This is a genomic window from Streptomyces sp. NPDC088732, assembly GCF_044751205.1.
Classification (GTDB): domain Bacteria; phylum Actinomycetota; class Actinomycetes; order Streptomycetales; family Streptomycetaceae; genus Actinacidiphila.
In genome coordinates this window covers 1-56551 of record NZ_JBIVLI010000033.1, presented here as the reverse complement: position 1 = coordinate 56551, position 56551 = coordinate 1, and the positions used below count along the sequence as shown (strand labels likewise).

The window sequence follows — 56551 nt, the reverse complement described above, 5'->3', positions numbered from 1 at the left end:
CTGGACCTGGCGCGAGGTGATGTACGGCGTCGCCGGGCGGCTCACGCCCGAGAACTACTTCGCCCTCGCCAAGGCCGCGTACGCGGAGATGGCGCTGGCCGGCATCACCTGCGTCGGCGAGTTCCACTACGTGCACCACCGGCCCGGCGGCGCCCCCTACGCCGACCCCAACGCGATGGGTCAGGCCCTGATCGCCGCCGCTCACGAGGCCGGCATCCGCATCACGCTGCTGGACACCGTCTACCTCTCCTCGGGCTTCGGCGCCGCCCCCGAGCCGCACCAACTGCGGTTCAGCGACGGCGACGCCGAGTCCTGGGCCGAGCGCGCCGCCGTGCTGCGCGACGGCCCGCAGGTGCGGATCGGCGCCGCCGTGCACTCGGTGCGGGCCGTTCCCGCCGGGGAGCTGGGCACCGTCGTGCGCTGGGCGCGGGACCGGCAGGCCCCGTTGCACGTGCACCTGTCGGAGCAGCCCGCGGAGAACGAGGCCTGCCTGGCCGCGCACGGCGTCACCCCCACACGGCTGCTCGCCGACCACGGCGTGCTCGGCCCGCGCACCTCGGCCGTGCACGCCACGCACCTCACCGACGAGGACATCGCACTGCTCGGCGGCTCCGCCACGACGATCTGCATGTGCCCCACGACCGAACGCGACCTCGCCGACGGCATCGGCCCCGCCCGGGCGCTCCAGGAGGCGGGCAGCCCGCTCAGCCTGGGCAGCGACAGCCATGCGGTGATCGACCTGTTCGAGGAGGCGCGCGCGATGGAGCTCGACGAGCGCCTGCGCACCCGCACCCGCGGCCACTGGACGGCCGCCGCCCTGCTGGGCGCCGCCACCGCCGACGGCCACGCCTCGCTCGGCTGGGCGGACGGCGGCCGGCTGGAGCCGGGCGCCCTCGCCGACTTCACCACCGTCGCGCTGGACTCCGTCCGCACCGCGGGACCGCCGCCCCGGCTGGGCGTGGAGACGGCGGTCTTCGCCGCCACCAACGCCGATGTCCGGCACACCGTGGTCGGCGGGCGCCACATCGTGCGCGACGGGGCCCACCAGTTCGTGCGCGACGTGGGCGGGGCGCTCGCCGCCGCGATCGCCGAAGTCTCCGCCGCAGAAGGAAACCCCTCATGAGCAGCAGTGTCATCACCGGCATCGGCAGCCTGGTCACCAACGACCCGGCACTCGGCGAGGGCCCGCTCGGCCTGCTGGAGGACGCCGCCGTCGTCATCGACGGGGAGCACGTCGCCTGGGTCGGCCCCAGCGCGCAGGCGCCCGCCGCCGACGAGGCGTACGACGCGGCGGGACGGGCGGTCGTCCCCGGCTTCGTCGACTCCCACTCCCACCTGGTCTTCGCCGGCGACCGCACCCGCGAGTTCAACGCCCGCATGTCCGGCCGGGCCTACACCGCGGGCGGCATCCGCACCACCGTCGCCGCCACCCGGGCCGCGAGCGACGAGGAACTGCACGCCAACGTCGCCCGCTACGTCGCCGAGGCGCTGCGCCAGGGCACCACGACCATCGAGACCAAGTCCGGCTACGGCCTCACCCCGCACGACGAGGCCCGCGGACTGCGGATCGCGGGCGCGCACGCCGACGAGGTCACCTACCTCGGCGCGCACATCGTCGCCCCCGAGTACGCCGACGACCCCGCCGGCTACGTCGACCTCGTCACCGGCCCGATGCTCGACGCCTGCGCCCCGTACGCCCGCTGGGTCGACGTCTTCTGCGAGCGCGGCGCCTTCGACGGCGACCAGGCCCGCGCGATCCTCACCGCCGGCGCCGCCCGCGGCCTGGTCCCGCGCGTCCACGCCAACCAGCTCGGCCACGGCCCCGGTGTGCAGCTCGCCGTGGAGCTGGACGCCGCCTCGGCGGACCACTGCACGCACCTCACCGACGCCGACGTCGATGCCCTGGCGAGCGGCCGCACGGTGGCCACGCTGCTGCCAGGCGCCGAGTTCTCCACCCGCGCGGTCTATCCCGACGCGCGGCGGCTGATCGACGCGGGCGTCACGGTCGCGTTGTCCACGGACTGCAACCCCGGCTCCTCCTTCACCAGCTCGATGCCCTTCTGCGTGGCCGTGGCCGTGCGCGACATGCGGATGACCCCGGACGAGGCGGTGCGGGCGGCCACGTGGGGCGGGGCGCGGGCGCTGCGGCGCGAGGACGTCGGGCACCTGGCACCGGGGGCGCGGGCGGACTTGGTGCTGCTGGACGCGCCCTCGCACGTGCACCTGGCCTACCGGCCCGGGGTGCCGCTGGTGGCCGGCGTGTGGCGGCGGGGGGTGCGGGTCCCGGCGTAGCGCTGCGCTCCGCTGCACCGGGTTTTTCCCCCGCCCTCCCGCCCGTGTGCCCGGCGAGGTCACGCGCCCCGACGCGCGTTGTTGGGGGGCCGGGTTCGGGGCCTCCGGGGCTGCCATTCTGGACAGCACATTTAGGTGCCTCAGGCGCTTTTCGTTGAGCACCCCGGGTCACGCACCCAAATATGCTCCAGTGTCCAGAACGCCACCCCTGCGACCCCGCCCCCTCCGTTTCGTCATGCGCCTGATCCCCGGTGGGGGGTGTGAGGGCGGTCCGGGCGGGCGCAAAGGCCGCGCTGAAGCCCTACCGGCGGTCATGGCGCAGAACGGCCCCCGCGCCTGGTGAGAGGGGCGGGGGCCGTTTCGGAGGGGAGAGGCGGAGGGGGTCAGTCCTCTACGAGGAGGCCGCGCCTGAGCCGTCCGAGGGTGCGGGTCAGCAGCCGGGACACGTGCATCTGCGAGATGCCCAGCTCCTGGCCGATCTCGGACTGTGTCATGTTGCCCACGAAGCGCAGCGACAGGATCTGCCGGTCGCGGTAGGGGAGCTCGGCGATCAGCGGCTTGAGGGACTCCACGTACTCGATCCCCTCCAGACCGTGGTCCTCGTAGCCGATCCGGTCGGCGAGCGCGCCCTCGGAGTCGTCCTCCTCGGGCTGGGCGTCCAGCGAGCTCGCGGTGTACGCGTTGCTGGCGCTCATGCCCTCGACGACCTCGGTCTCGCTGATCTGAAGCCGCTCGGCGAGTTCCGCCACGGTGGGCGCGCGGTCCAGCTTCTGGGCCAGCTCGTCACCGGCCTTGGCCAGGTCCAGGCGGAGTTCCTGCAGCCGGCGCGGGACGCGCACGGACCAGGAGGTGTCGCGGAAGAACCGCTTGATCTCACCGATGATCGTCGGCATGGCGAAGGTGGGGAACTCGACGCCGCGGCTCATCTCGAAGCGGTCGATGGCCTTGATCAGCCCGATCGTGCCGACCTGGACGATGTCCTCGACCGGTTCGCTGCGGGAGCGGAACCGGGACGCCGCGAACTTCACCAGGGCGAGATTGAGCTCGACCAGGGTGTTGCGCACATAGCTGTACTCGTGGGTGCCCTCCTCCAGCGTCTCCAGCCGCTGGAAGAGCGTTTTGGACAGCGCCCGTGCGTCCACCGGCCCCACCTCGTCGTAAGGCGGGATCTCCGGCAGGTCCTCCAGGCCCTCCGGGGTCCCGTACTCCTTGTGAACGGTGGTCTCCGTAGTCGCCGACGCGTCGCGCGCGTCGAGCCGGGATGCCATGCTCTCCTCCCTCGGTGCGGTGACGGGGGCATGCGGAACCAGGAATTCAGCCCACACTCCACGCCTACCCCGTTTGGCGCGGATATTGCAACTCGGACCGGTCCGGTCCTGGCGCGGTCCCGGCAGGGGCCGCGGGTCTCCCGGAGCGACTACCACCGAGGTCAGGAAAGCGCGTAGGGTGCGAGATGCGCATGGCCGATTCATCCGGGAGGAGTGCGCATGGACCGCGAGATGGTCGGGACGACCGGCCGTGACCGGCTGCGTGTCGCTGTGAGCCGCTCGGGCACGAGCGCGGTCGTCGCGCCCACCGGTGAGCTCGATCACCACACGGCAGACCTGCTGCGGGAGCCGCTGGACCAGCTCGTCGAGGACGGTCACAGCACGCTCGTCGTGGACTGCACCGGTCTGGAGTTCTGCGACTCCACCGGACTGAACGTCCTGCTCGGCGCCCGTCTGAAGGCGGAGGCGGCCGGAGGTTCCGTCCACCTGGCGGGGATGCGGCCGGCCGTGGCCAAGGTCTTCTCGATCACCGGTGCCGAGGCCGTGTTCACCGTGCACGACACGCTGGACGACGCGCTCAAGGAGTGATCCTCCGGCGGGCCCCGCGCGGGGCCCGTGAGGTGTGCCCTGATCGTCCGGCAATCGGGATGTGTCCCGCGGGGAGGGCAGGGCAGGAGACACCTCGGGATCACATCTGACACTGGCGGACATCGGTGAGTGGAGGCGCTGATGAGCACCACGCGGCCCCCTGCGGCGGACGACCGCGACCCGGGCGGCGCGGACGCGCTGCCCTCCGGACCGGGGGAGGCCCAGGTGCGCAGGCTCCATCTGTCGGGTGTCGCGGGTGCCGTGCCCATGGCACGTGACTTCACGCGGCAGGCACTGAACGACTGGGGCTGGCTCCCGGCCGACTCCGCGGACCGGCGGGCCGCCGCCGAGGACGTCCTGCTGGTCGTCTCCGAGCTGGTGACGAATGCCTGCCTGCACGCGGGCGGCCCCGAGGAACTGCGGCTGCACCGGCAGCCCAAGTCGCTCCGTCTGGAGGTCGCCGACGGCGGCGTGGGCGACCCCGCCCCGCGGACCCCGCACCGCGCCGGCCGGCCGGGCGGGCACGGCATGTTCATCGTGCAGCGGCTCTGCCTGGACTGGGGTGTGCTGCGCGGCATGGACGGGCAGCCCGGCAAGACGGTCTGGGCCGAGGTCGCGGCTCCCGCGTAGCCGGTCCCCCGGCCTCCACCGCTGCTGTCCCGGCGCATCCCACGGTGCGTCGGTTTTCGTGCGCCCCCGCCTGCCTGACCATCCGTCAGGTCCGGTGGTCATTCCCCGTCGTGGGCGGCGGAGGCGTCCAGTTCCTCGATGGAGGCGTTGGACGGCCGCTCGTCCCGCAGGTCCGCCGCCACCGACTCCGCGTCCCGCAGGACGCGCACCGCGTTCCGCCACGCCAGCTTCGCCAGGTCCTCCCGCGACCAGCCGCGGCGCAGCAGTTCGGCGAAGAGCCGCGGGTAGCCGGACACGTCGCCCAGGCCCTCGGGCAGGTAGGAGACGCCGTCGTAGTCGCCGCCGAGCCCGATGTGGTCGGCACCGGCGGCCTCACGCATGTGGTCCAGGTGGTCGGCGACGGTGCCGATGGTCGCGACCGGCCGGGGGTTGGCCTGCTCGTAGGCCCGCTGGACCGCCAGCGCCTGCGGCGTCTGGTCCAGCGGGTGCAGACCGTGCGCGGTCATCTCGGCGTTGGCTCCGACGATCCACTCGGCGGCTGCGGGCAGCACGAACTGCGGCACGAAGGTCGCCATGGCGACCCCGCCGTTGCCGGGCAGGCGCTCCAGGACGTCGTCGGGCACGTTGCGCACGTGGTCGCAGACCGCCCGCGCGGAGGAGTGCGAGAACAGCACCGGTGCCCGCGACGCCCGCAGTGCTGCGCGCATCGTGTCGGGCGAGACGTGCGAGAGGTCGACGAGCATGCCGAGGCGGTTCATCTCGCGGACGACCTCCTCGCCGAAGGGGGTCAGACCGCCGTGCCGGGGCGCGTCGGTGGCCGAGTCCGCCCAGTCGATGGTGTCGTTGTGGGTGAGCGTCATGTAGCGCACACCCAGCGCGTACAACGTCCGCAGCACACCGAGGGAGTTGGCGATGGAGTGCCCGCCCTCGGCGCCCATCAGCGAGGCGATGCGGCCCTCGGTGCGGGCGGACTCCATGTCGTCGGCGGTGAACGCGGCCCGCAGGTCGCCGGGGTGGCGCCCGATCAGGCGCCGGACGCAGTCGATCTGCTCCAGCACGGCGGCGACGGCGTCCCCGCCGGCCAGGCCGCTGCGCACGTACACCGACCAGAACTGGGCGCCGACCCGCCCGGCCCGCAGCCGCGGGAGGTCGGTGTGCAGGTGCGCCGACTGGTCCGCGGCGATGTCCCGCAGATCGAGGTCGTAGCGCACCTGCTCGCGCAGCCGCCAGGGGAGGTCGTTGTGCCCGTCCACGACGGGATGGGCGTCGAGCAGTTCCCGTGCCCGCGCGAGCAGTTCGTCCTCCGCGCTCATCTACTTGCCTCCGAACCCGAAGCCGGCCGCCCCCTCCACCTTGGCACGCAGGCGCTTGCCCTTGTCGGTCGCCTGCTGGTTCAGCTCCTCCTGGAAGTGCCGCATCCGCTCCAGCAGTTCGGTGTCGTGCGCGGCGAGCATCCGCACCGCCAGCAGGCCCGCGTTGCGCGCACCGGCCACCGAGACCGTGGCGACCGGCACCCCGGCCGGCATCTGGACGATGGACAGCAGCGAGTCCATGCCGTCCAGGTACTTCAGCGGCACCGGCACGCCGATCACCGGAAGCGGCGTCACCGAGGCGAGCATGCCCGGCAGGTGGGCGGCACCGCCGGCGCCCGCGATGATCGCCTTGAGGCCGCGCCCGGCGGCTTGCTCGCCGTACGCGACCATCTCGCGCGGCATGCGGTGCGCGGAGACGACGTCGACCTCGTAGCGCACCTCGAACTCGTCGAGTGCCTGGGCGGCGGCCTCCATGACCGGCCAGTCGGAGTCGGAACCCATCACGATGCCGACCAGGGGGCTGCTGCTCATTCGGTGATCGTCCCTCGCAGGTAGTCGGCGGCGTGCCGGGCGCGCTCGCGCACGTCGGCCAGGTCGGCGCCGTAGGTGTTGACGTGACCGACCTTGCGGCCGGGCTTCACGTCCTTGCCGTACATGTGGATCTTCAGCTGCGGGTCCCGGGCCATGCAGTGCAGATAGCCCTGGTACATGTCGGGGTAGTCGCCGCCGAGGACGTTCGCCATCACCGTCCACGGCTGCCGCGGGCGCGGGTCGCCCAGCGGCAGGTCCAGCACCGCCCGCAGGTGGTTGGCGAACTGCGAGGTCACGGCGCCGTCCTGGGTCCAGTGGCCGCTGTTGTGCGGGCGCATCGCCAGCTCGTTGACCAGGATCCGGCCGTCCCGGGTCTCGAACAGCTCGACCGCCAGGTGGCCGACGACACCGAGTTCCCTGGCGATGGTCAGGGCCAGTTGCTGCGCCTGCGCCGACAGCGCCTCGGGCAGGTCCGGGGCGGGCGCGATCACGGTGTCGCACACGCCGTCGACCTGGATCGACTCCACCACCGGGTAGGCCACCGCCTGCCCGTGCGGGGACCGCACGACGTTCGCCGCCAGCTCCCGCGCGAAGTCGACCTTCTCCTCCGCGAGCACCGGCACCCCGGCCCGGAACGGCTCGGCGGCGCCCGCCTCGTCGCGGACCACCCACACGCCCTTGCCGTCGTAGCCGCCGCGCACGGTCTTGAGCACCACCGGGTAACCGGCGCCCTCCGCCGCGAAGCGCGTCACGTCCGCCGGGTCGGCCACGATGCGGTGCCGCGGGCACGGCACGCCGATGGAGTCCAGCTTCGCCCGCATGACGCCCTTGTCCTGGGCGTGCACCAGGGCGTCCGGCCCCGGGCGGACGGCGATGCCGTCGGCCTCCAGGGCCCGCAGGTGCTCGGTGGGTACGTGCTCGTGGTCGAAGGTGATCACGTCGCAGCCCGCCGCGAACGCGCGCAGCGTCCCCAGGTCGCGGTAGTCGCCGACGACGACGTCTCCCGCCACCAGGGCCGCGGAGTCCACGGGCGTGTCACTGAGGAGCTTGAATCTGATGCCGAGCGGGATGCCCGCCTCATGGGTCATACGGGCGAGCTGGCCGCCGCCGATCATGCCGACTACCGGGAATGTCACAGTCACCAGGATATCTGGGTACGAATGACGCCCCGACCCCTGTCCCAGCGGCCCCCCGGCTAGCATGAAGGCCTCTGACCGAAGACAGACGGGACCGGGCGATCACATGGGCGAAGCGACGGGGCACACCGGCCGGCCGGCGGTGCTCACCGACCGCCTGTGGGGGATAGCGCGCGAGGTCGCCAAGTTCGGCGCGGTCGGCGGCGCGGGTGTGCTGGTCAACATCGGCGTCTTCAACCTCGTCCGGCACCTCACGGACCTCCAGGTGGTGCGTGCCAGCGTCATCGCGACCGTCGTGGCCATCGTCTTCAACTACGTCGGCTTCCGCTACTTCACCTACCGCGACCGCGACAAGGGCGGCCGCACCCGCGAGCTGGGGCTCTTCCTGCTCTTCAGCGCGATCGGGCTGGTGATCGAGAACGGCCTGCTCTACATGGCGACCTACGGCTTCCACTGGGACAGCCCGCTGCAGAGCAACGTCTTCAAGTTCCTCGGCATCGGGGTCGCCACCCTCTTCCGCTTCTGGTCCTACCGCAGCTGGGTCTTCAAGGCCCTGCCGAGCCACGGCGCCGTACGGCAGGCAGAATCGTTCCTGGTCGAAGCCGAGGGCGAGACCGTCGGCGAGGCGCCCGGCGCCCCGGTCGGACGCGCGGGCTGACCGCCGCCCCTGACGTCACAGCGGCGGTTCCTGGCGGGCCAGGAAGAGCGCGAAGACCGGCGGACGCTGCTGGAGCAGTTCCAGCCGGCCGCCGTCCGCCTCGGCCAGGTCCCGCGCGACGGCCAGACCGATGCCCGTGGAGTTGCGCCCGCTGACCGTGCGCTCGAAGACCCGGGCCCCCAGCTCCGGCGGCACGCCCTGGCCCTCGTCCGTCACCTCCACCACCACCTGGTTTCCGGTGACGCGGGTGGAGATCGCCACCGTGCCCGCGCCGTGCATCAGCCCGTTCTCCAGCAGGGTGGCCAGCACCTGCGCGACCGCGCCCGGCGTGCCCACCGCCCGCATCCGGTCGGAACCCGTGGTGATGACCCGCCCCGCGCTGCGGTAGGCCGGGCGCCACTCCTCGACCTGCTGCTTGATCACGTCGTCGATGTCGAAGACCACCGCGGAACCGGTCCGCGGGTCGCGCGCGTTGGTGAGCAGCCGCTGCACGACATCGGTCAGCCGCTCGACCTGGCCGAGCGCGATCGTCGCCTCCTCCTTGACCGTCTCCTGGTCGTCGGCGGTGGCGATGATCTCCTCCAGCCGCATCGACAGCGCGGTCAGCGGGGTCCGCAGCTGGTGCGAGGCGTCCGCGGCCAGCCGCCGTTCCGCGGTCAGCATGCGGGCGATCCGCTCGGCGCTGCGGTCCAGCACGTCGGCGACCCGGTCCAGCTCCGGCACCCCGTAGCGGCGGTGCCGGGGCCGCGGGTCGCCCGAACCCAGCCGTTCCGCGGTCTCGGCCAGATCGGTCAGCGGACTGCCGAGCCGCCGCGCCTGCCGCACCGCCAGCACCACGGCGGCCAGCACCGCCAGCAGCGCCACCGCGAGGATGATCAGCAGGGTGCGGCCGATCTCCTGGCTGACCTTGCTCCGTGACTCCTGGACGACGACGGTCTCGCCGTGCTCGCCCGTCTGCCGGGAGGAGATCACCTTGCCCGTCGGGCGCGTGCCGATGACGATCGGGGTCTCGCCCGGGATCGTCACCCGCGCGTAGCGGTCCGGCGCGATCTGCTGGGACAGCACCGCGCGGCTGATCCGCTCGTCGCCGATGATCCGGCTCTCGACGATGCCGATCAGCCGTACCGCCTCCGAGTCCACGCTCTCCCTGGCGCTGTTCTCGATCGTCCGGGTCTCCACGATGACCAGGGAGACGCCGAAGACGGCGATGACGACGAGCACCACGGCGAGCGTGGACTGGATGAGACGGCGGCGCATGGTTGAAGCGTCTCAGCTTTCCGGGGCGGACAGGTCCGCGGGCATCGTGTTCGGTTCGCTCAGTTCTTCTCGAACCGGAACCCGACACCGCGGACGGTGGAGATGTAGCGCGGGGCGGCCGCGTCGTCGCCCAGCTTCTTGCGCAGCCACGAGATGTGCATGTCGAGCGTCTTGGTCGACGACCACCACGTGGTGTCCCACACCTCGCGCATCAGCTGCTCACGGGTGACCACCCGCCCGGCGTCCCGCACCAGCACACGCAGCAGGTCGAACTCCTTCGCCGTGAGCTGCAGCTCCTCGTCGCCCATCCAGGCGCGGTGCGACTCGACGTCGATCCGCACCCCCTGGGTCGAGGGATGCTGGGCCTCCGCCGTGCCGCGCCGCAGCAGGGCCCGCACGCGGGCCAGCAGCTCGGCCAGCCGGAAGGGCTTGGTCACATAGTCGTCGGCGCCGGCGTCCAGGCCGACCACCGTGTCCACCTCGTCGGCGCGGGCGGTCAGCACCAGCACCGGGAATCCATGGCCCTCGGTGCGCAGCCTCCTGCACACCTCGAGCCCGTCCATTCCGGGCAGCCCCAGATCGAGCACCAACAGATCGAAGGAGCCGAGCAGGGCGGCTTCGAGCGCCGCCGGTCCGTCCTCACGCACCTCGACCTCGTACCCTTCGCGGCGCAGCGCGCGTGCGAGCGGTTCCGAGATGGATGCGTCGTCCTCGGCGAGCAGTACGCGGGTCATGCGCTGATGGTAGTCCGCTCGGAGAAACCGCACGCCGGGCGGGCCGTGCGTGCTGTGAGACGCGTCTCAAGTCGCCCCATATAACACATGTGAAGCTGTCATAAAGTAACGAAAAGCCCGCATCAGTTCCCCCGTGGGACCTTTGACGTTCATGTGGCGTCGATGGGCCCTACTGCTGCGGGGCTGGTCCCCACCAGCATCAGTCATCGACCTGTAGGCCGGGGCCGCCGCCTGGGAAGGCGGTGGCCGTGGATCCTGGCGCGCCTTCGCGTGCGCCGGTGCCGGTCACCCCCCACCCGGGCGCGCCCCCCTCGCGCGGCGCGTCCCGAGCAGCAAGGAAAGCCCATGGCGTCCAGCCTGACTGAGGGCCTCGCCGCACGGAACAGCAGTTCCGGCGGCAGCTTCCTCGGCCACCCCCGCGGCCTGGCCACACTCTTCATGACCGAGACGTGGGAGCGGTTCAGCTACTACGGCATGAGGGCGTTGCTCGTCCTCTACCTGACGGCCTCGGTCGCGGACGGCGGCCTCGGCATGAAGGCCGCCACCGCCGGCGCCATCTACAGCGTCTACACCGCCACCGTGTACCTGCTGGCCATGCCCGGCGGCTGGTTCGCCGACCGCCTGTGGGGCCCGCGCCGCACGGTCGCCATCGGCGGCACGATCATCATGATCGGCCACTTCCTCCTGGCGGTGCCCGTCCGGGCCTCGTTCTTCGTCGGCCTGGTCTTCATCGCCGTCGGCTCCGGCCTGCTGAAGTCCAACATCTCCACGATGGTCGGCCAGCTCTACCCGGACCGGAACGACCCCCGCCGCGACGGCGGCTTCACGATCTTCTACATCGGGATCAACCTCGGCGCCTTCCTCGCGCCGCTGGTCATCGGCACCGTCGGCCAGAACGTCGACTGGCACCTGGGCTTCGCCCTCGCCGGCGTCGGCATGGGCCTCGGCCTCGGCCAGTTCCTGCTGGGCACCAAGCACCTCGCGCCGGTCTCCAGCGTGGTCCCCACCCCCCTGGACACCGCCGAGCGCGCCGGACTGATGAAGAAGGCCCTGCTCTGGCTCGCCGCCGCGGTCGTCTTCTACGGCGTGGTCACCTTCACCGGCCACTTCACGATCAACTGGGTGCTGTGGCCGCTCTCACTGCTGGGCCTGGCGCTGCCGGCGTACTACTTCATGCGCATCCGCCGCGACCAGGAGCTCACCTCGGACGAGAAGACCAAGGTGACCGGCTACATCTGGTTCTTCGTCGTCGCCGCCGTCTTCTGGATGATCTACGACCAGTCCGGCTCGACCCTGACGGTCTTCGCCTCCGACCACACCGCGTCGAAGCTCTGGGGCTTCCACTTCCCCGAGAGCTGGTTCCAGTCGCTGAACCCGCTCTTCGTGATGGCCCTGGCCCCGGTCTTCGCCCTGCTGTGGATGAAGCTGGGCCGGAAGAACCCCAGCACCACCGTGAAGTTCGCGCTCGGCCTCGTCGGCATCGGCGCCTCGTTCGTCGTGATGATGCTGGCCCAGGCCGCCGCCTCCGGCGACACCCGGGTCACCCCGCTGTGGCTCGCCGTGGTCTACCTCATCCAGACCGCCGCGGAGCTGTGCCTGTCCCCGGTGGGCCTGTCGGTGACCACGAAGCTGGCCCCGGTCAAGTACGCCAGCCAGATGATGGGCCTGTGGTTCCTCGCCGTGACGGCGGGCGACTGCGTGGCGGCGATCCTTCAGCTGGTCATCGGGGAGGGGTTCCTGTCGGAGACGGCCTTCGCGATCCAGGGCGGCGTGGCGCTGGCGGCGGGTGTCGCGTTCGTGCTGTACCGCAAGCGGGTGGTCGCCCTGATGGGCGACGTGCACTAGCGGTTCCGCTGCGCTGGCCGCCTGGGTTTTTCCCCCACCCGCCCGCCCGATTGCCCGGCGCGGTATGTGCGGGCCCCGCGCTGCGTGCGTTGTGGGGTCGGCGCCGCTCCGGAGTCCGTCCTCGGCGCTCGCGGTCTACGCCAACGTGCTGTGCAGCGCGGTCGCCGCTCGTCGCCTGCGGGCGGACCCCGGCGCACCCCCTCCCGGGGTCGTTGGGGCGACTTACGGCCGGTGGGGTGTCTGTTGGCGGTGACGGCTGCGCACTTTGTTGGCGCTGCGCCAATGGGTGCCCGGACACGGTGCCGTCTCTACCCACCCACCGGGGATCAGGCGCGATACGAAACAGAGGGGGCGGGGTCGGAGGGGTGGCGTTCTGGACTGTGGAGCATATTTGGGTGCACAACCCGGGGGCACGCAGCCGAGGGTGCCTGAGGCACCTAAATGTGCTGTCCAGAATGGCAGCCCCGGAGGCCCCGAACCCGGCCCCCCCCCACAACTGGCGTCGGGGCGCCCTGACTTCACAGGGCACACGGGCGGGAGGGCGGGGGAAAAGGGAACGCCGGACCGGAAGCGACAGGGGCCCGCATGCCGCCCGCCAGGGCTACGCGTTGGGGCGGCCCATCGCCCGGAACGTCCACCCCGCCGCCCGCCACACGGCAGCGTTCAACGCGTTGCGCCCGTCGATGATGTGCCGCTGCCCCGCCACGGCCCCCAGCGCCCCCGTGTCAAGCTCGCGGAACTCCTGCCACTCGGTCAGGTGCAGCACGACCTGGGCGCCGCGTACCGCCTCCAGCGCGCTGGATGCGTAGCCGAGCGTGGGGAAGAGGCGGCGGGCGTTGTCCATCGCCTTGGGGTCGTAGACGGTGACCTGGCCGCCCTGGAGGTGGATCTGCCCGGCGACGTTGAGCGCGGGGGAGTCCCGTACGTCGTCCGAGTCCGGCTTGAAGGCCGCGCCCAGTACCGCGACGCGCTTGCCGAGGAAGCCGCCGCTGCCGCAGGCCTCGCGGGCCAGTTCGACCATGTGGGCCCGGCGCCGCATGTTGATGGAGTCGACCTCGCGCAGGAACGTCAGGGCCTGGTCGGCGCCGAGTTCGCCGGCGCGGGCCATGAACGCCCGGATGTCCTTGGGCAGGCAGCCGCCGCCGAAGCCGATGCCGGCCCGGAGGAACTTCTTGCCGATCCGGTCGTCGTGGCCGATGGCCTCCGCGAGCTTCATGACGTCGCCGCCGGCGGCCTCGCTGACCTCGGCCATGGCGTTGATGAAGGAGATCTTGGTGGCGAGGAAGGCGTTCGCCGCCGTCTTCACCAACTCGGCGGTGGGGTAGTCCGCGACGACGAACGGGGTGCCCTCGGAGACCGGGGTCGCGTAGATCTCCCGCAGGAGCTTCTCGGCGTGCTCGGAGGCGACGCCGACGACGATCCGGTCGGGGTGCAGGGTGTCCTCGACGGCGAAGCCCTCGCGCAGGAACTCCGGGTTCCACGCCAGTTCGGCCCGGTCGCCCACCGGGGCGAGTTCGGCCAGCCGCCCGGCGAGCCGGGCCGCGCTGCCGACCGGCACCGTGGACTTGCCGACGACGAGGGCGGGTCGGGTCAGGTGCGGGGCGAGCAGGTCGAAGGCGGACTCGACGTGGCTCATGTCGCAGGCGTACTCGCCGTGCTTCTGCGGGGTGTTGACGCAGACGAAGTGGACGTCGCCGAAGGCGGCGACCTCCTCCCATGACGTGGTGAAGCGCAGCCGGCCGCTCGCGCCGGGCAGGCCCGCGACATGGCGGCCCAGAAGTTCCTCCAGGCCCGGTTCGTACATGGGGACCCGGCCCGCCGACAGTGTCTCGATCTTGGCGGGGTCGATGTCCAGCCCCAGTACCTCGAAGCCCAGCTCCGCCATCGCGGCGGCGTGCGTGGCGCCCAGATAGCCGGTGCCGATCACGGTGAGCTTGAGGGCCATGGAGGCTCCCTCCCCTGGTGGTGGCCGGTCTGTGCTGCCGAGCATAACCGCGGGGGGTGACGTCCTCCCGTCCGCCCGGTGCGTCGGGGTTGGCGGGGGCGTGGTGCCCGTGTGGCGGGACGGGTGCCATGGGCATGGCCATGGACGGCCTCGGCGCGCCACAATGCCCCGTACGCACGCGTGGGGAGCGGGTGCACAGTGTGGGGGTGGGGCGTGACGACGACGGATCCGGTCGGTCACAAGGACACGGCTGTTGAGGAAACGCACGGGGACGAGGCCGCGCGCGGCCGCAAGCGGCGCCGCCGCACCCGCAGGGTCCTGCTGGCGGCGCTGACGCTGCTGGCGGCGGGGGTGGTCGCGGTGGCGGGAACGCTGTGGTGGGCGGTGGACCACTACACCGGCAAGGTGAGCCGGATCCCGAACGCCTTTCCCACCAATGTGCCCGAGAGCGAGCAGCCGGCTCCCGCCAAGGGCGGCGAAACGTTCCTTCTGGTCGGCGTGGACGCCCGCTCCGACCTGCCCACCACCGGCGAGGACGCGCAGGCGCCGGAGTGGAAGCGCGGCGCCCAGCGCAGCGACACCATGATGCTGGTCCACCTGCCCGCCGACCACCGGCACGCCTACGTGGTCTCGCTGCCCCGCGACAGCTGGGTCAGCGTCCCCGGCAACGGCAAGGCCAAGCTCAACGCCGCCTTCTCCTGGGGCGGTCCCCCGCTGCTCATCGACACCGTGCAGCGGCTGACCGACGTCAAGGTCGACCACCTCGCCGTCATCGACTGGAGCGGCTTCCGCACCCTGACCGACGCCATCGGCGGCGTCGACCTCGCCGGCCGGCACATGAACGGCGACCAGGCCCTGACCTATGTCCGCGAGCGCTACCACCTGCCCCGCGGCGACCTGGACCGCACCCACCGCCAGCAGGCCTTCCTCCGCGCGGTGATCGCCAAGACGCTCACCCCGTCCACGATGAGCAGCCCGCTCAAGGCCAAGCACCTGCTGGACCAGGTCACCGGGGTGGTCAGCGTCGACGACCGGCTCTCCGACGGCGACCTGCGCGACCTGATGTGGAAGATGCGCGACGTCCGGGCGTCCGACATGGTCTTCATGAACGCGCCCGTGGGCGGGCTCGACATGATCAAGGGCCAGTCGGTCGTGCTGCTCGACGAGAGCGGCAGCTCCCAGCTCTGGGAGGCCCTGCGCAACGACACCATGGCCGACTACGTCGCGGGCCACTCCCTGGACCGGCTCGGCGCCAGTACGCCGTGAGGGCCGGGAAGCGCCCGCTTCCCGGCCCCCGGTCGTCCCGCCCGGCTCACGAGTCGGGGGTGACGGTGACCTTCTCGTCGTTCTTCAGCTCGGAGATCAGCTGCTTCACCTTCGGCATGTCCCACTTCAGGGAGCTGCCCGCGCTGGTGTTGATCGAGCCGGCGGTCGGCATGTTCATCGACAGGCCGTCACCGCTGTTGACGCCCTTCATCGCCCAGAACATCGAGACCAGGTTCCACAGGCTCATGTCCTTGTCGACGATCAGGGTGTCCAGGCCCGAGCCCATCACCGGGTAGAGCTTGAACGGGTTGAGCACCGTGCCCGGCGTCGCGGTCTGGGACGCGAGGGCGGCCAGGAACTTCTGCTGGTTCTTGGTCCGGCCGAGGTCGCCCTCCGCCTCCTGGTACCGCTGGCGGACGAAGGCGAGCGCCTCGTCGCCGTTGAGGGTCTGGGTGCCCTTCTTGATGTGCAGGCCGGAGTTCTTGTCGTCGATGTTGCGCGGGATGTCCAGCTCGACGCCGCCGACCGCGTCCACGATGTTGGCGAAGCCGGCGAAGCCGATCTCCGCGTAGTGGTCGATGTGCAGGCCGGTGTTGTACTCGATGGTGCGCACCAGCAGCGTCGGGCCGTCGATCGAGTAGGCGGCGTTCAGCTTGTTCTGCCCGGGGGACTTGAACGTCTTGCCCGACTCGGATCCCTTGAAGTCGGGGATCGTGACGTAGGAGTCGCGCGGGAGCGAGATCAGCGAGTTCCCGTTGTCGCCGACGTGCAGGATCATCATGGAGTCCGTGCGCTTGCCCGCGGCGGAGCCGGTGTGCAGCTGCTTCTTCTGGTCGCCGGACAGGCCCTCGCGGCTGTCGGAGCCCACGATCAGGTAGTTGGTGCCCTTGCCGGTCTCCGGCCGGTCGATCACCGTGCCGAGGTCGACCTCGCGGCGCACCTTGCCGTCGGCCCATATGTAGGTGCCGATGGACCAGGCGAGCACGACGACCACCAGCGCCAGCAGGGTCACCTTGACCCGGCGTGCGCGGCTGCCCGGACGGGGAGGCCGGCCGGCGGTCGTGGGCGGGCCGTAGCCGCCCCCGTCACCCCCGTCGCCGCCGTACCCGCCGCCGCCGTAGGCGGGCGCGGGGGCGGCAGGGCTGCCGTACCCCTGCTGGCGCGGGACGCTGCCGGGGCCCGCCGCCGCGCGGCGCGGGGAGAGCTCGGGGGGCAGCGGGGGCTCGGGCGTCTGCTGCTGCCGCTGGTTCCTGTTGTCGGACCAGCCGTCGGGCCATGCGTTCATGTACGGCAGTGTGCCCGTTCCGAGGGCCGAGCAGGAGATCGGTTCCGCTTCTGCAGCAGAGCTGATGCAAAGGTCACAGGACTGCCGCTTCCCCGTGACCCAATGCGCCCGTCCCGCGTCATCCCGTGAGGTGGGTGGGCAGGTCGGTGTGCGTCTCGATCATCCCGGCCGCCTGCTCCAGCAGTTCGTGGGCCAGGTTGGAGCAGGCCCGGGACGCGGCCACGTCCTCCCCGATGCGCAGGTCCGGTTCGTCGCCGGGATTGCGCCGGGAGTACCCGTGCCCCACGACTCCCGGGGCGCCGTCGCCGGCCAGCGACGCGGTGCAGGCGGTGCGGTTGCCGTCCTCCTCCAGGGTCAGCTTGATCGTCCAGGTCTTCTCCATGGCGCTCACCTCAAGGACAGGCTCGGATGGCGGGTTCAACACGGACATCGAAAACATCGGGAACATCCCCCTTTGACAGCATCCGCCCGGCCCCGTCCCCGGGCAAGGTGTGCCGGGCGGAGGGCGCCGCGGGCCACTGCATAGGCTGGGCCCATGTTCGAAGAGCCTGCCCCGCACCCCGTCGCGGCCAAGCCGACCTCCGCCTCGCGGATCACGCTGGCGCACATCATGACCCAGAACGACACGAACCTCCTGGGCACCGTGCACGGCGGTGTGGTCATGAAGCTGGTGGACGACGCCGCGGGGGCCGTCGCCGGCCGCCACTCCGAGGGCCCGGCCGTGACCGGCGCCATGGACGAGATGGCGTTCCTGGAGCCGGTGCGGGTCGGCGACCTGCTCAAGGTGCAGGCGCAGGTCAACTGGACCGGTCGGTCCTCCATGGAGGTCGGCGTGCGGGTGGTCGCCGAACGCTGGAACGAGTCGGGGCCGGGCACCCAGGTGGCCAGCGCCTATCTGGTCTTCGTCGCCGTCGACGCCGAGGGCAAGCCGCGGTCCGTGCCGGAACTGGTCCTGGAGACCGACCGGGACCGCCGCCGCTACCAGGAGGCCCAGATCCGGCGCACGCACCGGCTGGCCCGCCGCCGGGCGATCATGGAGCTGCGCCAGAAGCGGGCCGCCGAGGGGCTGGACGACTGACCGCGGTCAGCCGCACAGCATGCGGTCGCCCCGGACCGGCCTGATGCCCACCGGCTCCGGCCGCGGCTGGGGTGCCGGGGCGGGCTCCCCGGCCCGTACCGGCGTGACGCCCCGGTAGTCGGCGCCCACGATCACCCGCAGCACCGGCCCGAGCCCGGGCACGGCCCGCAGCTCCGCGTACGGCAGCGCGGTGCCGAGCACGGCCGCGGAGCGGTCCCAGCCCGGGTCGTAGTGGATGACGGTGTACTCCGCGTCGTGCCGCGTGGTGTTGCCCGGCATCCCCGTGGTGCGGAAGCCGGTGCCGCGCAGGTCCTTGTCGGCGCGGGCGCCGAGGCCCGTGACGGCCGTGCCGTTGTTGACCTGGACGTGGATCGAGCCGGGCGGCACGTCCACCTGCTCGGGGCTGCGCGAGGGCGCGGGCGTCCCGCTCGCGGGGGCGGCGGCCGGGCCGGCCAAGGGCCGGTCCTCCCGGAGGGCGTCGAAGAGCCGCTTGGCGCCCCCGGTCGACCAGCGCACGGTCGAGCCGACCCCCTGGACCCGGAAGGGCGTCGGCTCCACCGGTACCGTCGCGAACTCCAGCGACCCCACGCCGAAGCCGCCGCGCAATCCGGTGACCAGCGAGATCAGGTCGTCCGGTGTGGTCTGCCGGTCGGTGCGCACCGAGCCGAGCGCGGCCGCGGCGACCTGTTCGAGCTTGGCCGGGTTGCGCAGCAGCCCGGTCTCGGTCGCCCGGCGCACCAGGGCCGCCAGGAAGCGCTGCTGGTGGCCCATGCGGGTCACGTCCATGGCGTCCTGGCCGAACCCGGAGCGGACGTACTGGAGCGCGGCGCCGCCGTTCATGCGGACGGTCCCGGCGGGCAGGTCGATCCCGGTGTAGCGGTCGCTCAGCGGGTGGGCGGTGCACACGTCGACGCCGCCGACGAGGTCGACGGCCTTCATGAAGCGCCGGAAGTCGATCTCGGCGTAGTGGTCGACGGGCAGCCCGGTCAGCTTCTCGACGGCCCTGACGGTCAGCGCGGGGCCGCCGTCCCCGTACGCCCACTTCAGCTTGCCGGGGCGGGGGAGCTCGGCGTAGGAGTCCCGGGGCAGGCCGACCACGCTGATCCGGCGGCCGTCCCGCGAGACGTGCGCGAGCATCATCGTGTCGGCGCAGTCGCAGGCCTGGCCGCCCAGGTGCCAGCGGGTGCGCTGGGCCGCGGTGAGGCCCCGGCGCAGGTCGGTGCCGACGATCAGGTAGTTGGTGCCCTTGGTGGATCCGGCGCGGCTCTTCTGCCCGCCGAGGGCGTCCACGTGCGCGAGACGGCTGTCCATGTGCGCGCGGACGGCGTGCCCGATCCCGCTGGCGGTCAGGATGACCAGCGAGACCGCGCCGAGGAGGCGCATCCCGCGGCGCACCGGGGTCCGGCGGGCGGCGGGCGCCGGCGGGCGGCGTCGAGCGGCGGTCATAAAGGCACGTTAAGCAGTCATACCGTCCTACGGTATGAGCCTCGCCCGGGCCCGCGCACCGCTGTCATCCGTTCGCGGTAACGTGTGCGGCTGTGAACGCTGCGACCCCCCACCTGCCGCCCGCCGTTTCCGTGATCATGCCGGTGCTCGACGAGGAGCGCCATCTGCGCGCGTCCGTCCGGCACATCCTGGAGCAGGACTACGCGGGCGAGCTGGAGGTCGTCATCGCCCTCGGCCCCTCGACGGACCGCACCGACGAGATCGCCGCCGAGCTCGTGCGCGAGGACCCCCGGGTGCACACCGTGCCCAACCCCACGGGCCGCACCCCCGCCGCCCTGAACGCGGCCATCAAGGCCTCCCGGCACCCCGTCGTGGTCCGGGTCGACGGTCACGGCATGCTCTCCCCGGACTACATCAAGACCGCGGTGCGGCTGATGGACGAGACCGGGGCCGCCAACGTCGGCGGCATCATGCACGCCGAGGGCGAGACCGACTGGGAGCGCGCCGTCGCCGCCGCCATGACCTCGAAGATCGGCGTCGGCAACGCGGCCTTCCACACCGGCGGCCAGGCGGCCCCCGCCGACACCGTCTACCTGGGCGTCTTCCGCCGCGAGGTGCTGGAGCAGCAGGGCGGCTACAACGAGGAGTTCATCCGCGCCCAGGACTGGGAGCTGAACTACCGCATCCGCGAGGCCGGCGGCCTGATCTGGTTCTCGCCCGAGCTGCGGGTCTCCTACCGGCCGCGGCCGAGCGTGCGGGCGCTGGCCAAGCAGTACAAGGACTACGGCCGGTGGCGCCGTGTCGTCACCCGCTACCACCAGGGGTCGGTCAACCTGCGCTACCTGGCCGCCCCCGGCGCCGTCCTGGCGATAGCCGCGGGCGTGGTCGTCGGTGCGGCCGTCACCCCGCTGGGCTTCGTGGTCCCCGGCGGCTATCTGGCCGCCATCGCGCTGGGTTCGCTGCCGGCCGGCAAGGGTCTGCCCCTCGCGGCGCGGGCGCAGATCCCGGTCGCGCTGGCCACGATGCACATGTCCTGGGGCTTCGGCTTCCTCACCAGCCCGCGTTCGCTGGCCCGCCGGGTCATCGCCAGCCGCCGTCCCGCGGTGCGGCCGACGGCCGACGCCGACGCGTGACACCCGCGGCCGGGCCCCGGCGGGGGGCCCGGCCTCCGCTTGCTACCAGCGGTAGTACGGGTTGACCTTCATGCACGCCGACTTGTCGGAGGCGTTGAGCGCGTTCGCGCTGTCCAGCACTTCCTTGGTGTCGGACGAGCTCTGCTTCGGGTAGCTCGTGCCGGTCGTCCAGTCGGCGCCGACCACCAGCGTGATCCCGGAGGCCTGGTCGGACTTCTTCACCGAGCTCGTCGGCATGCCCAGCGACTTCGCGACCGCCAGGGCGTTCGCCTGCTGGTCGTCGGAGGGGTAGGTGACCGTCGAGCCGGACTGCGACTGCGGGGTGCTCTCGGCGGCCGCCTGCGTGAAGCCCAGCGCGAGGAGGCGGTCGGAGATCGCCTTGGCCCGTCCGGGGACGGCGGCCTGGGCGGCCGTGCCGGTGCCGTTCTCCACCGTGACCGCGATGTCCGCCTTGGCGTCGGGCTTCGCGGTCGGGGTGGCCGTCGGCTTCTTCTTCTGGCTCGCCTTGCCGTCGACCGGCTGGTCGTTGCGGAGCAGCGTGAAGAGCTTCGTCGCCGCGGGGGTCGGCACGACGTGGGCGTTCGGGTCCTCGGGGTCGGCGCCCCACGGCATCGTGGTCATCGTGATGCGGCTGGTGGGGACGCCCTTGAGGTCGTTGCCCATGTCGTACAGCTTCTTGACCGTGCCGAGGCCGGTGTCGACCGTCAGCGCCTTCGTGGCGCTCTCCGCGAGGCCCGTGAGCGCCCCGGGGTCGGTGAGCTTCGTGCCGGACTTCAGCTGGCGCACCATCGCGTTCATGTACATGTGCTGGGCGTGGGTGCGGCCGATGTCGCTGCCGTCCTCGAAGCCGTGGCGGGTGCGCAGCCACTGCAGCGCCTGCTGGCCCTTGATGGTGTGGTCGCCCGCGGTGAGCTTGAGTCCGGACTTCTTGTCCCAGACGTTGCTCTTGACGCAGACCGGGACGCCGCCGACCGCGTCGGCCATGGACACCACGCCGGCGAAGTCGATCATCATGAAGTGGTCGATGGATATGCCGGTCAGGTTCTCCCAGGTGGCCACGGTGCAGCCCGGACCGCCGTGCCCGAGGCTGGCGTTGATCGTCTCCGCGCTGGTCTCGGGGTAGACCGTGCCGTCGTCGGGGTCGGTGCACTTGGGGATGGTGACCCGGGTGTCGCGCGGGATGCTGACCACGGTCATGTTGCTGCGGTCGGCCGAGACGTGCAGCAGCATCTGGACGTCGGCCAGCGGCTTGCGGTTCGCGTCGGCCTTGGCGCCGCCGAGCTTCTGGTTCTCCTTGGAGGCCCGGCTGTCCGAGCCCAGCAGCAGGATGTTGAGCGGTGTCTGCCCGGCCGCGTTCGCCTTGCTCTTGTCGACCTTGCTGTCGCCGAGGTTGAGAGCGTCCTTGCGGATGTTCGCGTTCAGGTGCTCGTAGTAGGCCCAGGCGGCGCCGGCCGACCCGACTATCGCGAGCGATGTGACGATCGCCACCCAGCGCAGCGCACGCCGCTTGCCCTTCTTGCGGCGGCGGTTGCCGCGCCGGCCCGGACCGCCGGGGCCCCCCGCGCCGTCGTCGCCGCCGTCGCCGTCACCCGGCCCGCCGGTCCGCGGGTCGGTGGAGGCGGAGTCGTCGCCGTACTCCTCCTCGGGGGCGTACGGCTCGGGCTCGTACACCTCCTGGTCGAAGGCCGAGGGCTGGTACGCCGTGGTGTCGTAGGGCGCGTACTGCTGCTGTCCCTGCGGCTGCTGCGGCTGCTGCTGGTAACCGCCGCCGTACGAGGGCTGCTGCGGAATGTACGGTGCCCCGTCACCGCCCCTGTACGGAGCGTTGCCCCACCCGGGTTCATGAGGTTCGCGAGGGGCGTTGAGCCCCCCAGGGGCGCTGCCGTGGCGCATTCAGGCCTCCCATGGCGCGCTGGACACTCCGGTCGACCGCTGCGCCGAGGCGCCGCGCATCGTGGGTGATTCTCAGCTGCGCGACTGTCAAAGCCCTGTGGGGTCCGACAGAGATGCTCGCGGATGGTTGGAGTCACGATACATAACGACGACAACTGTCCAGGCCTTCGCTTCTTATCGGTCATGTAAAACGATTGGCCCTGTATCCCCAAAGGGGGGCGTTCCCGACTACCACCGATAGGGGGCGTACACCGGCATGCACGTTGATTTGTCCGAGCCGTTGAGCGCTCCGGCGCTGTCGGGGAGCTTCGCGTCGGGGTCGGCGCCACCCGTGTAGGACGTCCCCTCGCGCCAGTCCGCGCCGACCACGAGTGTGATGGACGCAACGTGTGTGGATTCCTTCACAACCGCGGCCGGCAGCTTGAGGGCCTTCGCCACGGAGAGCGCGTCCGACCTTGCCTGGGCCCCCAGGTCCGCGGGGTAGTCGATCACGGTGGTGGCCGACGGCTGTGCCGCGGCGGCCTTCACGGCGCCCGTGAAGCCCCGGCCGGCCAGCAGGCCCGCCACGACGCCCGCGCGGCCGTTGACGGGCGCGCCCGTGCTGTCGCCGGCGGTGCCGTTGACCACCGTCACCGGGATCTCGGCGGCCGGCCGCGCCGGCGGTCCCGACTGGGCGGGCTTCTTCGGCTTCTTCGCGCCGTTGTTGTCGAAGGGCACGTCGTTCACGAGCTTCGCCCACACCTTGGGCGCGTCCACCACGTCCGGGACGTAGTGCTGGTCGTTCTCCGGGTCCGTGGCCGGCGGCATGGTGAGCATCGTGATCCGGTTCGACGGGACGCTCTTGAGCTCCATGCCGAGGTCGTACAGCTTCTTGGGGGTGCCGATCTCCTCGGAGACCTGCAGCGCCTTCGTCGCCGCCTCCGCCAGGTTCCGCAGCCGGCCGCTGTCGGTGAAGACGTTCTGCGAGCGCAGCTCCCGCACCATCGAGTTCATGTACATGTGCTGGGCCTCGGCCCGGCCGAGGTCGCTCTCGAAGGCGTGCCGGGTGCGCAGCCACTGCAGCGCGGTCTTCCCGGAGATCTTCTGCCGGCCCGCCCTGAGCTTCAGGCCGGAGCCGCCGGGCTGCTGCGCGGTGGGGTGGTCCCACACGTTCTGCTTCACGCACACCTCGACACCGCCCACGGCGTCGGCCATCTTCACCACACCCGCGAAGTCGATCATCATCCAGTGGTCGATGTAGACCTTGGTGAGGTTCTGGACGGTGGCCAGCGTGCAGCCCGGACCGCCGTGCGTGAGGCTCTCGTTGATGATCGCGTGCGTGGTGGCGGGGAACTTCTCGCCCGTCTTGGGATCGGTGCACTCGGGGATCGGCACCCGGGTGTCGCGCGGGATGCTCACCACCGACATGTTGCTGCGGTCCGCGGAGACGTGGACCAGCATGATCACGTCGGCGCGCGGCTTGTCCCCGCGGGTGTACTTCGCGCCGCCCAGCTTCAGGTTGGCGTCGGTGTTGCGGCTGTCGGAGCCCAGCAGAAGGATGTTGAGCGCGTTCGTGGGCGCCTTGTGCACGTTGCTGGCGCCGCTGCTGCGCTTGCCCTTGCGGATGTTGTGGCTCAAGTGCTGGTAGTACGCGTAACCGGCCCCCGCCGTACCGAGTATCAGCAGGGCCAGGACCACCGCGGTCCAGCGCAGCGCACGCCGCCCGCGGCGCCGCGGCGTCCCCGCGGGAGGCTGTGCGCCGCCGCCGTCCGCCACGGCCGCCGCCGGTGTCCCGCCCGGCACCTTTGCCTCATGCTGCGGCCGCGTCTCGTACAGGCTGTCGTCCCACCCGAGATCGCGTACGCCACGGTCGGTCATGTCTGGTCCCCACCCCTGAAGCCCCGTTGGATCCCCGTAGATGTGTTCCCGCTGTGTTCCTGCTGCTGCGGAGCGAGCCGGCGTCGCCGCACGGCCGCCGGACTACTTGGCGCAGACGCTTCTGTCGTCCGCCTCGACCTTCTGGATGCCCTCGGGCGCCTTGGTGGGTGCCGTGATCGGCGTCCCCGCGGTGGTGAAGTCCTTGCCGAGGGTGAGCGTCATGTTGGCGCGCGGCGCCGCGTTCTCGGTGCCCTGCGTGAGGGCGGAGGCGGGCAGCCCCATCATCTCGGCCAGCCGCCGTGCCTGGTCGGCCTGGTTGGGGGCGTACTCCAGCGTCGTCTTCTTCACCTCGGCGGGCGCGTTGCCGCCGTTGGTGGAACGGCTGACGCCCTCCGAGTTCTGCAGCCAGTTGACGGTGTCCTGGGCCGCGCCGAAGATCCCGCTGCCGTTGAAGACCTCGACCCGCACGTTGACCGGGTCGGCCTTCGGGCCCTTGAGCTTGCCCGCGGCCGCGTCCTTCTCCTTCTTCTTCACCTCGGTGAGCGAGATGTCCTGACGCACCATGGTGAACAGCTGCGGCGCCCTGGTCTTGTCCAGCACGACCGTCGTGTGCACCTTCTCGGCGGGGTTGTCTATGACCGGGACCGTGGCGAAGGTGATGTTCTTGGTGTTCACCCGGCTCAGGTCCTTGGCCAGGTCGGCGAGCTTCGTCACGCTGCCGATGCCGGTGTCCACGGTGAGCGCCTTGGTCGCGGTGTTCGCCAGCTTCAGCAGCTTCGTCGGGCTGGTCAGCGTGTCGCCCGACTTCATCTCCCGCATCATCGAGCCCAGGAACTGCTGCTGCAGCTGGATACGGCTCAGGTCGCCGCCGAAGCCGACGCTGTGCCGGGTGCGGACGAACGCCAGCGCCTGCTCGCCCTCCACCTTGTGGCGGCCCTTGGACAGCTTGAGGTGCGAGTCCGGGTCGTCGATGTCCTTGGCCAGGCACACCTCGACGCCGCCCACCGCCGTGGACAGGTCCTTGACGGCGTCGAAGTTGGCCATCATGAAGTGGTCCGGCATGATCCCGGTCAGCGCCTGGACCGTGCGCATCGTGCAGCCGGGGTCGCGCCCGTACTGCCCCAGGCTGGTGTTGAAGCGGACCCCCTCCTCGCCCGGGATGAGCTTGGTGGAGCCGTCCGCCTGCTTCGTCGGGCAGTCCGGGATGTCGGTGATGATGTCGCGCGGGATGCTCAACGCGGTCGCGTTGGAGCGGTCCTTGGAGACATGGAAGAGGATCGTGGTGTCCGCGTGGCCGATGTTCGCCGTGTCGCCGTACTTGCCCTTCAGGCCCTGCCGGCTGTCGGTGCCGATCACGAGGATGTCGACCGGGCCGTTGGTGGTGGCGCTGCTGGAGCCGATGCCCGTGTCCACCGTGTTGATGTTGCCGTTGAGCTGCTGGTACAGGGCGTAGACGCCGATGCTCGCGGCCACCACCACGAGGCCGAGCGTGCCGGCGGTCCAGATCAGGGCCTTCTTCTTCCGGCCCGACTTGCGCGACTGCGCCTTGCGCCGGCCGGCGCGGGTCGCCGCGCGGCCGCCCGCGGTCTCCGGGACCGCACCCCGCCGTCCGCCCTGACCCGCGCGCTGGGCCTGCCGGCGCGGGCCGGGCGGCTGCTCCTGGCCGGGGCGGCCCTGACCGGCCTGCCCCTGGTGGCGGCTTCCGCTCCGCTGGGGATCGCGCGGCGCCCGGCGGCCGCCCTGGGACGGAACGGCGCGGTCCGCGGGCGCTCCCGGGTCCAGCCGCAGCTCGTAGCTGCCCGTCTCGGGATCGAACACCCACTGGTCCGCCGGGTCGACGTGCTGCTTACGGCCTTGCGTGTCCACGGTTGATCGAGTCCTCCGTCTCGGCCGCTGCGTCAGGCCGGATCGCCCACACTAACCCCACAGTTCAGCGTCCAGGGGCGCAGCTGACAAATTCCGGTCCCTACAACTGGACAAACTGTTCAATCCCCACTGCCTCCGCAGACATCGCGGTCCGCGGTCGTGCCGCGGTAGGAGGGGGCGTCCGTCGCGGTCCCCGTCGCAGAGGGAGATGCGGAAGCGGTGGATGTGGTTCCGCCGGGGCCGGGGCGGTCGCCCGGGCTGCTGCCCGCGCCGGAACTCGGGCTGTCGCCCGGGCCGTAACCCGGGTCGTCCTCCTGCACCGCCACGGTGCCGTCCTCGCGCAGCGTGGTGAAGAGCTTCTCGGCCGCGGGCTGCACCAGTTCGTCCCGGTTGGGGTCCGGGGTGTAGGGGCGGCGCGGCACCGTCAGGAAGCGCACCTGCCCCGCCGGCGTCCGGCGCAGGGTCTGGGTGAGGTCGTACAGCTCGCGCAGCGAGTCCAGTCCGGGGTCGGCGGTGAGGGAGGACGTTGCCGCGTCCAGCAGCGGATAGAGCTTGGCGGGGTTGAGCAGCACGCCCGAGCTGTCGACCTTCTTCACCAGCGAGGCCAGGAACTCCTGCTGCCGGTCGATGCGCTGGGTGTCGCTGCCGTCGCCGATGCCGTGGCGGGTGCGGACGTAGCCGAGCGCGTCCTCGCCGTGCAGCACCTGGCGGCCGGCCTTCAGGTCCAGGTGCGCGTCGCGGTCGTGCACATCGTGCGGGACGCAGACCTCGACGCCGCCGACCGCGTCGACCATCTTCTTGAACCCGTTGAAGTCCACCACGAGATGGTGGTCGACCCGGATCCCGGTCAGCTTCTCCACGGTCCGGATCGTGCACGCCGCCCCGCCGAACTCGAAGGCCCAGTTGAACTGGGCGAACTGGGCGTTGGACATGGTGCCGTCGGGCCGCCGGCAGGAGGGTATGTGCACCATCAGGTCGCGCGGCAGGCTGACCGCCGTCGCCGTCTTCCGGTCGGCGGCCAGGTGCAGCAGGATCGCGGTGTCCGAGCGCTGGGTGCCGGTGTCCTGCCCGTACCCGCGGTTGCCGCCGCCCCGGTTGTCGGAGCCGAGCAGCAGGATGTTCTCGGCGGAGGTCGCCTGCGGCAGCGCGCTGGGCCGCTCGGACTGGACGCGCAGCAGTTCGCGCGAGGTGTCGGTGTCCGTCTGGATGTTCCCGTCCAGATGCCGGTACAGGTGCCAGGCGACGCCCGCGCCGGCGAGCAGCGCCAGCGAGGTGACGCCGGCCAGGACGCGGACCCACCGCCGGCGGCGGCGCGGGCGCGCCGGCGGCGGCACCGCGTCGGGTGAGGTGTCCTTCGACTCCGGCGAATCGACTGGCGTGGTCACGTACGGTCCCGTCCTTCGGATGATGTGGCTTTCTTCTCACCCGTACAGACAGTTGAATTACGCAGTCGGTTGTGTGGAGTTGTTCATTTGTGCGTTCGGCCTTCCAAACCGCCCGGCTTCCGCCGGGGAGCCGCGGCCCCGGGGCTGCTTACGCCGTGTGGGTGACGCGCTCGCTCTCCCGGCGTTTGTCCAGGCCGGCGGGGGTCAGCCGGTCCAGGTGACGGCAGAGCACCACCGAACCGCCGGCGGCCAGCGGAGCCAGCAGCCCGGCCGCCAGCCCGTCCCAGTCGCCGTAGGACCGGCCCGACAGCAGCCTCGAGCCCGCGCCCAGGCCGAGCGACGCCGCCGACGCCGCCGCCCGCTCCGCCACCCCGGCGCCGGTCAGCACCTCGCCGCCCGGCAGTTCCAGCGCCGGGGCGCCGGGGTCCACGGGGGCGTACGGGGAGAAGCGGTCGCCCTGCGTCGGTACCTCCACCGCGTAGTCCGCGAACCCGGCCGGCGGCTGCGGGAAGCGCCCGCCCAGCGGACGCAGCGCCAGCGCGACCCGCTCGCCCGGGCAGGCGAGGGCCGCCTCCAGGGTGTCCGGGCCGGAGACGGCGAAGTCGGCGCCGGCCGGGTCCCCGCCGGGCACCGCCACGACGCCGGTGGAGAAGCAGGCGAGCAGCCACACCGCGGTCTGCCAGTGGGCGGGTAGCAGCAGCGCGGCCCGGTCACCCGGCTGGGCGCCGAGCTCGTCCTGGATGAGGTTGGCGGTCTTCGCCACCCAGTTGCCGAAGGTGGCCACGGACAGTTCGACGCGCTCACCGGTGGCGTCGTCGTAGAAGGTGACCAGGGGGCGGGCGGGGTCCGTCGCGAGCGCGGAACGCAGCAGGTCGGCGGGCGTACGGGCAGTCGATGTCACGCGGCCCAGGCTACGTCAGGTGGCCTGCGCACGGGCGTTGCTGAGGGAGCGGCAGACCGCCGCCCGGGAGTGGAACGTCCGTCAGATCCCGGCTGCGGGTTTATGGGCCTTATGTAAGTGTTTTTTCCATGCGTGCATTTATCGCCACTTCCGTCGGCTGCGCGTGCATGGCGGCTCTTGCCCTCCCGCTCGCGCTCCCCTCCGGTGCCACCGCGACGATCCACACCCCGTACCGGGCGGCCGCTCCCGACGTCCCGTCGGGGAGCACCCACACCCTGATGCTGGCCCCGCTCGCGACGTCCGGCCGGGCGCTCGGCTCACCCCTGGCCGAAGGGCTCTCCGAGCGCTCCGTCAAGCCGTTCTCCCTGCTCGGTGTGACCTGGGACGACGCCCGCACCGACCTGGAGGGAACGGTCCAGGTGCGCACGCGCTCCGTCGGCACCGGTATCTGGTCGGCCTGGCAGGATGTCGAGTCGCACTCCGAGGACGCCCCCGACGCCGGCTCTCCGGAAGCAACGGAGGCGGGTGTGCGCGGCGCCACCGCCCCGCTGTGGGTCGGCCGCTGCGACGGGGTCGAGGTGCGCGTGGTGCCCCGGCGGACCGGCGGCGTGCGCGGCGCGCTGCCCGCCCTGCCCGAGGGACTGCGGCTGGACATGATCGACCCGGGGGACGATCCGCCGGGGGCGCCATCGGCGGCGCCGTCCACCGCGGGCGCGCCGCCGTCCTCCGCGGACCCCGCCGACGGCCCCGCGCTGCCGGGCCGTCAGGACCGGCCCGGCGACCAGGACTCCCCGGGCGGCGGCGATCCGGCCGACACCGGCACCACGGGCGACACCGGGACAGGGGACACGAACAGCACGGACGGCCCGGACGGCACCGACGACCCGGACGACGAGTCCGGGGCCCCCGACGCGACCGACCCGACCGACACCTCGGGCACCGACGACGAACTCCCCGTCGTCCCCGCCCTCACCCGCAGCGAGACCGAGGCCCTCACCGGCCGCCGGTACATCGGCGCCCGTCCCCGCATCGTCACCCGCGCCGGCTGGAACGCCGACGAGTCCCTGCGCACCGAGGACTTCCTCTTCACCGACAACGTCGACGCGGTCTTCGTCCACCACAGCGCCACGGGCAACGACTACGACTGCTCCGACGCGCCGTCGCTCATCCGCAGTATCTACCGCTACCACATCAAAAGCAGCGGATGGCGCGACATCGGCTACAACTTCCTCGTCGACAAGTGCGGAACCATCTACGAGGGCCGGGGCGGCGGCGTCGCCAAGTCCGTGTTCGGCGCGCACACCCTCGGCTTCAACGCCGACAGCATGGGCGTCGCGGTGCTCGGCACGTTCAGCGACGACAAGCCCTCCGAGGCGGCACTCGACGCGGTCGCCCGACTCGCCGCATGGAAACTCGGCATCTACGGACACAATCCGGCGGGTACGGCATATCTCTTGTCAGGAGGGAGCAACAAGTACAGGAAGGGTGTCCGGGTCAGCTTCAATTCCATCTCCGGGCACCGCGACGGCTTCGCCACCGAGTGCCCAGGAACGGTGCTGTACGACGATCTCGGCTACATCCGCCGCAAGGCGGCGGCCCTTCAGGGTCGCTGATGGGAGCCGCGACGAGACCCGCATAGGATTGGCCGCTCGTACGTTCGGCCCCGCCAGGAAGCGGAGACAACACAGGTGACTGAAGCGATCCTCTTGGTCGGTGGAAAGGGCACGCGGCTGCGGCCGCTGACGGTGCACACCCCCAAGCCGATGGTCCCCGCGGCGGGTGTCCCCTTCCTGACCCACCAGTTGGCCAGGGCCCGTGCCGCGGGCGTCGAGCACATCGTTCTCGCCACCTCCTACCTCGCCGAGGTCTTCGAGCCCTGGTTCGGCGACGGCTCCGACCTCGGGCTGCGCCTGGAGTACGTCACCGAGGAGGAGCCCCTGGGCACCGGGGGCGCCATCCGCAACGTCGCGGACCGCCTCGACTCCGCGCCCGGCGACCCCGTCCTGATCTTCAACGGCGACATCCTCACCGGCCTCGACATCGCCGGCCTCGTCGCCACCCACCGCCGCAGCGGCGCGGACGTCTCCCTCCACCTCACCAAGGTCGACGACCCGCGCGCGTACGGACTGGTGCCGACCGATGCCGACGGCCGGGTCACCGCCTTCCTGGAGAAGCCGGAGACCCCCGAGGAGATCGTCACCGACCAGATCAACGCGGGCGCCTACGTCTTCAACCGCTCCGTCATCGACGCCATCCCCACCGGCCGCCCGGTCTCCGTCGAGCGGGAGACCTTCCCCGGCCTGCTCTCCGCCGGCGCGCACCTCCAGGGCATGGTCGACTCCACGTACTGGCTCGACCTCGGCACACCGCACGCCTTCGTGCGCGGCTCCGCCGACCTCGTCCTCGGGCGCGCCCCGTCCCCGGCGGTGCCGGGCCGCTGCGGCGAACGCCTCGTCATGGAAGGCGCCCGCGTCGCCGACGACGCCAAGCTCACCGGCGGCACGGCCGTGTCCCCCGGCGCGGTCATCGGCGCCGGCGCGGTGGTGGAGGGCAGCACCGTCCTGGCCGGAGCCGTCGTCCGCCCCGGCGCGGTCGTCACCGACTCCCTCATCGGCGAGGGCGCCGTCATCGGCGAACGCACCGTCCTCGACACCGCGGTCATCGGCGACTCCGCCCGCATCGGCGCGGACAACGAACTGCGCTTCGGCGCGCGGGTCTGGTGCGGGGCGGTCATCCCGGACGGGGCACTGCGCTTCTCGTCCGACCAGTGATTCCGGCCGGTGCGGGGGGCGCCGGCGCGTAGGCTCGGGGCGTGCATCCCGAGCAGACCCGACTCCTCCGCGGCGCGACGGCACGCGTGCCCGGCCCGCGCACCGCGGGCCGGATCCGCCGGTGGACCCCGCGCGGACCGCTGGACCTGGGCCTGACCCTCGGACCCCTGCGCCGCGGCCCCGGCGACCCCGCCTTCCGGGTGGGCCCCGACGGCGCGGTCTACCGCGCCTCGCGCACCCCCGAGGGCCCCGGCACCCTCCGCATCGCCCGCCCCGCCGGCGGCGAGGTCGAGGCCGAGGCGTGGGGCCCCGGTGCCGACTGGCTGCTCGACCGGCTGCCGGAACTGCTCGGCGACGCCGACAAGCCCGACGCGTTCACCGCCCGCCACCGGATCGTCCACGAGGCCCACCGCCGCAACCCCGGGCTCCGCCTGACCCGTACCGGCCTGGTCCTGGAATCGCTCGTGCCCGCGATCCTGGAGCAGAAGGTCACCTCCGACGAGGCATACCGCTCCTGGCGCGTCCTGCTGTGGCGCTTCGGCGAGCCCGCCCCCGGCCCCGGTGAGGAACTGCGCATGCGCGTCATGCCCGACGCGCGCGGCTGGGCCATGATCCCCTCCTGGGAGTGGCACCGCGCCAACGTGGACGGCAAGCGCTCCGCGGCCGCGGTGCGCGCCGCCCGCGCGGCCGCCCGCATGGAGCAGGCCACCGTGCTCGGCCCCGCCGAGGCCTCCGCCCGCCTCCAGGCGATCCCGGGCATCGGCCCCTGGACCGCCGCCGAGACCCTCCAGCGCAGCAACGGCGACCCCGACGCCGTCACGGTCGGCGACCTCCACCTGCCCCACACCGTCGGCTACGTACTCACCGGCGCCCACCGCACCGACGACGCCACCATGCTGGAGCTCCTCGAGCCCTACGCCGGCCAGCGCCACCGCGCCGCCCGCCTCATCCTCCTGACCGGCCGCCGCCCCCCGCGCCGCGCCCCCCGCATGGCCCCGGGCAACATCGTCCCCCTCTGACGCGCGGGACGCCGTCCTATGCTCTGCGGGTGACGACCACGAACGCCGACCTCGCCGACATACTCGACCGCCGCAGGCCGGAGGAGGAGGCGGAGCAACTGCTCGCCGCCGTCATCGATTTCGGCGTGTTCGTCCCCGTGGGCGACAACGGCTCAGTGATCTTCGTGAAGGGGCAGGACGGGGGGCCCGTGCTGCCCGGTTACGTCAGCGAGGAGTGCTGTCACCAACGGCTGCCCGAAGCGGCCGCCGCCCTTCATTGCGACGTGACGCGCCTGATGGACATCCAGAAGCACACGAACACCGAGGCCCTCGCCGTCTTCTCCGAACACGGCTGGGCCACGGTTCCCTTCGGCCTGGTGGCACAGGCCCTGCGCACGCGGGGCATGCGCCTGACGGCCGAGCGCACCGTGAAACTCAGCTGGTCCACGCATCCGATGGCCGTGGCGCTGCGCGACACGGTCCGCGACCGGCTCCTGGACTTCCCCGGCATCGGGTGCGTATGGATCGCGCAGGTCCGCTGGACGGACACGGGTATGGAGCAGCTCATGCTCCACATGGCGCTCACGGACGCCGCGCAACCGGACACGGCCGACGCCCTGATGGAGGACGTGCTCTCGGCGATCGCCCTCGGCGCCGAGACCCGCGAAGTCGTCCTACGGGTGCTGCGCCCTGAATCCGATGCCGATGCGGCCGCCGCGCGAGAACTCGACACGATGGGCCTGGACACCGTGCGCGCGGACCATGCCGCACGCCGTGTCGAGGTGGTCTCGCGCGAGTACGACGTGGCTCCCGAGCGGCCGCGCCGCTGGTGGCGCCGGTAGGCGCGCTGCCCAAGGCCATTGTCGGTGGCCGGCCGTAGTGTGCCGGGACAGGGAGCCGAAGGAGAGCCACCATGGGGTACTCGCGCGTACTGGTCGTCGCCCGCAGTCAGCGGCCGCTGCTGGACACGGCGTTGTTCGACGCGGTCCGGGACGACCGCGACTCCGTGGTCACCCTCCGGCCGAGGCCCGGAGGCTGGCAGACCGCCGAGTTCCACCATGAGGTGCTGGACGACCTGGACGAGGTCCTGCGCGAGGTCGTCCACTGGACCGGGGCGCCCGCCTGCGTCGCCTCGGTGCACGACGGCGATGTCGCACGGATACTCGGCCTCGCGCCGGGCGCCGGACGCTGGGAGGCATGGCTGAACGTGGGGAACGCGGCCGCCCTGCTGATGCACGTCCCCGACGACGTCGACGACACCGGCGAGTACTGCGGCACAGCGGAGTTCGAGGCGGCAAAGGCCCTGACCCGTGCCGAGTTGGAGGCCGGCATCCCCGACGCCTCCCGCGCCGCCCTGGCCTGGGCCCGCTCCGCCGGGTTCGGCGAGGGCGTGACGGCCGACGCGGTCGAGGACGTCCTGCGGTCGAAGGAGACATGCGCCGAGGAACTCTTCGCCATCCTCCTGGAACGGCTCGGCTTCCCGGCGCCGGCCGACCCGGGCGGTGCCCGGGCGATCGCGGTCTAGAGCCCGGCGGCGAAGCCGACGAAGTCGGCCCACTCGGCGGAGGTGAAGCCCAGCCTCGGCCCGTCCGGGTCCTTGGAGTCCCGCACGTGCACGATCCCCCGCCCAGCGTCTTGTCGCTGTTCCACCGCCTTCGTCTCCAGGCGCGCACAGTCCCGGAGCCATGCCGAGTGCCGCAGGCGTGGCTTCGCCCTGACCCGCTGGACGTACTCCCACGGTCGCCGGGCGCTCCTTCCGTACGACTCATCGAAGTCACTCTTTGTGACTAACCGATTGCCGAATGCATGTGCGCCCCACGTGAGCTACCTACGTTGATGCTTATGTCGGAGCACTGGCTGATCGAGCTCGAACCGGAGGTGCGCGAGTGGTTGGACACCCTGAGCACGGTGCAGTACCGCACAGTGGAACGTCAGGCGGACCGCCTTGCAGCGAGCCCCACGACAATCGGTGAACCGTACTCGCGGCACCTGCAAGGACCGGTCCGGGAGCTGCGCTTCGTTCTTGGCGTCGACTCGGTTCGGATCACCTACTGGCTTGCACCCGGGCGCCGTATCGTTCTGATGACGGTCTTCTCGAAGTCCCGGATGCGGGAGGAGGCGCAGGTGCATCGAGCGATGCTGAAGCAGAAGGAATGCGAAGCGGAGCATCCGCCTGCCCACGTGACGTACGACCGTGCACCGGAGGAGCGGACGTGAGCAAGGGCTATCACACGCAGTGGCGTATCCCGGACGAGCACCGTGCGGACCCCGCGTATGTCGAGGCCGGTGCGGCGATCGCTCTCGGGCAGGCCGTCCACGACCGCCGTGTCGCACTCGGGCTGTCCCAGCGGGAGTTCGCCGAACGCGCCGGGTTGCCCGAGAGCGAGGCGGAGCGGATCGAGGGCGGTGCCGTCACGCCGACGTTGCCGTTGCTGCACCGCCTCGCGCGGGCACTCGACGCCAAGTTGGATCTCTCGATCGAGGCAGACGAGACACACGTGAGCTTCGTGGCCCACGCCGCGTAGGCCTTGCTCACCGCATTTCGACGAACGTCTGCGCGCCCCGCGCCGGCAGGTGATTCCGGCCGCGCCTCGGGGGCGGGCCCCCGTCAGTGACCGCCGTCCCCGGCGCCGAAGAGGTCACGGCACGGCTTCAGCCCGTGGATCTCGACGGGAACGGACCGGTGCGCCTCCCAGTCCGCGCGGTCCAGGCGGAGCCGGTGCAGGGTCCGGGCGGCGCCCTGTACGGCCGCCACGTCCAGACCGTCGAACCGGTACCCCAACTTGTCGGAGACCCGGCGGGAAGCCGGGTTGTCCGTCATCGCCGCCGACGTCACGCAGTGGGCGCCGAGCCCTTCGAAGGCCAGGTGCAGCACCGCGGCCCGCATCTCCGTGCCGATGCCCCGACCCTGGTGGGCCAGCCCCAGCCACGAGCCCGTCCGGGCCTCGCGGGTGACGGAGAAGTCGTCCGCGCACAGGTCCTGCCGGCCGACGACCTCTCCCTCGCACCGCACCGCCAGGCTCAGCGTCCACGCCTCCGGACGCCAGGCGGCCACCGTTCCCAGCACGTGCTGGAACGTGGCCTGTTCACGCTCGCGCGGACGGGCGTCGGTCCACGGGACGGTGAAGGGCATCAGGGCCTCGTCGTGGACGCCGGCGGCGGCGACGCCCGCCAGTCGCGCGAGTCCCGCCAGGTCCGGCAGGCCCAACTCCAGCCGCGGCGTGGTGATCCGGAGTCCGTACAGGGGCCACACATGTTCTTCCATGGCCGGAGCCTGCCCCCGCGCCCGACCCGGCGTCGACCGGTTTTCCCACGTGCCGGACCTCGGGAAATCCGCTTGCGCGGCTGTCGTGGACGCCCGGCACACTGCGGCCCATGAGCAGATTCGCCCAGGTCGTCGTGATCGCGCAGGACGCCGCCGAGGTCATGGAGCCGCTGACCCGTCCCGACGACGAACGGCAGTGGCTCCAGTGCTTCGAGCGGGTCCAGCCCGGTCTGTTCGGCATCGGGATGTGGGTCGTGGAGTTCTGGCGTCTCAACTGGAAGGGCCTGCTGGCGCATTTGGAGTCCCTTCCGTGGCCCGTCCCCGACTCCGTGCAGGTCCTGATCCATGACGAGGAGGACCACTGCTGCGGCCTCTGGATGGTGTACGACGGCAGGCTCACCGAGGTGTCCCTGCCCCGGACGGAGCGGTATCCGTACCGGGGCAGCGTCACCGGCGTCCTCAGCCGGACTGATTACATCGGTAACGGCGTCCCGAAGGACGCCTAGCGCACGGCGATGAACGCCTCCGCGCCCCGTGCCGGACGGTCCTTCGGCGGGACGGCGGGGCGGCCGATCGCGACGGTGCCCATCGGGTCCCAGTCCTCGGGCAGGTCCAGCACCTCGCGGACCACGTCGCGGCAGAACATCGTGGACGACACCCAGGCGGAGCCGAGTTGCTCGCCGGCGAGGGCGACCAGGAAGTTCTCCACGGCCGCGCCCATCGCGACCACGAACATCTCTCGTTCGGCTGCCGACCGCCGGGGGTCGGGGTAGTCGTGCGCGCCGTCGGCGACCAGGCACGGGACGACCAGGTAGGGCGCGCGGCGCAGGACGTCGCCGCGGCGGACGCGTTTGGCGATCGACTCCTCGCTGCGGCCGTCGCGGCGCAGGTCGGCGATCCACGCGTCGCGCATCGCGTCCAGCAGCCGCACCCGGGCGGCCTCGGTCTCCAGCAGCACGAAGCGCCACGGCGTCGTGTGGTGCGGCGCCGGGGCGGTGACGGCGAGCGCCACGGCCCGCCGTACCGCGTCCCCGTCGACGGGCGCGTCGGAGAAGTCGCGGATCGTGCGGCGCAGGGAGACGGCCTCGCGCACCGCCTCGGAGGTGCCCAGCCGGAACATGTCGTCGGCGGCGGACCGCAGCAGCGCGCGGGCGCCGGTGCCGCTCTCCTCGGGCGGGAGCACCAGGCGTTCCAGGCCGCGGACCACGGCCACCGGGGTGTTGCCCGCCTTGCCCTTGACGAGGTCGCCGGCCGCGGCCAGCTCGTCGCCCAGCGCCGTGACGGTGACGGCGAGTTCGTTGCCGTGGGAGTCGGTCGCGCCGCGCAGGTCGTCGACGACGCGGATCCCGGCCGCGCCGATGGCGACGTCGGTGAGCCCCTCGCGCCAGGGGCGCCCGAAGGTGTCGGTGACGACGACGCCGACGTTGACGCCGAGGGCCTCGCGCACGCCGGCGCGAATCGTCCGCGCGGAGGCGTCCGGGTCCTCGGGCAGCAGCAGCACCGTGCCGGGCGCCGTGTTGGAGGCGTCGACGCCGGCCGCGGCCATGACGAAGCCGTGCCGGGTCTCCACGATCCGCGTCGGGCCGCGCCGGGCGACCAGCCGGACCGTCTCCGCGTCGATGGCGGCCTCGCGGTCGTCGGCGTGGACGACGCGCCCCTCGGCCTTGCTGACGATCTTCGACGTGACGACGAGGACGTCGCCGTCCTCCAGGTAGCCGGCGGCCGCGGCGACGAGCTTCGCCAGGTCGTCGCCGGCCGTGATCTCGGGCAGTCCGCCGACCGCCCAGACGCGGTAGGACGCGGAGGCGGTCACGCCCGGACCTCCTCTGCCAGCTTCAGCGCCTCGCGCGCCATCGCGGCGGTGGCGTCCAGGTCCGTCATCATCAGCGGCACCGCCCGACAGCGGATGCCCGCCGCCTCGACCTCGTCGGCCGCGCCCGCGTCGACGGTGTCGACGAGCCAGCCGTCCAGCAGCCCGGACCCGTAGTGCGCGGCGACCGCCGCGGCCGTGGATTCCACGCCGACGGCGGCCAGGACCTTGTCGGCCATGCCCCGCACCGGGGCGCCGCCGACGATGGGGGACAGGCCCACGACCGGCACGCCCGCCTCGGCGATGGCCTCGCGGATGCCGGGCACGGCCAGGATCGTGCCGACGGAGACCACCGGGTTCGACGGCGGGAAGAGGATGACGTCCGCCTCGGCGATGGCCTCCAGCACGCCGGGCGCCGGCTTCGCGGCCTCCGCGCCGACCGGCAGCACCGCGTACGCCTCGGCGGAGGCCCGCAGCCGCACCCAGTACTCCTGGAAGTGCACGGCCTTGCGGCCGGCCCCGCCGTCCGGGTCGTCGATCACGACGTGTGTCTCGATGCGGTCGTCGGTCATCGGGATGAGCCGTACGCCGGGCTTCCAGCGGGCGCACAGCGCCTCGGTGACCGCGCTCAGCGGGTAGCCGGCGCCGATCATCTGGGTGCGCACGATGTGGGTGGCGAAGTCGCGGTCGCCCAGGCCGAACCACTCGGGGCCGACCCCGTACGCGGCGAGTTCCTCCTTCACCGTGAAGGTCTCGTCCGCGCGGCCCCAGCCCTGGCCCTCGTGGATGCCGCCGCCCAGCGTGTACATGACGGTGTCGAGATCGGGGCAGACCTTCAGCCCGAACAGGTGGATGTCGTCCCCGGTGTTGCCGATCACGGTGATGTCCGCGTCCGGCGCCGCTTCCTTGAGACCGCGCAGGAAGCGGGCGCCCCCGATGCCACCGGCCAGTACCACGATTCGCATGCGGACAGTCTGGCAGCCGCGGTTGTCAGCCTGCGAACGTCCCCTCTGCGGCCGGGGTCCGCGAGGTGCAGGCGTACGGCGTCATCTCGGTCAGGCCCGGGAAGTAGACGTGCAGGCTGACCGCCGGTTCCAGGGAGTCGTTGACGACGTCGTGGACGTAGCCGGGGGCGAACACCCGCTGGTGCCCGGCGGAGAGTGAACGGCGCACCTCGCCGTTGCCGCCGAGGGCCCGCTCGGTCAGCGTGCCCTCCAGGACGGTCAGCACTCCGCTGGAGCGGCCGTGGTCGTGCAGTCCGCTGCCCTGGCCGGGGACCCAGCTCAGCAGCCAGATCTCGTAACCGGGCCCGGTGCGCAGCCGGTCGTACCAGCGCGTGGTGGCGTCGTAGCGCACGCGCGGCGCCCAGTGGGTGCGGTCCCCGGCGATGCGGCGGGCCAGCCCGGCGAACTCGGCCACCGTGACGGGGTGGGCGGGGACGGGCGGCAGGAGGTGCGGGAGGGCGAGCGGGTCGCCGGCGATCGAGACGTCGCTGTTCATGGGTGCGGGAGTTCCTACGGGAAGTGAGGAGCGTCAGGCAGGGCGCATGAGGCTGTGCAGGCTGGGAAGGAAGATCGTCAGCGGCAACAGCTGGAACAGCGACAGTGAGCTTCCACGGCACGACGGAATTCGCCGAGGCGGCGGATCCGGAAAGGCGCGTGGGTCACTGGCATGCGCCCCAGCACACCGGCTCTGCGGGGTGTCTGTCAACTTGACATCCGGTTTGTCGGAAAACTTTCACCTGATCCGGCTATTCGACCAGGTGAAAGGTTTGTGCACCCCCGCCCCGGGAAGGTGCGGACGCAACCCACGGGCACGCAGGAACGTCTCCCCGGGAAACGTCGTTGTGTTTTCGTGATCTCATCGTGATCGCCGGTCCCGCGCGGACGTCGATCACGATTGACGTATGCGGACGTTTGGACTGATTTGAACACTTTCCGTCAGACCTTGGTTCCGCAGGGTGAATAACGGGCCCAATAGCAGATCTCGGCTTGACTGGCCCGTATCGGCACACTTGTAATTTCACTCGTGTCGTTCGACCGTCACAGGTAACGGCAACATCACGGGGAAGCGAAAACAGACGAGGGGCGCGCATGACCGAGCTGTTCCAGCTGTTGCTGGCCGAAGAGGCCGACGAAGAGCTCGGGTGGCAGGAGCGCGCGCTGTGCGCGCAGACCGATCCCGAGTCCTTCTTCCCCGAGAAGGGCGGCTCCACCCGCGAGGCCAAGAAGGTCTGCCTCGCCTGCGAGGTCCGCTCCGACTGCCTGGACTACGCCCTCGCCAACGACGAGCGCTTCGGCATCTGGGGCGGCCTGTCCGAGCGCGAGCGGCGCCGCCTGAAGAAGGGCGTGGTCTGAACCCACGCCCGGCACGTCGTGTTCGTTCCCATATGTGCTCCGGACCCGGAAGGGCGGCCTCCCGCAACCGTTAGTGTGGGGGCCCGTCCGAGACGCCTGAGGCGTCGTCCGAAGTCCAGCGAACCGGGGCCCGAACCTCGATGTCCGTGAACAGCTCAGCAGGGACTCAATACGCCGCCCAGGCTCCGGAGTTCCCGCGCCACGTCGTCACCGCCGTGCTGGTCGCCCACGACGGTGCCCGGTGGCTGCCCAACGCGCTCGCGGGCCTGGTCTCCCAGGACCGCCCGGTCCAGGACGTCATCGCCGCCGACACCGGCAGCGCCGACGACTCCGCCCGGCTGCTCGCCGAGTCCCTCGGCGACCACCGCGTCCTGCATCTCGCCCGGCGCAGCGGCTTCGGCGCCGCCGTCGAGGAGTGCGTCCGCGCCGCGCCGCCGATGACCGCCGAGGAGCTCCCCTACCTCCAGCGCCGCAGCGGCTGGGACCCGGTCTCCCGCTCCTGGGACGACGGCGCCTACGACGAGCCCGAGCAGCCCCACGGCGAGCCGGTGCACTGGCTCTGGCTGCTCCACGACGACTGCGAGCCCGCCCCCGACGCTCTGCACGGCCTGCTCAAGGTCGCCGACTCCGCGCCCTCCGCCGGAGTCATCGGCCCCAAGCTGCGCAGCTGGTACGACCGCCGCCAGCTCCTCGAGGTCGGCGTCACCATCGCCCGCAGCGGCCGCCGCTGGACCGGGCTGGAGCGCCGCGAGCAGGACCAGGGCCAGCACGACCAGGTGCGCCCGGTGCTCTCGGTGTCCAGCGCCGGCATGCTCGTGCGCCGCGACGTGTGGGAGGAGCTCGGCGGATTCGACCGGCGGCTGCCCCTCATGCGGGACGACGTCGACTTCTGCTGGCGCGCCCAGTCCGCCGGGCACACCGTCCTCATCGCCCCCGACGCCGTCATGCGGCACGCGGAGGCCGCCTCCCGCGAACGCCGCCCCGTCGACTGCGCCGGCCGCTCCGCCGTCGACCCGCACCGCGTCGACAAGGCCGGCGCCGTCTACACGCTGCTGGCCAACACCCGCGGCGCCCTGCTGCCCTACGTCTTCGCGCGCCTGGTGCTCGGCACCGTGCTGCGCACGCTGGCCTACCTGGTCGGCAAGGTGCCCAAGCAGGCCGTCGACGAGATCACCGGCCTGATGTCGGTGCTGCTGCGGCCCGGCCGCGTCCTCGCCGCCCGCCGCCGGCGTTCCCGGCCCGCCGTCGAGGCCGCGGAACTGCGGCCGCTCTTCCCGTCGCCCGGCGCGACCGTGCGGGCCACCGTCGAGCAGGTCGTCAGCAACATCTCCGGCCGCGCCGCGGCCGACGCCACCTCCGCCGGCCGCCACGGCGGCCTCGACTCCGGCCCCAGCGGCGGCGACGACGACAGCGAGTACCTGGAGATCGAGCAGTTCGCCCTGCTCAAGCGGATCGCCCGGCAGCCCGCACCCGTGCTCTTCGCGGTCCTGCTGCTGTTCTCCCTCATCGCCTGCCGCCAACTGCTGGGCGGCGGCGCCCTGTCCGGCGGCGCCCTGCTGCCCGCCCCCGACCGGGCGGGCGACCTGTGGGGCTCCTACCTCGGAGCCTGGCACGCCTTCGGCACCGGCAGCACCGCGAGCGCGCCGCCGTACCTGGCGATCGTGGCGGTCATGGCGAACGTGCTGTTCGGCAGCACCGGCCTCGCCCTGACCGTGCTCCTGGTGGCCTCCGTCCCGCTCGCCGGACTCAGCGCGTACTTCGCCTCCCGGCCGCTGGTCGAGTCCCGGCTGCTGCGGGCCTGGGCGGCCGTCGCGTACGCCTTCCTGCCCGCCGCGACCGGCGCCCTGGCCGGCGGGCGGCTCGGCACCGCCGTGCTGGCCATCGTGCTGCCGCTGATGGCGCGAGCCGCCGTCTCCGCCGCCGGCCTGCGGCTGTCCCGCGACGCCGTCGACCGCGGCGTGCGCCCCGGCTGGCGTGCCGCCTGGGCCTTCGCACTGCTGCTGACGCTCACCACCGCCTTCACCCCGGTCACCTGGCCCATCGCACTGGTGCTCATCGGCGTCGCCGTCGCGCTGCGGCTCGTGCGCGGGCAGGGACACCTCGTCGTGCCGCTGGCGATGCGGGCCGTCGCGATCCTCGGCGCCCCCATGGTGGTGCTCGCACCCTGGTCGCTGGACCTGCTCACCCAGCCCAAGCGCTTCCTGTACGAGGCCGGCCTGCCCTACGGCCCGCGCGCCGCCTCCGCCACCGACCTCGTCCTGGTCAACCCCGGCGGCCCCGGCGCGGCCGGCGGCTTCCTGCTGGCCGGCATCGTGCTGGCCGCGCTCGCCGCCCTGCTGCGCGGCGGGCGCCGGCTGAGCATCATCAGCGCCTGGGCGGCCGCCCTGACCGGACTGGTCTTCGCGGTCGCGGCCAACACCACCGCGTGGGCGGGACCCGCCACCCTGGTGTACGGCCTCGCCCTGCTCGCCGCCGCCGCGGTCGGCGCCGAGAACGCACAGGAACGGCTTGCCGCCTCCGGCTTCGGCTGGCGCCAGCCCGCTGCCGCCCTCGTCGCCCTCGCCGCCGTCCTCGCCCCGCTGTCCGCCGCGGTCGGCTGGATGGCCGGCGGCGCCGACGGCCCCCTGGAGCGCCGCGACCCGACGCAGGTCCCGGCATTCGTCGCCGAGGAGGGCTCCACCCGCGACCAGGCCCGCACCCTGGTGCTGTCGGGCACGCCCGCCCGTGTCTCGTACGCCCTGGTGCGGGGCGCCGGAGCGCGCCTCGGCGACGCCGAGATCGCGGCCTCCGCGGGCGGCGACACCCGGCTGGACAAGATCGTCTCCAACCTCGTCGCCGGTTCCGGCGCCGACCAGGCGACGCAGCTCGGCGGCTACGCCGTGCGCTACGTCCTCGTCCAGCAGGGCGCCCCGCGCGAGATGAGCCGCACCCTCGACAGCACCCCGGGCCTGTCCCGGCTCAGCCAGGCCGACGGCAGCGCGCTGTGGCGGGTCGACAACGACGTGGCACGCCTCGTCATCGTCCCCAAGCCCGCGGCTTCCGGTGACACGGCGGGCACGGAACCGGCGGACGCCGCGAGCGCCCAGCCGGTCATGGTGGCCTCCGGCAAGGTCGAGGCGCACACCACGATCCCCACCGGCCCCGAGGGACGCGTCCTGCGCCTCGCGGACAGCGTCGCTCCCGGCTGGAACGCCACCCTCGACGGCCGCGCGCTCACCGCGACCACCGTCGACGGCTGGGCCCAGGGCTTCGAACTCCCCGCCACCGGCGGCCACTTGGACCTCACCTACGACGACCCCTTCACCCACGTCGTATGGGTGTGGGCCCAGGGCTTCCTCGCCCTGGTCCTGGTCGTCATGGCCCTGCCCGGACGCCGCCGGGAGATCGACGACGACCTGCCGGAGACCGAACCGGTCCCCGCCGGCGCCGCCGCCGTCGCCGACATCCCCGCCCAGGCCGCCGGCGACGGCCGACGCGCCCGCAGGCTGCGCGCCGCCGCCGAGGCGGAGGGCGAGGACGCCGACCCGGACGGAACCGGGCACGACGGTTCCGAGGAGCAGGCGGCCGAGTACACCGAGTACCCGGAGTACGACCCCTACGCCGCCGCGCCCCAGCAGGACGACCCGTACGGCCAGGAGCAGTGGGCCGCCGACTACCAGAGCACCTACGGCTACGAGCAGCCCGCCCAGCAGCCGCAGGAGCAGCAGGAGCAGCAGGCGCCGGTCTACGACCCCTACGGCTACGGCGAGCAGCAGGAGCAGCCCCAGCACGGCTACGAGCAGCAGGGCTACGAGCAGCAGCAGCCGGGTTACGAGCAGCAGCAGGGCTACGGGCAGCCGGGTTACGAGCAGCAGCAGGGCTATGAGCAGCAGCCCTACGACCCCTCCTACACCCCCTACGACCCGGCGTACGACACGGACGGCTACCGCCGCGACGGGAGAAACCAGCAGTGAACCGCAGCGCCCTCTCCCTGATCGGCGTCACCGCCGCCCTCGCCGCCGTCACCGGCATCGCCACCCTGACCGGCACGGGCACCCCGGAAGCCGCGCCCGCCGCGAGCGCGGCCCGGCTGCCCGTCGAACGGTCGACGCTGACCTGCCCGGCGCCGTCCGACTCGGACTTCGCGACGACGACGTACACGTCGTTCACGCCGAAGGGCGACGCGGCCGGCGGCAGCGGCACCGCTACCCTTCTGCCCGCCGCGGGCCAGAACGGCAAGGCGCCCAAGGGCAAGCCCAAGCCGGTCGCCCCGCTGAAGGAGGCGGGCAAGCCCGTCACCGCGACCACCGGGCGCACCGACGCCCCGGCCCTCATCGGCACCGCGGACGGGGCCCTGGCCCCCGGCTGGACCGTGCAGCAGACCACCGTCATCGACGCCGGCCCGGCGCGCGCGGTGCTCGGCACCTCCTGCGCGGTACCGGACAGCGAGTTCTGGTTCCCCGCCGTCAGCACCGCCGCGAACCGGCAGGACTACGTCCACCTGACCAACCCCGACGACAACGCGGCCGTCGTCGACCTGGAGCTCTACGGCCCCAAGGGCCAGATCAAGACCGAGACCGGCGACGGCATCACCGTGCCGCCCGGCGCCTCCGTCCCGGTGCTGCTGTCGACCCTCACCCCCGAGAAGACCGACGGCCTCACCCTCCACGTCAGCGCCCGCAGCGGCCGGGTCGGCGCCACCGTCGAGGCCGCCGACAGCAAGGCCGGCGGCGACTGGCTCGCGGCCGCCGCCGACCCCGCCGACACCGTGGTCATGCCGGGCATCCCCGCCGACGCCACGTCGGTGCGGCTGGTCGTCTTCGCGACCGGCGACGACGACGCCGACCTCAAGCTGCGGCTCGCGGCCTCCGGCGGCGAGATCACGCCGGCCGGCCACGACACCGTCCACGTCAAGAGCGGCATGACCTCCACCGTCGACCTCGGCGACGTCACCAAGGGCGAGGCGGGCTCGCTCGTCCTGGCCCCGAGCGGCACGACGGGCGCGGCCCCGGTCGTCGCGGCCCTCCAGATCACCCGCGGCAAGGGCAGCAACCAGGAGATCGCCTTCCTGCCCGCCACCGCGCCCGTCGGCGATCGCGCCACGGTCGCGGACAACCGCACCAAGGGCTCCACGCTGGCCCTGACCGCGCTGAAGACGGACGCCACGGTCAAGATCACGACCTCGGCGTCCACCTCGGGCGGCGAGCCGGTCGACAAGACGCTCTCCGTCAAGGCCGGGACGACCGTGGTGCTCTCCCCGCCCGACCCGTCGGCCCGCAAGGGCACCTACGCGGTCACGGTCGAGCCGTCCTCCGGCGGTCCGGTCTACGCCTCGCGCACGCTGGAGCTGCCGCGGGACGGCGTCCCGATGTTCACCGTCCAGACGATGCCGGACGACCGCGGGCTGGTGGCGGTGCCGGCCTCTCGGGAAGACCTCTCGATCCTCAACTGACCGCGTCCGCCGCTCGTCCGGGCCCGGTGCGCAAGTCTGCGCACCGGGCCCGCGCGCTATCCCTCGCCGTAGCGGGGGTCGACGTTCTCGGGGGAGAGCCCCAGCAGTTCGGCCACCTGCTCCACGACCACGTCGTGCACCAGCAGCGCCCGCTCCTCCCGGGTCTTGGCCCGGATCTCCACCGGCCTCCGGTAGACCACGATGCGGTGCGGGCTGCCCTTGCGCCCGCCGAGCAGCCGCCCGAGCGGGACTCCGTCCTCGGCGGACCCCGAGGACCCGGCGGCCTCGTCGTCGGACCCGCCGGGCGGCCACGGCACCTCCTGCACGGCGAACTCCACCTCCGACAGCTGCGGCCACCGGCGCTCCAGGCGGTCGGCCGCGTCCCGGACGAGGTCGTCGAAGGCGTCGGCGCGGCTGAGCGCCAGCGGCACCTGCGGTGGCGCGATGGGACCGCGCATGCCGCGTCCGTGGCGGTCGCGGCGGCGCTGGCGGGGTGCGGGCGAAGGGGTGTCCATCACCTCTGAGAGTAGCCGCCGGAAGCCCCGGGTATGCCGGCCCGTGACCGGTGCCATCACCACGGGCTACGAGGACCCGACATCCGGGGCGATGTCGCGGAATGTACGGTCGCGTGCCGGTGCCGTTTCCACAATTCCCCACGTCTGACTGTTCGGCTGCCGCCAAATGACGCCATTTGGCATGTTTGGTGACGGCAGTCATCGTCGGCTGGGCCGTGCATTTCCGGCCCTTCGCAGGTCAGGGGGGCGGGTCGCAGGTCGGGCCATCCCGGCGAACCGGGACGACACGACGGAGTGGTGTCCCGGGGAGTCGTCGCGGCCCGCTCAAGAGTGCGGTACCGTCCAACGTCGTGAGCCCTGTACGTCGCTGTTCGCGCACCGCGTGTGGCCGTCCCGCCGTCGCGACGCTGACGTACGTCTACGCGGACTCCACCGCCGTACTCGGCCCGCTCGCGACCTACGCCGAACCCCACTGCTACGACCTGTGCTCCGAGCACTCCGAGCGCCTCACCGCCCCGCGCGGCTGGGAGGTCGTGCGCCTCGCCACCGACACCGGTCCCACCCGCCCCAGCGGTGACGACCTGGAGGCGCTCGCCAACGCCGTGCGCGAGGCCGCCCGCCCCCCGGAGCGCGACGGCGGCAAGCCGGCCGGCGGCCGGGGCGGCGACCCGATGGAGATCGCCCGGCGCGGCCACCTGCGCGTCCTGCGCTCGCCCGACTCCTGACCCCGCTCCGCCGCCCTCCCGGACCCCTGGCACCCCGATCCACCGCGACGGGTACCGCTCGTCCGGATGTTCAGGTATGCCCGGTAGGTTGGTCCGCAGGCCATGACCGGCAACCGGACAGAGGAGCACAAGCGGTGACCGATCTCTCGCAGCTCGTGAAGGCGTACGACGTCCGTGGCGTCGTCCCCGACCAATGGGGCGAGCCGCTCGCCGAACTCTTCGGCGCGGCCTTCGTCACCGTGACCGGTGCGGACGCGATCGTGACCGGCCACGACATGCGGCCGTCCTCGCCCGGCCTGTCCCGGGCCTTCGCCCGCGGCGCAGCCTCCCGCGGCGCGTCGGTGACCGAGATCGGGCTCTGCTCGACCGACCAGCTCTACTTCGCCAGCGGCAAACTCGGCCTGCCCGGCGCGATGTTCACCGCCAGCCACAACCCGGCCCGGTACAACGGCATCAAGATGTGCCGCGCGGGCGCCGCGCCGGTCGGCCAGGAGACCGGCCTCGCCGAGATCCGCGAGCTCGTCGAGCAGTGGTCCGAGACCGGCCTGCCCGCGAGCGACGCCACCCCCGGCACGGTCACCCAGCAGGACCTGCTCGGCGACTACGCCGCCCACCTGCGCACCCTCGTCGACCTCACGGTGATCCGGCCCCTGAAAGTCGTCGTCGACGCCGGCAACGGCATGGGCGGCCACACCGTCCCGACCGTCTTCGACGGGCTGCCCCTCGACCTCGTCCCGATGTACTTCGAGCTCGACGGCACCTTCCCCAACCACGAGGCGAACCCGCTCGACCCCAAGAACATCGTCGACCTCCAGGCCAAGGTCCGGGAGACCGGCGCCGACCTCGGCATCGCCTTCGACGGCGACGCCGACCGCTGCTTCGTGGTGGACGAGCGCGGCGAGCCCGTCTCCCCGTCGGCCATCACCGCGCTCGTCGCGGCGCGCGAACTGGCCAAGCACCCCGGCGCCACCGTCATCCACAACCTGATCACCTCGTGGTCCGTCCCCGAGGTCGTCAAGGAGCACGGCGGCACCCCCGTCCGCACCCGCGTCGGCCACTCCTTCATCAAGCAGGAAATGGCCCGCACCGGCGCCGTGTTCGGCGGCGAGCACTCCGCGCACTACTACTTCCGCGACTTCTGGAACGCCGACACGGGCATGCTCGCCGCCCTCCACGTCCTCGCCGCCCTCGGCGGCCAGGACGGCACGCTGTCCGCGCTCGTCGCCGAGTACGACCGCTACGCCGCCTCCGGCGAGATCAACACCGCCGTCGACGACCAGGCCGGCCGCACCGCCGCCGTCCGCGCGGCCTTCGCCGACCGCCCGGGCGTCACCACCGACGAGCTCGACGGCCTCACCGTCACCTCCGGCGACTGGTGGTTCAACCTCCGCCCGTCCAACACCGAGCCGCTGCTGCGCCTGAACGTCGAGGCCCGCACCGCGGACCTCGTCGCCGAGGTGCGCGACGAGGTCCTGGCGATCGTCCGCGCCTGACGGCGCCCACCGCCCGGTGCCGGACGGCCCGCGGTCCGCACGTCCGCCGTTCCCGGCGCCCCCGCACGGGGCGCCGGGAACGCCCGCACCCCGAGCGGGACGTGCTCCCCGCACCGCCAACGCCCCAGCGATAGGCTGAAACGGCCGACCGGCCCGGTGGCCGGGAAGCCGCCCCGTACGCCCCCTTACGGACTGCACGGCCCGCACTGCCCGGACACCACGGGCACCGACCCGAAGGAAGTCGCGCCACCATGCCGCTCGTCGAATCCAGCCTCCTCGAAATCCTCGCCTGCCCCGCCTGCCACGCCCCCCTCCGCGAGGACGACGACGCCCGCGAACTCGCCTGCACCTCCGGCGACTGCGGCCTGGCCTACCCCGTCCGCGACGACATCCCCGTCCTGCTCGTCGACGAGGCCCGCCGCCCGGCGTAACGCCCGCACCGACCGAGCGACGGACAAGGGACCGGGAGGCCACGCAACGATGCTGGACGAGACGCTGCTCGACGACCCCGAAGGCCTCGCCCGCGCCGACACCCGGGGCCGGCTCCTGGGTGTCGCCGCCGCGGGTGCCCGCGTGCGCACCGCCGCCCGCCTGGCACAGGAGGCGGGCATAGGGGAACTGAAGCCGGACGGCCGCCCCCGCAGCGTCCTCGTCGCGGGCCCCGGCGCGGCCACTGCCGCCGCCGTCGCCGAACTGCTGGCGGCCCTCGGCAGCGGCAGCGCCCCGGTCCTGCCGCTGCGCCCCACCGGCCCCGCCCCGTACGACCTGCGCTGGACCCTGCCCGGCTGGGCCGGCCCCCTCGACCTGCTGCTCATCGCCACCCCCACGGGCACCGAGGCCGGCATCGCCGACCTCATCGAACAGGCCTACCGCCGCGGCTGCACCGCCGCCGCCGTCGTGCCCGCCGGGTCGCCCATCGCCGAGGCCATCGCCCAAGTACGCGGCATGGTCCTGCCGTACGCCGCTGCCCCCGAGTCCGGCGCACCCGACGCCGCCGACCCCGACGAGGACCTCGGCGCCTTCTGGGCCCTGCTCACCCCGCTGCTCGCCCTCGGCGACCGGATCGGGCTGCTGCCCGCGCCCGCCGACGCCATCGAGCGGGTCGCCGACCGCCTCGACGAGGTCGCCGCCCGCTGCGGCCCCGCCATCGCGACCTACAGCAACCCGGCCAAGGCGCTGGCCTCCGAACTCGCCGAGTCCCTCCCGGTGCTGTGGAGCGAGGGCCCCCTGGCCGCCGTCGCCGCACGCCGCTTCGCCGCGACCATCGCCTCCCGCGCCGGACGCCCCGCCCTGCACGGCGAACTCCCCGAAGCCGTCGACACCCACGGCGCGCTGCTCGCGGGCGCGCTCGCCGGAGCCCTGGACCCCGACGACTTCTTCCGCGACCGCGTCGAGGAACCCGAGGACCTGCGCCTGCGCGTCGTCCTCCTGCACCGGCCCGGCAACGGCACCCAGGCCCCGGCCACCAGCTCCGCCGCCGTCGCCCGGGAATTCACCACCACCCACGACACCCCGCTCAGCGAACTCGCCGCCGGCGCCGACGGCACTCCACTGGAATCCGTCGTCGAACTCCTCGCCGTCACGGATTTCGCCTCCGTTTACCTCGCTGTCACTTCCGCCGGGAGATCATGAGCCCATGGATCGGCTGACCAACACCATTCGCCCGTACGCGTGGGGCTCCACGACCGCCATCCCGGAGCTTCTGGGCACCACCCCCACGGGCGAGCCGCAGGCCGAGCTGTGGATGGGCGCCCACCCCGGCGCCCCCTCCCGCGTCGACCGCGGCGACGGCCCGGTCCCGCTCGACCAGGTCATCGACGCCGACCCGCTCGCCGAGCTCGGCTCCGCCGCCGTGGAGCGCTTCGGCCCCCGGCTGCCGTTCCTGCTCAAGGTGCTGGCCGCCGGCTCCCCGCTCTCCCTCCAGGTCCACCCCGACCTCGCGCAGGCCGCGTCCGGCTACGCCGACGAGGAGGTCCGGGGCATCCCCGTGGACGCCCCGCACCGCAACTACAAGGACGCCAACCACAAGCCGGAGATGATCGTCGCCCTCACGCCCTTCGAGGGCCTGTGCGGCTTCCGGCACCCCAAGGAGACCGCGGCCCTCCTCACCGGCCTCGGCGTCGACTCCCTCAAGCCCTACGTCGACATCCTGCACGCGCACCCCGAGGACGCCGCCCTGCGCGAAGTCCTCACCGCCGTGCTCGGTGCCGAGCGCCACGCCGTCGCCGGCACCGTCGACGCCGCCGCCGAGGCAGCCGGCCGCCTCGCCACCGAAGGCGGCCCGTACGCCGACGCCTACGCCGCGTACGCCGCCATCGCCCGCACCTACCCCGGCGACCCCGGCGTCATCGCCGCCATGCTGCTCAACCACATACGCCTCCAGCCCGGCGAAGCCCTCTTCCTGGGCGCCGGCATCCCGCACGCCTACCTCAGCGGCCTCGGCGTCGAGATCATGGCCAACTCCGACAACGTCCTGCGCTGCGGCCTCACCCCCAAGCACGTCGACGTCCCCGAACTCCTGCGCATCGTCCGCTTCGAGTCGGCCGACCCCGGCGTCCTGCGCCCCGAGGCCTCCGCGGACGGCGAGGAGCTCTACACCACCCCCATCGAGGAGTTCCGGCTCTCCCGGTACGCCCTCGCCGCCGGCGGCGCCCCGCGCACCCTCGACGACCGCACCGCGCAGATCCTGCTCTGCACCGAGGGCACCGCCACCGTCCGCGACGCCGTCACCGCCGGGGAGCCGCAGCGGGAACTCGCCCTGGCCCCCGGTCAGTCGGCCTACGTGCCCGCCGGTGAACAGGTCCAACTCCTCGGCGAGGGAACCGTCTTCCGCGCCACCGTGGTGGCCTGAGGAACCCGTGCGATCCCGGCCTGCAAGAATGTCCCGCCGTAGTGCCGTAAAGATCGGGCAAAGGCCGGCGGCCGACGGAAGGGATACCCAGCACCTATGAGCGCGTCAGGCGGAACCAAGGCGATCGTCGCCGCATTGGGCGCCAACCTTGCCATCGCGGTGAGCAAGTTCGTGGCGTTCGCCTTCAGCGGCTCGTCCTCCATGCTCGCCGAAGGCGTCCACTCGGTCGCCGACTCGGGCAACCAGGCACTCCTCCTGCTGGGCGGCAAGAAGGCCAAGAAGGCAGCCACCGAGGAACACCCCTTCGGCTACGGGCGCGAGCGGTACATCTACGGATTCCTCGTCTCCATCGTCCTGTTCACCATCGGTGGCGTCTTCGCGCTGTACGAGGGCTACGAGAAGGTCCAGCACCCCCACGAGGTCGAGCACTGGTACTGGCCGATCGGCGTCCTCGTCTTCGCGATCGTGGCCGAGGGCTTCTCCTTCCGCACCGCCATCCAGGAGTCCAACGGCCTGCGCGGCCGGCAGACCTGGGCCCAGTTCATCCGCACCGCCAAGGCCCCCGAACTGCCCGTCGTCCTGCTGGAGGACTTCGGCGCCCTCGTCGGCCTCGTGCTCGCGCTCATCGGCGTCGGCGTGTCCCTGCTCACCGGCAACGGTGTCTGGGACGGCGTCGGCACCCTGTGCATCGGCGCCCTGCTCGTCGTCATCGCCCTCGTCCTCGCGTCCGAGACCAAGTCCCTCCTCCTCGGCGAGTCCGCGGGCCCCGAGACCGTCGCCCGCATCCGCGAGGCCATCGTCGACGGCGACACCGTCACCCGCGTGATCCACATGCGCACCCTCCACCTCGGCCCCGAGGAACTCCTCGTCGCCGCCAAGATCGCCGTCCAGCACGACGACACGGCCACCGAGGTCGCCCGCGCCATCGACGCGGCCGAGGCCCGCATCCGCGTGGCCGTCCCCATCGCCCGCGTGATCTACCTCGAACCCGATATCTACCGCGAGCAGAAGGCGGCCCCCGAGGCGCCGGCCGCTCACGAAACGGCCTGATCCCTCCCCGCCACCTCCACCGTCGGCCCGGTTCCGGCCGGGCACTCGGTGTAGATTCATGGGTAGCCAGACGTCGCTGCTGATGGCGGTCGGGCGGTCCGCACACCGGACCGTCCGAGGGAGAGAGGGCCTCCGACGGGCTGAGCTGCGGTCGAGGGAGACGTATGTCCGCATACCTCCCACGCCCCGCAGCGGAAAAGCCGATGTCCGCTCTCGAACCACCCCACGAGGAGACTGCATGTCCCCCGTCAACAACGACTTCAAGGTCGCCGACCTCTCGCTGGCCGAGTTCGGCCGCAAGGAGATCACCCTCGCCGAGCACGAGATGCCCGGCCTGATGGCGATCCGCGAGGAGTTCGCCGCCGCGCAGCCGCTCGCCGGCGCCCGCATCACCGGCTCCCTGCACATGACCGTGCAGACCGCCGTCCTCATCGAGACCCTCGCCGCCCTCGGCGCGCAGGTCCGCTGGGCCTCCTGCAACATCTTCTCCACGCAGGACCACGCCGCCGCGGCCATCGCGGTCGGCCCCAACGGCACCGTCGACAACCCCCAGGGCATCCCGGTCTTCGCCTGGAAGGGCGAGACCCTCTCCGAGTACTGGTGGTGCACGGAGCAGGCCCTCACCTGGGCCGACGCCCCCACCGGCGGCCCGAACATGATCCTCGACGATGGCGGCGACGCCACCCTCCTGGTCCACAAGGGCGTCGAGTTCGAGAAGGCCGGCTCGGCCCCCGACCCGTCCACCGCCGACAGCGAGGAGTACGAGCAGATCCTGCTGCTCCTCAACCGGACCCTCGGCGAGAACCCCCAGAAGTGGACCCAGCTCTCCTCCGAGATCCGCGGCGTCACCGAGGAGACCACCACCGGCGTGCACCGCCTGTACGAGATGCAGCGCGACGGCACCCTGCTCTTCCCGGCGATCAACGTCAACGACGCCGTCACCAAGTCCAAGTTCGACAACAAGTACGGCTGCCGCCACTCGCTCATCGACGGCATCAACCGTGCCACCGACGTCCTCATCGGCGGCAAGGTCGCCGTGGTCTGCGGCTACGGCGACGTCGGCAAGGGCTGCGCCGAGTCGCTGCGCGGCCAGGGCGCCCGCGTCATCGTCACCGAGATCGACCCCATCAACGCCCTCCAGGCCGCGATGGACGGTTACCAGGTCACCGTGCTCGAGGACGTCGTCGAGACCGCCGACATCTTCGTCACCACCACCGGCAACCGCGACATCATCCTCGCCGAGCACATGCAGCGCATGAAGCACCAGGCGATCGTCGGCAACATCGGCCACTTCGACAACGAGATCGACATGGCCGGCCTCGCCAAGATCCCCGGCATCGTCAAGGACGAGGTCAAGCCCCAGGTCCACACCTGGACGTTCCCCGACGGCCGCGTCCTCATCGTGCTGTCCGAGGGCCGCCTGCTGAACCTGGGCAACGCCACCGGCCACCCCTCGTTCGTGATGTCCAACTCCTTCTCGGACCAGACCCTGGCCCAGATCGAGCTGTTCACCAAGCCCGAGGAGTACCCGATCGGCGTCTACGTCCTGCCCAAGCAGCTCGACGAGAAGGTCGCCCGGCTCCACCTCGACGCCCTCGGCGTCAAGCTCACCACCCTGCGCCCCGAGCAGGCCTCGTACATCGGCGTCCCGGTCGAGGGCCCGTACAAGCCCGACCACTACCGCTACTGAGGCCACTGCCGCCGCCGCGAACACCGCGGCGCCCCGGCACCACCTCAGCCGGCCCGCAGGCCCCCGCCCCCGGCGGGGGCCTGCCCCGTACCACCGGCACCGCCCCCGTAAGGTCGAACCATGCCCCGCGGCCGCTACTCGTTCCACGACACGCACGACCACACCCCCCTCGGCGAAGAACACTTCCACTGCGCCACCGGCCCCTCCGGCTGGCGCTACACCGCGCAGACCACGCACGCCGACGGCAGCCACGCGGGCTCCATCGACCTCACCGTCGACGAACTCGGCCGCCCCATCCGCCTGGAACTCACCGCAGCGAGCTGGCAGGTCCGCGGCGCCGCCCTCGACGGCGTCACCTGGGTACGCACCGACCCCTCCGGCGAACACGCCCAGGAGGGAAACGTCCGGGCACACACCTTCAGCGGCGTATCGCCTGCCTTCTACATCGCGACAGCGCGCATCCTGCGCCTGCGTCCCGGCGCCCCGGCCACCCGCGTCCGCCTCGTCGCATTCCAGCCCCCCGTGCTCGCTCCCCGTACCCTCGACCAGTCGTGGGCCTTGGTGAAGAGCGAAGCACACCCCACTGACAGCGGCCCCCTGACCGTGGACGAATACCAGGTCAGCGCCCTCGACACCGGGGAACAGCACACCGTGCACATCGCCGGGGACGTCGTGCTCGCCGCCCCCGGCATCGAACTCGAGGACCTCGAATCAGCCCCGTCGCAATTCCCCCCGGCGGACTGACCGTTCAGGCCGGCGGCGCGAACCCGGTCGACGGCCCGGAAGACGGCGCAGGCGGCACGGTAACGTCAGCGAGGGCCGCGGGAGCAGAGGGAGCAGGAGGACCGGAGGGAAGCACGGGCGGAACCGGGAAACCCGACGCGCCGGCCCCGGGCTCCGCGGGCACGCCCCAGCCCCCCGCCGGTGCCTGCGCGGGCGCAACCCCCGCCGGACCGAAGACCCGCCGCGCCTCCCGTACCTGCCGCTCGGCCGCCACCGCCGCCAGGTACGCCACCGCGGGAGTCCCCTGCGGCACCGGCGTCCCCGTGCGCGCCGACACGTCCGCCGCCAGCCGCTCCGCCATCGACCACCCCACCTGCGGATCCAACTGGTGGACACGCGCCAAGTACTGCCGTACCGCCAGCCACAGCCCCTCGGGCACCGCGGACAGATCCACCCCGGCCACCTGGTCCGCCAGCCACGGCGGTGCGGACGGGACCGCCTGCGGGGCCCGCGGCACCGGGATCCGTTCCCGTACCACCAGCGTCCCCGCGAACAGGTCCCCGACCCGGCGCCCCCGCGCCGAGACCAGCGAGGCGATACAGGCGATCACGCCGAGAAACGCCTGGATCTCGATCACCCCCACCGCCCCCCGCACCAGCGCGTGCCGGAACCGGATCGGCCCGCCGTCGTCCCGGACCACGCGGAGCCCGCACGCCAGCTTCCCCAGCGAACGTCCCCGCGACAGCGTCTCCACGGCGATCGGCACCCCGATCAGCACGAGCACCAGCGACGCCACGTACACCGCGGCCAGCGCGGCATCGTCGAGCGACGCCGTCGCCGCGAGCAGTCCCAGCGAGACGATCACGTACCCGCCGAAGTAGACGACGGCGTCCAGGGCCGCCGCCAGCGCCCGGCTCGGCAGCCGCGCGGGCTGCAGCCCCAACTCCACCGCCTCACCGGTCACCAGCCGCCCGGCGCCGCTCGCCTCCCAGGACGTCCCGCCACCCGCCGCACCATTCGTTCCGAACGCACCGCTCATACGGGCACCCTCCTCGATCCCACCCCGGAACCCGGCGCGACCAGTCTGCCCCGTCTGCCAAGCTGGGACCTCCCGGCCAGCCAGGAGCAGCGACCATGGACCTCGACGTCTTCGCAGCCGCGCACCGCCACGAGTGGGACCGGCTCGACGCCCTCCTGCACCGCGGCCGGCGCCTCACCGGCGAAGAGGCCGACGAACTCGTCACCCTGTACCAACGCGCCGCCACCCACCTCTCCCTCCTCCAGTCCAGCGCCCCCGATCCTGCGCTGGTCGGGCGCCTCACCACCCTGGTCGCCCGCGCCCGCAGCGCCGTCACCGGCGCCCGCACCCCCGGCTGGCGCGACGTGGCCCACTTCTTCACGGCGGCCTTCCCCGCGGGCGTCTACCGATCACGCCACTGGTGGGTCCCCACCGCCCTGGTCTCCACGGCCCTCGCCGTGCTCATCGGCTGGTGGGTCGCCACGCACCCGCACGTCCAGGCCGCCATCGCAGCCCCCGACGAACTGCGGACGCTCACCCGCCCCGGCGGCGAGTACGAGTCCTACTACTCCAGCCACCCGGCCACCTCCTTCACGGCCCAGGTCTGGACGAACAACGCCATGGCCGCCGGCTACTGCCTCGTCCTCGGCGTGTTCCTCGGGCTCCCCGTGCTGTACGTCCTCTTCCAGAACGTGCTCAACCTGGGCATCGGCCTCGGTCTCATGGGCTCGGCAGGCCGCCTCGACACCTTCCTCGGTCTGCTCCTCCCGCACGGTCTCCTCGAACTCACCGCCGTGTTCGTCGCCGCCGGCACGGGGCTGCGCCTCGGCTGGACCGTCATCGACCCCGGTCCACGCCCCCGCAGGACCGCTCTTGCCGAGGAGGGACGCGCCGCCATCGGCATGGCCATAGGGCTGGCCGTCGTCCTCCTCGTCTCCGGCGTGATCGAAGCCTTCGTGACCCCCTCCGGCCTGCCCACCTGGGCCCGCATCGCCATCGGCGTCGCCGCCGAGCTGGGCTTCCTCGTCTATGTCTTCGTGCCGGGACGGCGCGCCGCCCACGCGGGCGAGACCGGCGACCTCGAGCGCCCGGACCGCAGCGATGTCCTCCCCACCGCAGCATGACCCGGATGGCGCACCGTGTGGATGTGCATCCGGGGTCGCTGACCTGCTAGTCTCCTCTTCGCCCCAAGAAACCTGTTGACACGGGTGGAGTGGGGAGGTAGATTCGAGAAGTTGCCACGAACTAGACAAGTTCGAGGCCAGCGGCTAGAGTCTAGACCGCTTCGAAGAATCATCGATCGCAGCGAAATCTCCCAGGATGAAAATCCCGAGCGTTTTGTCGCGTCGTTTATTCGAAAAGCAAATCCCCCTGCCGGCGGGAATCGGGCCCGAAAGAGTCTGATAAGCTGGTGACAACGAAGGGAAAGCCCGGAGGGGCCGGTGAAACGGCCTCGAAGGAAGCTTCCGTTCCTTGAGAACTCAACAGCGTGCCAAAAGTCAACGCCAGATATGTTGATACCCCGTCTCCGGACCGAATGGTCTGGG

The 56551-nt window shown here is 72.3% G+C and carries 51 protein-coding genes (1 of these 51 cut by a window edge); 29 read left to right on the top strand and 22 right to left on the bottom strand.

The annotated features are described in order from the left end of the window. Positions 1–1123 carry the 3' portion of a formimidoylglutamate deiminase gene (locus ACIP9H_RS38055; protein WP_401588019.1) on the top strand. 236 nt of this gene lie to the left of the window's left edge, so only the last 1123 of its 1359 coding nucleotides appear in the window; its start codon lies beyond the left edge, outside the window; it ends in the stop codon at positions 1121–1123. After that, a complete protein-coding gene (gene hutI / locus ACIP9H_RS38050) occupies positions 1120–2292 on the top strand; it encodes an imidazolonepropionase (protein ID WP_401963530.1) in 1173 nt (390 codons plus the stop codon). Before ACIP9H_RS38055 ends, hutI begins: the two co-directional genes overlap by 4 nt. Before the next feature lie 383 nt (positions 2293–2675). Here hutI and ACIP9H_RS38045 read toward each other — a convergent pair whose 3' ends face one another. Further along, complete coding sequence (locus tag ACIP9H_RS38045; protein WP_360910933.1) at positions 2676–3560, bottom strand: RNA polymerase sigma factor SigF; 885 nt, start codon at positions 3558–3560, stop codon at positions 2676–2678. Between the two features lie 219 nt (positions 3561–3779). On the opposite strand from ACIP9H_RS38045, the gene ACIP9H_RS38040 reads away from it, so the two are divergent. Then, positions 3780–4148, top strand: a complete 369-nt coding sequence (locus ACIP9H_RS38040) for an STAS domain-containing protein (protein ID WP_360910935.1) — start codon at positions 3780–3782, stop codon at positions 4146–4148. Between the two features lie 141 nt (positions 4149–4289). After that, positions 4290–4778 carry an ATP-binding protein gene (locus tag ACIP9H_RS38035; protein ID WP_401587863.1) on the top strand — a complete coding sequence of 163 codons (489 nt, stop codon included), beginning with the start codon at positions 4290–4292 and terminating at the stop codon, positions 4776–4778. A 98-nt stretch (positions 4779–4876) separates the two neighbouring features. On the opposite strand, the gene ACIP9H_RS38030 is transcribed toward ACIP9H_RS38035, so the two are convergent. Genes ACIP9H_RS38030 through ACIP9H_RS38020 form a run of 3 tightly spaced genes read right to left on the bottom strand, consistent with a single transcriptional unit; the run spans position 4877 to position 7758 of the window. Next, on the bottom strand, positions 4877–6091 hold the full coding sequence (locus ACIP9H_RS38030) for a dipeptidase (RefSeq protein WP_401587866.1): 1215 nt from the start codon (positions 6089–6091) through the stop codon (positions 4877–4879). Beyond that, positions 6092–6622, bottom strand: coding sequence for a 5-(carboxyamino)imidazole ribonucleotide mutase (purE, locus tag ACIP9H_RS38025; RefSeq protein WP_401587869.1), 531 nt, complete (start codon positions 6620–6622; stop codon positions 6092–6094). Then, positions 6619–7758 (bottom strand): 5-(carboxyamino)imidazole ribonucleotide synthase, encoded by a 1140-nt coding sequence (locus ACIP9H_RS38020; RefSeq protein ID WP_401587871.1) that lies wholly within the window; start codon positions 7756–7758, stop codon positions 6619–6621. The genes purE and ACIP9H_RS38020 overlap by 4 nt, the downstream gene beginning before the upstream one ends. 106 nt (positions 7759–7864) lie before the next feature. Here ACIP9H_RS38020 and ACIP9H_RS38015 point away from each other — a divergent pair, with 106 nt between their 5' ends. Next, positions 7865–8416, top strand: coding sequence for a GtrA family protein (locus ACIP9H_RS38015; protein ID WP_401587874.1), 552 nt, complete (start codon positions 7865–7867; stop codon positions 8414–8416). Positions 8417–8431: 15 nt separating this feature from the next. Here the strand turns inward: ACIP9H_RS38015 and ACIP9H_RS38010 are convergent, their stop codons facing one another. Together ACIP9H_RS38010 and ACIP9H_RS38005 are read right to left on the bottom strand one after the other, a co-directional pair. Further along, positions 8432–9673, bottom strand: coding sequence for an ATP-binding protein (locus ACIP9H_RS38010; RefSeq protein WP_401587876.1), 1242 nt, complete (start codon positions 9671–9673; stop codon positions 8432–8434). A gap of 59 nt (positions 9674–9732) precedes the next feature. Then, a complete protein-coding gene (locus ACIP9H_RS38005) occupies positions 9733–10407 on the bottom strand; it encodes a response regulator transcription factor (RefSeq protein ID WP_018559726.1) in 675 nt (224 codons plus the stop codon). A 345-nt stretch (positions 10408–10752) separates the two neighbouring features. Between ACIP9H_RS38005 and ACIP9H_RS38000 the strand changes: the two genes are divergently transcribed. After that, the gene (locus ACIP9H_RS38000; protein WP_401587879.1) at positions 10753–12252 is read left to right on the top strand and encodes a peptide MFS transporter; all 1500 of its coding nucleotides are present in this window, start codon (positions 10753–10755) and stop codon (positions 12250–12252) included. Positions 12253–12853: 601 nt separating this feature from the next. On the opposite strand, the gene ACIP9H_RS37995 is transcribed toward ACIP9H_RS38000, so the two are convergent. Next, positions 12854–14197 carry a UDP-glucose dehydrogenase family protein gene (locus tag ACIP9H_RS37995; RefSeq protein WP_401587882.1) on the bottom strand — a complete coding sequence of 448 codons (1344 nt, stop codon included), beginning with the start codon at positions 14195–14197 and terminating at the stop codon, positions 12854–12856. A 213-nt stretch (positions 14198–14410) separates the two neighbouring features. Between ACIP9H_RS37995 and ACIP9H_RS37990 the strand changes: the two genes are divergently transcribed. After that, the gene (locus ACIP9H_RS37990; RefSeq protein ID WP_401963525.1) at positions 14411–15463 is read left to right on the top strand and encodes an LCP family protein; all 1053 of its coding nucleotides are present in this window, start codon (positions 14411–14413) and stop codon (positions 15461–15463) included. 46 nt (positions 15464–15509) lie between these two features. Here ACIP9H_RS37990 and ACIP9H_RS37985 read toward each other — a convergent pair whose 3' ends face one another. Together ACIP9H_RS37985 and ACIP9H_RS37980 are read right to left on the bottom strand one after the other, a co-directional pair. Then, positions 15510–16748: an LCP family protein gene (locus tag ACIP9H_RS37985; protein ID WP_401587887.1), complete on the bottom strand. Its 1239-nt coding sequence runs from the start codon at positions 16746–16748 to the stop codon at positions 15510–15512. A gap of 118 nt (positions 16749–16866) precedes the next feature. Next, complete coding sequence (locus ACIP9H_RS37980; protein ID WP_360910957.1) at positions 16867–17130, bottom strand: DUF1876 domain-containing protein; 264 nt, start codon at positions 17128–17130, stop codon at positions 16867–16869. Positions 17131–17283: 153 nt separating this feature from the next. Between ACIP9H_RS37980 and ACIP9H_RS37975 the strand changes: the two genes are divergently transcribed. Beyond that, entirely contained in the window at positions 17284–17826 is a 543-nt protein-coding gene (locus ACIP9H_RS37975) for an acyl-CoA thioesterase (RefSeq protein WP_401963523.1), read from the top strand. Between the two features lie 6 nt (positions 17827–17832). Here the strand turns inward: ACIP9H_RS37975 and ACIP9H_RS37970 are convergent, their stop codons facing one another. Continuing rightward, positions 17833–19272, bottom strand: a complete 1440-nt coding sequence (locus tag ACIP9H_RS37970) for an LCP family protein (protein ID WP_401587892.1) — start codon at positions 19270–19272, stop codon at positions 17833–17835. A gap of 92 nt (positions 19273–19364) precedes the next feature. Between ACIP9H_RS37970 and ACIP9H_RS37965 the strand changes: the two genes are divergently transcribed. Further along, positions 19365–20405, top strand: a complete 1041-nt coding sequence (locus ACIP9H_RS37965) for a glycosyltransferase family 2 protein (RefSeq protein ID WP_401587894.1) — start codon at positions 19365–19367, stop codon at positions 20403–20405. 42 nt (positions 20406–20447) lie between these two features. Here ACIP9H_RS37965 and ACIP9H_RS37960 read toward each other — a convergent pair whose 3' ends face one another. From ACIP9H_RS37960 to ACIP9H_RS37940, 5 genes are all read right to left on the bottom strand, one after another. Next, the gene (locus tag ACIP9H_RS37960; RefSeq protein WP_401963521.1) at positions 20448–22298 is read right to left on the bottom strand and encodes an LCP family protein; all 1851 of its coding nucleotides are present in this window, start codon (positions 22296–22298) and stop codon (positions 20448–20450) included. Positions 22299–22526: 228 nt separating this feature from the next. After that, on the bottom strand, positions 22527–24155 hold the full coding sequence (locus ACIP9H_RS37955; protein WP_401587900.1) for an LCP family protein: 1629 nt from the start codon (positions 24153–24155) through the stop codon (positions 22527–22529). 102 nt (positions 24156–24257) lie between these two features. Beyond that, a complete protein-coding gene (locus tag ACIP9H_RS37950; RefSeq protein WP_401963519.1) occupies positions 24258–26021 on the bottom strand; it encodes an LCP family protein in 1764 nt (587 codons plus the stop codon). Positions 26022–26140: 119 nt separating this feature from the next. Further along, positions 26141–27406, bottom strand: a complete 1266-nt coding sequence (locus ACIP9H_RS37945) for an LCP family protein (RefSeq protein WP_401587906.1) — start codon at positions 27404–27406, stop codon at positions 26141–26143. Between the two features lie 148 nt (positions 27407–27554). Next, complete coding sequence (locus tag ACIP9H_RS37940) at positions 27555–28307, bottom strand: TIGR03089 family protein (RefSeq protein ID WP_401587909.1); 753 nt, start codon at positions 28305–28307, stop codon at positions 27555–27557. Positions 28308–28474: 167 nt separating this feature from the next. Between ACIP9H_RS37940 and ACIP9H_RS37935 the strand changes: the two genes are divergently transcribed. From ACIP9H_RS37935 to ACIP9H_RS37915, 5 genes are all read left to right on the top strand, one after another. Then, complete coding sequence (locus tag ACIP9H_RS37935; RefSeq protein ID WP_401963517.1) at positions 28475–29920, top strand: peptidoglycan recognition protein; 1446 nt, start codon at positions 28475–28477, stop codon at positions 29918–29920. Between the two features lie 75 nt (positions 29921–29995). Continuing rightward, a complete protein-coding gene (locus tag ACIP9H_RS37930; RefSeq protein ID WP_401587915.1) occupies positions 29996–31078 on the top strand; it encodes a sugar phosphate nucleotidyltransferase in 1083 nt (360 codons plus the stop codon). A gap of 86 nt (positions 31079–31164) precedes the next feature. After that, the gene (locus tag ACIP9H_RS37925; protein ID WP_401963542.1) at positions 31165–32097 is read left to right on the top strand and encodes a DNA-3-methyladenine glycosylase family protein; all 933 of its coding nucleotides are present in this window, start codon (positions 31165–31167) and stop codon (positions 32095–32097) included. A gap of 29 nt (positions 32098–32126) precedes the next feature. Further along, positions 32127–32918, top strand: coding sequence for a hypothetical protein (locus ACIP9H_RS37920; protein ID WP_401963515.1), 792 nt, complete (start codon positions 32127–32129; stop codon positions 32916–32918). A 71-nt stretch (positions 32919–32989) separates the two neighbouring features. Continuing rightward, positions 32990–33601, top strand: coding sequence for a hypothetical protein (locus tag ACIP9H_RS37915; RefSeq protein ID WP_401963513.1), 612 nt, complete (start codon positions 32990–32992; stop codon positions 33599–33601). Here ACIP9H_RS37915 and ACIP9H_RS37910 read toward each other — a convergent pair. Next, entirely contained in the window at positions 33598–33726 is a 129-nt protein-coding gene (locus tag ACIP9H_RS37910; protein ID WP_401963511.1) for a DUF397 domain-containing protein, read from the bottom strand. The genes ACIP9H_RS37915 and ACIP9H_RS37910 overlap by 4 nt on opposite strands. Positions 33727–33918: 192 nt before the next feature. Between ACIP9H_RS37910 and ACIP9H_RS37905 the strand changes: the two genes are divergently transcribed. Together ACIP9H_RS37905 and ACIP9H_RS37900 are read left to right on the top strand one after the other, a co-directional pair. Continuing rightward, positions 33919–34293, top strand: a complete 375-nt coding sequence (locus ACIP9H_RS37905) for a type II toxin-antitoxin system RelE/ParE family toxin (protein ID WP_401587924.1) — start codon at positions 33919–33921, stop codon at positions 34291–34293. Then, on the top strand, positions 34290–34601 hold the full coding sequence (locus tag ACIP9H_RS37900) for a helix-turn-helix domain-containing protein (RefSeq protein WP_401587927.1): 312 nt from the start codon (positions 34290–34292) through the stop codon (positions 34599–34601). The genes ACIP9H_RS37905 and ACIP9H_RS37900 overlap by 4 nt, the downstream gene beginning before the upstream one ends. An 83-nt stretch (positions 34602–34684) precedes the next feature. Here the strand turns inward: ACIP9H_RS37900 and ACIP9H_RS37895 are convergent, their stop codons facing one another. Continuing rightward, positions 34685–35341, bottom strand: coding sequence for a GNAT family N-acetyltransferase (locus ACIP9H_RS37895; RefSeq protein WP_401963509.1), 657 nt, complete (start codon positions 35339–35341; stop codon positions 34685–34687). Positions 35342–35451: 110 nt separating this feature from the next. Between ACIP9H_RS37895 and ACIP9H_RS37890 the strand changes: the two genes are divergently transcribed. Next, positions 35452–35847 (top strand): hypothetical protein, encoded by a 396-nt coding sequence (locus tag ACIP9H_RS37890; RefSeq protein WP_401587932.1) that lies wholly within the window; start codon positions 35452–35454, stop codon positions 35845–35847. Here the strand turns inward: ACIP9H_RS37890 and ACIP9H_RS37885 are convergent. Genes ACIP9H_RS37885 through ACIP9H_RS37875 form a run of 3 tightly spaced genes read right to left on the bottom strand, consistent with a single transcriptional unit; the run spans position 35844 to position 38651 of the window. After that, on the bottom strand, positions 35844–37154 hold the full coding sequence (locus tag ACIP9H_RS37885; RefSeq protein ID WP_401963506.1) for a coenzyme F420-0:L-glutamate ligase: 1311 nt from the start codon (positions 37152–37154) through the stop codon (positions 35844–35846). The two genes, ACIP9H_RS37890 and ACIP9H_RS37885, sit on opposite strands and share 4 nt — an antisense overlap. Next, positions 37151–38116 (bottom strand): 2-phospho-L-lactate transferase, encoded by a 966-nt coding sequence (cofD, locus tag ACIP9H_RS37880; protein ID WP_401587937.1) that lies wholly within the window; start codon positions 38114–38116, stop codon positions 37151–37153. The genes ACIP9H_RS37885 and cofD overlap by 4 nt, the downstream gene beginning before the upstream one ends. A gap of 25 nt (positions 38117–38141) precedes the next feature. Then, complete coding sequence (locus ACIP9H_RS37875; protein ID WP_401587940.1) at positions 38142–38651, bottom strand: cysteine dioxygenase; 510 nt, start codon at positions 38649–38651, stop codon at positions 38142–38144. A 593-nt stretch (positions 38652–39244) separates the two neighbouring features. Between ACIP9H_RS37875 and ACIP9H_RS37870 the strand changes: the two genes are divergently transcribed. The 3 genes from ACIP9H_RS37870 to ACIP9H_RS37860 all read left to right on the top strand — a co-directional run bounded on the left by ACIP9H_RS37870 (position 39245) and on the right by ACIP9H_RS37860 (position 44939). After that, positions 39245–39508 carry a WhiB family transcriptional regulator gene (locus tag ACIP9H_RS37870; protein WP_018559705.1) on the top strand — a complete coding sequence of 88 codons (264 nt, stop codon included), beginning with the start codon at positions 39245–39247 and terminating at the stop codon, positions 39506–39508. 140 nt (positions 39509–39648) lie between these two features. Further along, on the top strand, positions 39649–43461 hold the full coding sequence (locus ACIP9H_RS37865; protein WP_401587943.1) for a glycosyltransferase family 2 protein: 3813 nt from the start codon (positions 39649–39651) through the stop codon (positions 43459–43461). After that, complete coding sequence (locus ACIP9H_RS37860) at positions 43458–44939, top strand: DUF5719 family protein (RefSeq protein WP_401587945.1); 1482 nt, start codon at positions 43458–43460, stop codon at positions 44937–44939. The genes ACIP9H_RS37865 and ACIP9H_RS37860 overlap by 4 nt, the downstream gene beginning before the upstream one ends. Positions 44940–44995: 56 nt before the next feature. Here ACIP9H_RS37860 and ACIP9H_RS37855 read toward each other — a convergent pair whose 3' ends face one another. Then, positions 44996–45454 (bottom strand): metallopeptidase family protein, encoded by a 459-nt coding sequence (locus ACIP9H_RS37855; RefSeq protein ID WP_401587948.1) that lies wholly within the window; start codon positions 45452–45454, stop codon positions 44996–44998. Positions 45455–45804: 350 nt separating this feature from the next. On the opposite strand from ACIP9H_RS37855, the gene ACIP9H_RS37850 reads away from it, so the two are divergent. The 8 genes from ACIP9H_RS37850 (at position 45805) to ACIP9H_RS37815 (ending at position 54007) form a co-directional block, all read left to right on the top strand. Next, on the top strand, positions 45805–46179 hold the full coding sequence (locus ACIP9H_RS37850) for a DUF3499 domain-containing protein (RefSeq protein ID WP_360911001.1): 375 nt from the start codon (positions 45805–45807) through the stop codon (positions 46177–46179). Between the two features lie 134 nt (positions 46180–46313). Next, positions 46314–47672, top strand: coding sequence for a phosphomannomutase/phosphoglucomutase (locus ACIP9H_RS37845; RefSeq protein ID WP_401587952.1), 1359 nt, complete (start codon positions 46314–46316; stop codon positions 47670–47672). A 251-nt stretch (positions 47673–47923) separates the two neighbouring features. Then, positions 47924–48103, top strand: a complete 180-nt coding sequence (locus tag ACIP9H_RS37840) for a Trm112 family protein (RefSeq protein WP_360911005.1) — start codon at positions 47924–47926, stop codon at positions 48101–48103. A 49-nt stretch (positions 48104–48152) separates the two neighbouring features. After that, entirely contained in the window at positions 48153–49304 is a 1152-nt protein-coding gene (locus ACIP9H_RS37835) for an SIS domain-containing protein (RefSeq protein WP_401587956.1), read from the top strand. 4 nt (positions 49305–49308) lie between these two features. Then, positions 49309–50523 (top strand): mannose-6-phosphate isomerase, class I, encoded by a 1215-nt coding sequence (manA, locus tag ACIP9H_RS37830; protein WP_401587959.1) that lies wholly within the window; start codon positions 49309–49311, stop codon positions 50521–50523. 96 nt (positions 50524–50619) lie between these two features. Continuing rightward, positions 50620–51573: a cation diffusion facilitator family transporter gene (locus ACIP9H_RS37825; RefSeq protein ID WP_401587962.1), complete on the top strand. Its 954-nt coding sequence runs from the start codon at positions 50620–50622 to the stop codon at positions 51571–51573. Between the two features lie 238 nt (positions 51574–51811). Beyond that, a complete protein-coding gene (gene ahcY / locus ACIP9H_RS37820; RefSeq protein ID WP_401587965.1) occupies positions 51812–53263 on the top strand; it encodes an adenosylhomocysteinase in 1452 nt (483 codons plus the stop codon). A gap of 120 nt (positions 53264–53383) precedes the next feature. After that, the gene (locus ACIP9H_RS37815) at positions 53384–54007 is read left to right on the top strand and encodes a hypothetical protein (protein ID WP_401963501.1); all 624 of its coding nucleotides are present in this window, start codon (positions 53384–53386) and stop codon (positions 54005–54007) included. Positions 54008–54011: 4 nt separating this feature from the next. On the opposite strand, the gene ACIP9H_RS37810 is transcribed toward ACIP9H_RS37815, so the two are convergent. Continuing rightward, a complete protein-coding gene (locus tag ACIP9H_RS37810) occupies positions 54012–55025 on the bottom strand; it encodes an RDD family protein (RefSeq protein ID WP_401963499.1) in 1014 nt (337 codons plus the stop codon). A gap of 95 nt (positions 55026–55120) precedes the next feature. Here ACIP9H_RS37810 and ACIP9H_RS37805 point away from each other — a divergent pair, with 95 nt between their 5' ends. Next, positions 55121–56128: a stage II sporulation protein M gene (locus ACIP9H_RS37805; protein WP_401963497.1), complete on the top strand. Its 1008-nt coding sequence runs from the start codon at positions 55121–55123 to the stop codon at positions 56126–56128. The last annotated feature ends 423 nt before the right edge of the window (positions 56129–56551 follow it).

Bases quoted from the DNA above. Each gene is read 5' to 3' on its own strand.
- ACIP9H_RS37855 (WP_401587948.1), bottom strand. From the start codon at position 45,454: ATGGACACCCCTTCGCCCGCACCCCGCCAGCGCCGCCGCGACCGCCAC.
- ACIP9H_RS37915 (WP_401963513.1), top strand. From the start codon at position 32,990: ATGGGGTACTCGCGCGTACTGGTCGTCGCCCGCAGTCAGCGGCCGCTG.
- ACIP9H_RS37810 (WP_401963499.1), bottom strand. From the start codon at position 55,025: ATGAGCGGTGCGTTCGGAACGAATGGTGCGGCGGGTGGCGGGACGTCC.
- ACIP9H_RS38045 (WP_360910933.1), bottom strand. From the start codon at position 3,560: ATGGCATCCCGGCTCGACGCGCGCGACGCGTCGGCGACTACGGAGACC.
- ACIP9H_RS37980 (WP_360910957.1), bottom strand. From the start codon at position 17,130: ATGGAGAAGACCTGGACGATCAAGCTGACCCTGGAGGAGGACGGCAAC.
- ACIP9H_RS37905 (WP_401587924.1), top strand. From the start codon at position 33,919: ATGTCGGAGCACTGGCTGATCGAGCTCGAACCGGAGGTGCGCGAGTGG.
- ACIP9H_RS37840 (WP_360911005.1), top strand. From the start codon at position 47,924: ATGCCGCTCGTCGAATCCAGCCTCCTCGAAATCCTCGCCTGCCCCGCC.
- ACIP9H_RS37870 (WP_018559705.1), top strand. From the start codon at position 39,245: ATGACCGAGCTGTTCCAGCTGTTGCTGGCCGAAGAGGCCGACGAAGAG.
- ACIP9H_RS37890 (WP_401587932.1), top strand. From the start codon at position 35,452: ATGAGCAGATTCGCCCAGGTCGTCGTGATCGCGCAGGACGCCGCCGAG.
- ACIP9H_RS38005 (WP_018559726.1), bottom strand. From the start codon at position 10,407: ATGACCCGCGTACTGCTCGCCGAGGACGACGCATCCATCTCGGAACCG.
- ACIP9H_RS37970 (WP_401587892.1), bottom strand. From the start codon at position 19,272: ATGACCGCCGCTCGACGCCGCCCGCCGGCGCCCGCCGCCCGCCGGACC.
- ACIP9H_RS38015 (WP_401587874.1), top strand. From the start codon at position 7,865: ATGGGCGAAGCGACGGGGCACACCGGCCGGCCGGCGGTGCTCACCGAC.
- ACIP9H_RS38000 (WP_401587879.1), top strand. From the start codon at position 10,753: ATGGCGTCCAGCCTGACTGAGGGCCTCGCCGCACGGAACAGCAGTTCC.
- hutI (WP_401963530.1), top strand. From the start codon at position 1,120: ATGAGCAGCAGTGTCATCACCGGCATCGGCAGCCTGGTCACCAACGAC.
- manA (WP_401587959.1), top strand. From the start codon at position 49,309: ATGGATCGGCTGACCAACACCATTCGCCCGTACGCGTGGGGCTCCACG.
- ACIP9H_RS38010 (WP_401587876.1), bottom strand. From the start codon at position 9,673: ATGCGCCGCCGTCTCATCCAGTCCACGCTCGCCGTGGTGCTCGTCGTC.
- ACIP9H_RS37960 (WP_401963521.1), bottom strand. From the start codon at position 22,298: ATGCGCCACGGCAGCGCCCCTGGGGGGCTCAACGCCCCTCGCGAACCT.
- ACIP9H_RS37815 (WP_401963501.1), top strand. From the start codon at position 53,384: ATGCCCCGCGGCCGCTACTCGTTCCACGACACGCACGACCACACCCCC.
- ACIP9H_RS38035 (WP_401587863.1), top strand. From the start codon at position 4,290: ATGAGCACCACGCGGCCCCCTGCGGCGGACGACCGCGACCCGGGCGGC.
- ACIP9H_RS37955 (WP_401587900.1), bottom strand. From the start codon at position 24,155: ATGACCGACCGTGGCGTACGCGATCTCGGGTGGGACGACAGCCTGTAC.
- ACIP9H_RS38040 (WP_360910935.1), top strand. From the start codon at position 3,780: ATGGACCGCGAGATGGTCGGGACGACCGGCCGTGACCGGCTGCGTGTC.
- ACIP9H_RS37895 (WP_401963509.1), bottom strand. From the start codon at position 35,341: ATGGAAGAACATGTGTGGCCCCTGTACGGACTCCGGATCACCACGCCG.
- ACIP9H_RS37985 (WP_401587887.1), bottom strand. From the start codon at position 16,748: ATGAACGCATGGCCCGACGGCTGGTCCGACAACAGGAACCAGCGGCAG.
- ACIP9H_RS37995 (WP_401587882.1), bottom strand. From the start codon at position 14,197: ATGGCCCTCAAGCTCACCGTGATCGGCACCGGCTATCTGGGCGCCACG.
- purE (WP_401587869.1), bottom strand. From the start codon at position 6,622: ATGAGCAGCAGCCCCCTGGTCGGCATCGTGATGGGTTCCGACTCCGAC.
- ACIP9H_RS38030 (WP_401587866.1), bottom strand. From the start codon at position 6,091: ATGAGCGCGGAGGACGAACTGCTCGCGCGGGCACGGGAACTGCTCGAC.
- ACIP9H_RS37865 (WP_401587943.1), top strand. From the start codon at position 39,649: ATGTCCGTGAACAGCTCAGCAGGGACTCAATACGCCGCCCAGGCTCCG.
- ACIP9H_RS37805 (WP_401963497.1), top strand. From the start codon at position 55,121: ATGGACCTCGACGTCTTCGCAGCCGCGCACCGCCACGAGTGGGACCGG.
- ACIP9H_RS37835 (WP_401587956.1), top strand. From the start codon at position 48,153: ATGCTGGACGAGACGCTGCTCGACGACCCCGAAGGCCTCGCCCGCGCC.
- ahcY (WP_401587965.1), top strand. From the start codon at position 51,812: ATGTCCCCCGTCAACAACGACTTCAAGGTCGCCGACCTCTCGCTGGCC.
- cofD (WP_401587937.1), bottom strand. From the start codon at position 38,116: ATGCGAATCGTGGTACTGGCCGGTGGCATCGGGGGCGCCCGCTTCCTG.
- ACIP9H_RS37825 (WP_401587962.1), top strand. From the start codon at position 50,620: ATGAGCGCGTCAGGCGGAACCAAGGCGATCGTCGCCGCATTGGGCGCC.
- ACIP9H_RS37935 (WP_401963517.1), top strand. From the start codon at position 28,475: ATGGCGGCTCTTGCCCTCCCGCTCGCGCTCCCCTCCGGTGCCACCGCG.
- ACIP9H_RS37975 (WP_401963523.1), top strand. From the start codon at position 17,284: ATGTTCGAAGAGCCTGCCCCGCACCCCGTCGCGGCCAAGCCGACCTCC.
- ACIP9H_RS37875 (WP_401587940.1), bottom strand. From the start codon at position 38,651: ATGAACAGCGACGTCTCGATCGCCGGCGACCCGCTCGCCCTCCCGCAC.